This is a genomic window from Microscilla marina ATCC 23134 (genome assembly GCF_000169175.1).
GTDB classification, from domain to species: domain Bacteria; phylum Bacteroidota; class Bacteroidia; order Cytophagales; family Microscillaceae; genus Microscilla; species Microscilla marina.
Window position 1 is genome coordinate 1 of the sequence record NZ_AAWS01000010.1, and the last position, 57,671, is coordinate 57,671.

The 57,671-nt window shown below is 38.2% G+C and carries 35 protein-coding genes (1 of these 35 running past the window's edge); 10 read left to right on the forward strand and 25 right to left on the reverse strand.

Features of this window, described 5'->3' with window-relative positions:
- Nucleotides 1-795: 795 nt before the first annotated feature.
- The 7 genes from M23134_RS10650 to M23134_RS10680 all read right to left on the reverse strand — a co-directional run bounded on the left by M23134_RS10650 (nucleotide 796) and on the right by M23134_RS10680 (nucleotide 11,277).
- Complete coding sequence (locus M23134_RS10650; RefSeq protein WP_002695829.1) at nucleotides 796-1,356, reverse strand: TerD family protein; 561 nt, start codon at nucleotides 1,354-1,356, stop codon at nucleotides 796-798.
- A 219-nt stretch (nucleotides 1,357-1,575) separates the two neighbouring features.
- The gene (locus tag M23134_RS10655; protein ID WP_002695831.1) at nucleotides 1,576-2,211 is read right to left on the reverse strand and encodes a TerD family protein; all 636 of its coding nucleotides are present in this window, start codon (nucleotides 2,209-2,211) and stop codon (nucleotides 1,576-1,578) included.
- 97 nt (nucleotides 2,212-2,308) lie between these two features.
- Nucleotides 2,309-2,869 (reverse strand): TerD family protein, encoded by a 561-nt coding sequence (locus tag M23134_RS10660; RefSeq protein ID WP_002695834.1) that lies wholly within the window; start codon nucleotides 2,867-2,869, stop codon nucleotides 2,309-2,311.
- A gap of 126 nt (nucleotides 2,870-2,995) precedes the next feature.
- The gene (locus tag M23134_RS10665; protein ID WP_045113367.1) at nucleotides 2,996-4,087 is read right to left on the reverse strand and encodes a PspA/IM30 family protein; all 1,092 of its coding nucleotides are present in this window, start codon (nucleotides 4,085-4,087) and stop codon (nucleotides 2,996-2,998) included.
- Nucleotides 4,088-4,208: 121 nt separating this feature from the next.
- Nucleotides 4,209-6,842 carry a SpoIIE family protein phosphatase gene (locus M23134_RS10670; protein ID WP_002695837.1) on the reverse strand — a complete coding sequence of 878 codons (2,634 nt, stop codon included), beginning with the start codon at nucleotides 6,840-6,842 and terminating at the stop codon, nucleotides 4,209-4,211.
- Nucleotides 6,843-6,844: 2 nt separating this feature from the next.
- Nucleotides 6,845-8,758: a TonB-dependent receptor gene (locus M23134_RS10675; RefSeq protein WP_002695838.1), complete on the reverse strand. Its 1,914-nt coding sequence runs from the start codon at nucleotides 8,756-8,758 to the stop codon at nucleotides 6,845-6,847.
- 350 nt (nucleotides 8,759-9,108) lie between these two features.
- Nucleotides 9,109-11,277, reverse strand: a complete 2,169-nt coding sequence (locus tag M23134_RS10680) for a fibronectin type III domain-containing protein (RefSeq protein WP_082226551.1) — start codon at nucleotides 11,275-11,277, stop codon at nucleotides 9,109-9,111.
- 773 nt (nucleotides 11,278-12,050) lie between these two features.
- On the opposite strand from M23134_RS10680, the gene M23134_RS10685 reads away from it, so the two are divergent.
- Entirely contained in the window at nucleotides 12,051-12,656 is a 606-nt protein-coding gene (locus M23134_RS10685) for a hypothetical protein (protein ID WP_002695843.1), read from the forward strand.
- A gap of 61 nt (nucleotides 12,657-12,717) precedes the next feature.
- Entirely contained in the window at nucleotides 12,718-14,103 is a 1,386-nt protein-coding gene (locus tag M23134_RS10690; RefSeq protein WP_002695845.1) for a hypothetical protein, read from the forward strand.
- A 59-nt stretch (nucleotides 14,104-14,162) separates the two neighbouring features.
- On the opposite strand, the gene gap is transcribed toward M23134_RS10690, so the two are convergent.
- Together gap and M23134_RS10700 are read right to left on the reverse strand one after the other, a co-directional pair.
- Nucleotides 14,163-15,182, reverse strand: coding sequence for a type I glyceraldehyde-3-phosphate dehydrogenase (gene gap / locus M23134_RS10695; RefSeq protein ID WP_002695847.1), 1,020 nt, complete (start codon nucleotides 15,180-15,182; stop codon nucleotides 14,163-14,165).
- 358 nt (nucleotides 15,183-15,540) lie between these two features.
- The gene (locus M23134_RS10700; RefSeq protein WP_002695851.1) at nucleotides 15,541-16,362 is read right to left on the reverse strand and encodes an SDR family oxidoreductase; all 822 of its coding nucleotides are present in this window, start codon (nucleotides 16,360-16,362) and stop codon (nucleotides 15,541-15,543) included.
- A 121-nt stretch (nucleotides 16,363-16,483) separates the two neighbouring features.
- Between M23134_RS10700 and M23134_RS10705 the strand changes: the two genes are divergently transcribed.
- From M23134_RS10705 to smpB, 3 genes are all read left to right on the forward strand, one after another.
- Nucleotides 16,484-17,659: an aminotransferase class I/II-fold pyridoxal phosphate-dependent enzyme gene (locus M23134_RS10705; protein ID WP_002695855.1), complete on the forward strand. Its 1,176-nt coding sequence runs from the start codon at nucleotides 16,484-16,486 to the stop codon at nucleotides 17,657-17,659.
- Nucleotides 17,660-17,913: 254 nt separating this feature from the next.
- Nucleotides 17,914-21,015, forward strand: a complete 3,102-nt coding sequence (locus tag M23134_RS10710; RefSeq protein ID WP_045113369.1) for a T9SS type A sorting domain-containing protein — start codon at nucleotides 17,914-17,916, stop codon at nucleotides 21,013-21,015.
- Nucleotides 21,016-21,468: 453 nt separating this feature from the next.
- On the forward strand, nucleotides 21,469-21,936 hold the full coding sequence (gene smpB / locus M23134_RS10715) for an SsrA-binding protein SmpB (RefSeq protein WP_002695859.1): 468 nt from the start codon (nucleotides 21,469-21,471) through the stop codon (nucleotides 21,934-21,936).
- A 57-nt stretch (nucleotides 21,937-21,993) separates the two neighbouring features.
- On the opposite strand, the gene M23134_RS10720 is transcribed toward smpB, so the two are convergent.
- Entirely contained in the window at nucleotides 21,994-23,490 is a 1,497-nt protein-coding gene (locus M23134_RS10720) for an oligosaccharide flippase family protein (RefSeq protein ID WP_045113370.1), read from the reverse strand.
- Nucleotides 23,491-23,669: 179 nt separating this feature from the next.
- On the opposite strand from M23134_RS10720, the gene M23134_RS10725 reads away from it, so the two are divergent.
- A complete protein-coding gene (locus M23134_RS10725; RefSeq protein ID WP_002695861.1) occupies nucleotides 23,670-24,080 on the forward strand; it encodes a C40 family peptidase in 411 nt (136 codons plus the stop codon).
- Nucleotides 24,081-24,267: 187 nt separating this feature from the next.
- Here M23134_RS10725 and M23134_RS10730 read toward each other — a convergent pair whose 3' ends face one another.
- Nucleotides 24,268-25,305: a cytochrome-c peroxidase gene (locus M23134_RS10730; protein ID WP_053337285.1), complete on the reverse strand. Its 1,038-nt coding sequence runs from the start codon at nucleotides 25,303-25,305 to the stop codon at nucleotides 24,268-24,270.
- Between the two features lie 116 nt (nucleotides 25,306-25,421).
- Here M23134_RS10730 and feoB point away from each other — a divergent pair, with 116 nt between their 5' ends.
- Nucleotides 25,422-27,461, forward strand: a complete 2,040-nt coding sequence (gene feoB, locus M23134_RS10735; RefSeq protein ID WP_002695864.1) for a ferrous iron transport protein B — start codon at nucleotides 25,422-25,424, stop codon at nucleotides 27,459-27,461.
- Nucleotides 27,462-27,692: 231 nt separating this feature from the next.
- Here the strand turns inward: feoB and M23134_RS10740 are convergent, their stop codons facing one another.
- Nucleotides 27,693-28,262, reverse strand: coding sequence for a DUF1990 family protein (locus M23134_RS10740; protein ID WP_045113371.1), 570 nt, complete (start codon nucleotides 28,260-28,262; stop codon nucleotides 27,693-27,695).
- Nucleotides 28,263-29,522: 1,260 nt separating this feature from the next.
- Between M23134_RS10740 and M23134_RS37880 the strand changes: the two genes are divergently transcribed.
- Nucleotides 29,523-31,187: a leucine-rich repeat domain-containing protein gene (locus M23134_RS37880; RefSeq protein ID WP_002695868.1), complete on the forward strand. Its 1,665-nt coding sequence runs from the start codon at nucleotides 29,523-29,525 to the stop codon at nucleotides 31,185-31,187.
- A gap of 181 nt (nucleotides 31,188-31,368) precedes the next feature.
- Nucleotides 31,369-33,003 (forward strand): M1 family metallopeptidase, encoded by a 1,635-nt coding sequence (locus M23134_RS10750; protein WP_002695870.1) that lies wholly within the window; start codon nucleotides 31,369-31,371, stop codon nucleotides 33,001-33,003.
- Nucleotides 33,004-33,040: 37 nt separating this feature from the next.
- Here M23134_RS10750 and M23134_RS10755 read toward each other — a convergent pair whose 3' ends face one another.
- The 7 genes from M23134_RS10755 to M23134_RS10785 form a co-directional block, all read right to left on the reverse strand.
- Nucleotides 33,041-33,391 carry a slr1659 superfamily regulator gene (locus tag M23134_RS10755; protein ID WP_002695872.1) on the reverse strand — a complete coding sequence of 117 codons (351 nt, stop codon included), beginning with the start codon at nucleotides 33,389-33,391 and terminating at the stop codon, nucleotides 33,041-33,043.
- 171 nt (nucleotides 33,392-33,562) lie between these two features.
- The gene (locus M23134_RS10760; protein ID WP_002695874.1) at nucleotides 33,563-34,117 is read right to left on the reverse strand and encodes a DUF6272 family protein; all 555 of its coding nucleotides are present in this window, start codon (nucleotides 34,115-34,117) and stop codon (nucleotides 33,563-33,565) included.
- 24 nt (nucleotides 34,118-34,141) lie between these two features.
- Nucleotides 34,142-35,698 (reverse strand): PP2C family protein-serine/threonine phosphatase, encoded by a 1,557-nt coding sequence (locus M23134_RS37885; RefSeq protein WP_002695876.1) that lies wholly within the window; start codon nucleotides 35,696-35,698, stop codon nucleotides 34,142-34,144.
- A gap of 22 nt (nucleotides 35,699-35,720) precedes the next feature.
- Nucleotides 35,721-37,160: a class I SAM-dependent methyltransferase gene (locus M23134_RS10770; protein WP_002695878.1), complete on the reverse strand. Its 1,440-nt coding sequence runs from the start codon at nucleotides 37,158-37,160 to the stop codon at nucleotides 35,721-35,723.
- A gap of 314 nt (nucleotides 37,161-37,474) precedes the next feature.
- Nucleotides 37,475-39,148 (reverse strand): isocitrate dehydrogenase kinase/phosphatase AceK regulatory subunit, encoded by a 1,674-nt coding sequence (locus M23134_RS10775; protein WP_002695881.1) that lies wholly within the window; start codon nucleotides 39,146-39,148, stop codon nucleotides 37,475-37,477.
- A gap of 311 nt (nucleotides 39,149-39,459) precedes the next feature.
- On the reverse strand, nucleotides 39,460-40,239 hold the full coding sequence (locus tag M23134_RS10780; protein WP_045113372.1) for a helix-turn-helix domain-containing protein: 780 nt from the start codon (nucleotides 40,237-40,239) through the stop codon (nucleotides 39,460-39,462).
- A gap of 592 nt (nucleotides 40,240-40,831) precedes the next feature.
- Complete coding sequence (locus tag M23134_RS10785; protein WP_002695884.1) at nucleotides 40,832-42,676, reverse strand: tetratricopeptide repeat protein; 1,845 nt, start codon at nucleotides 42,674-42,676, stop codon at nucleotides 40,832-40,834.
- 705 nt (nucleotides 42,677-43,381) lie between these two features.
- On the opposite strand from M23134_RS10785, the gene M23134_RS10790 reads away from it, so the two are divergent.
- Entirely contained in the window at nucleotides 43,382-45,580 is a 2,199-nt protein-coding gene (locus M23134_RS10790) for a tetratricopeptide repeat protein (RefSeq protein WP_045113373.1), read from the forward strand.
- A 121-nt stretch (nucleotides 45,581-45,701) separates the two neighbouring features.
- On the opposite strand, the gene M23134_RS37890 is transcribed toward M23134_RS10790, so the two are convergent.
- From M23134_RS37890 to M23134_RS10820, 6 genes are all read right to left on the reverse strand, one after another.
- Nucleotides 45,702-46,979 (reverse strand): Kelch repeat-containing protein, encoded by a 1,278-nt coding sequence (locus M23134_RS37890; RefSeq protein WP_053337286.1) that lies wholly within the window; start codon nucleotides 46,977-46,979, stop codon nucleotides 45,702-45,704.
- 334 nt (nucleotides 46,980-47,313) lie between these two features.
- Entirely contained in the window at nucleotides 47,314-48,069 is a 756-nt protein-coding gene (locus tag M23134_RS10800) for a hypothetical protein (RefSeq protein ID WP_045113374.1), read from the reverse strand.
- A gap of 280 nt (nucleotides 48,070-48,349) precedes the next feature.
- On the reverse strand, nucleotides 48,350-48,871 hold the full coding sequence (locus M23134_RS10805) for a hypothetical protein (protein ID WP_002695889.1): 522 nt from the start codon (nucleotides 48,869-48,871) through the stop codon (nucleotides 48,350-48,352).
- A 17-nt stretch (nucleotides 48,872-48,888) separates the two neighbouring features.
- On the reverse strand, nucleotides 48,889-49,731 hold the full coding sequence (locus tag M23134_RS37895) for a hypothetical protein (RefSeq protein WP_002695890.1): 843 nt from the start codon (nucleotides 49,729-49,731) through the stop codon (nucleotides 48,889-48,891).
- A gap of 45 nt (nucleotides 49,732-49,776) precedes the next feature.
- Entirely contained in the window at nucleotides 49,777-50,676 is a 900-nt protein-coding gene (locus M23134_RS37900; protein WP_002695891.1) for a hypothetical protein, read from the reverse strand.
- 126 nt (nucleotides 50,677-50,802) lie between these two features.
- Nucleotides 50,803-57,671 carry the 3' portion of a LamG-like jellyroll fold domain-containing protein gene (locus M23134_RS10820; RefSeq protein WP_045113375.1) on the reverse strand. It continues 1,651 nt past the right edge of the window, so 6,869 of the gene's 8,520 nt are visible here — the last part of the coding sequence; its start codon lies off the right edge, out of view; it ends in the stop codon at nucleotides 50,803-50,805.

Sequence of the window (57,671 nt, forward strand, 5' to 3'; positions counted from 1 at the left end):
GCATACATACTTCATTTAGGTACTTTCCTTCTCTTTCAAGGAAGATACTACTTCCTTTTTTTAGCAGAATACCGTTGGCATTATCGGTGTTTTGTAAATTCATGACAGTTGTCAAAATTTGTAATATCTATAAAAACAAGTCAAAAAGGTTGAATTTGATTGTGTGGTTTTATCCTTCTGTCAAAGGATAATTAAAACGTTCGATCAAGCGGTAAAATGTCGTGATGTAATAAAAAAATACAAAAAATGTATGCCCAAACACATTTTTGGACATTGGGTAAGTAGTTTTCTTGTGGTAGGGAGTAATATTGAGTGTTTATAACTGCAACTAATAAAAAAGAAAAAACACAAGCAACAGATGGCGACTGTTTTTTGTAGTAATGTACCAAAAAAACTGTTTTCAAAGGTACAGAAGCTTTATTAGGGGTAAAGTATTGGTTACTTCTTAGATGTTGCCATTCAAATTTTGGGTTATTCAAGGGCAGGCCAATTTGCCCAGACCATCAATATATTGTGGATAAAATTAGCATCCACCAAAAAGTGAGGCGTAGTAAAGACATTGCTTATCTAGCATGTGTGGTCTTCAAAAATCTGGATTTTAGAATTATTTCCAGCATCGGGATAAAAAACGATTTAACTTTGTTTAGCTTGATGAATTACTTGGGCTATTTTTAGTAGCTTCTCAATATATTATAAATCACGAAATTACCATAAAGGTTTAATTAACAGTTAGTTACCCTATTGAGAAGTTGCCGGTTTTTGGTGAATATGTTTGTTTGCCAGCTTCTATAAGATTTATGCATATGCATCAACATATCCTTGCAGGCCGTGGTTGCTTCCTATGCCCGAAGCTACAAAGTTCCAGTCATTATCTGCTTTTGTCAATCGTCCAAACTCAATATCAGTATTGATCCTAAACTCTGCGTCCAGGTCATATCTTAGTATTTCTCGTTTGGTATTTACATCTAAAATTCGGATATAAGCTTCATCAAGCAAGCCAAAGTTATGATGTCGCACCTGTGCTTCGTGAATACTTACGGTGATCAATATATCAGTAATATTAGAGTTAATTAAAGGCAAATTGGCAAGAATCATTTCATCGTCATCATCGCCTACCCCAGTGCGATTGTCTCCAGTATGTTGCAATGAGTCATCTGGAGATTTTAAGTTGTTATAAAATACAAAATATTCGTCAGCAAGTAACTTACCATTACCAGTTAACATAAACGCAGAAGCGTCTAAATCCAGGGTGTTGCCCGCTTTTACCTCCCAACCCAACCCAATCATTATTTTATCAAGCCCAGGTTCTTTTTTTGATAAGTTAAACCTGTTTCCTTTTTGCAGTGATATAGCCATTTGTAAAGTCTTTTGATGTAAAAGTGTGAAGTTATTTTTAAAACTATAACAGCATGGTCTTGAATAAAAATGCTGCCTCTAAAGTAACAGGGAGAAAGGGGATGACAACACCCCTTGTGTCATCCCTGATTAATGTTGTTTTGACCACACCTGAAGTTTTAACTGTAAGCTTTTTATGTAAATGCAAAAGTAAAACATCAGTAAGTTGTGCTGAGGTGTTTAAAGGTAGTTTTCTTTAATATAAGGGATTGTATCTTGTATTTTTTTAGTAGGTATAGCATCACCAATGGCCTCAAACTTCCAGTTGTTTCGGGTGCGGATCAATTTGCCCAAAATCATAGACACATTGCCTGCAAAAGAAGCGTCAGCTGATAGGTTAAAAGTAGCAAAAACATCATCTACCTTGTGGCGGCTACCCTCAAAAATACGAATCTTAGAATAAGGTATATTTGCAAAGTCTTGCCCATTGTATGAGTTGAGGTAAAACACAATTTGCTCAACTTCGGGGGTTACCTTGCCAAGGTTAATTTCAATAATTTCATTGTCTATGCCATCGTCACCACCTGCATCCCCACGAACATCGTCACCGCTGTGGTTAATGGCTCCATCTTTAGATTGAAGCTTGCTATAGTATACTGTATCCAACTCATTTTTATCTTTGTCAAACATAGATACACTTCCGTCAAGGTCTACACTATGAGCAGTCTTTACCAAGCCAAACAAGGCTTTTTTTTGAATAGCCCCCCAGTTAAGCCCAATGCATACTTCTTCTAATAACTTTCCTTGCTTTTCCAGTGATATAGAAGAGCCTTTTTTTAGGTTAATACCCGTTTTTTTGTTGAGTGAGATTCCCATTGATCGTTTGTCTTAATTAAGTTAGAGTTATTGTCTGGTGTTTGAAAATCAAGTGTTTAGGCTGATACACCCAGACACTTGATCTTGATAGATTCACTTATGCATAAGCATCTACATACCCCTGCAGACCTTGGTTAGAGCCTATGCCTGAGGCTATAAAACTCCATTCACCGCTTGCGCGATGAAGTTTACCAAACTCTACATCAGTATTGTTTGTAAACTCAGCATCAAGGTCGTAACGCAAAATTTCCCTTTGAGTACTTACATCCACTATTCGAATGTATGCCTCATCTAACAGGCCAAAGTTATGACGGCGTGCATCGGCTTCGTGAATACTGACCGTAATTAATATCTCGGTTACATCAGCGTTAATGAGAGGCATATTGGCAAGAATCATCTCATCATCATCATCGCCTTTACCTGAACGGTTATCGCCAGTGTGTTGCAATGACCCATCTGGTGACTTGAGGTTATTGTAAAACACAAAATATTCTTCAGATATAAGCTTACCATTACTTCCCAGCATAAACACTGACGCATCAAGGTCTACCGAGTTGCCTGGTTTTACTTCCCAGCCCAAACCAATCATTATTTTTTCTAGTCCGGGTTCTTTTTTAGAGAGGTTAAATGTTCCTCCTTTTTTTAGCGATATAGCCATGTAGGTAAAAAACTTATTAGGTTAATTAGAAAAATAATATAAGTGCATACCCATGCGTCTACCAAATGAGCGTTTTTAGCGCCTTGGGGTAGAAGTATGAGTGCTTATACCAAAATAGGTAAAAGTTTAATCTTTGAAAAAGTCGTCTATTTTTTTTTGGTTGGCAGACTTTGAATCATCTTCTTTTGCTTGCTTCTTTTCTGTTGTCTGACCTGAGTCATCGTCTCCAAAAAAGTTGTCAAACAGCCCTTTTTTGTTGTCAGCCTTGTTCGAGTCTGTGGGTACAGTATGAGAATGTTGGGAAAAACCTTCGAGAATTTGTTGGCTTTTACTAGTATTATCTTGCCCCTTGGTAGGGGGAGTTTCTACATTAGTACCATCAAAAAATGAACTAATATCTACTGTTTTACTGTCTGATGGAGGTGTTTGCTGCATCAAAGCCTGTAGAAGCGCTTGTTTTTTTGCTTGATAGCTTTTTTGTTGGTTTTGTCCCAACTGTTGTTCTTTGCCAGAGTTTTGTTCAAAAATCTGATTAATTTTTTTGAAGCGATGAGCATCACGTTGCTCTTGTAGTTTTTGTTCTTCAGCAGCAACACTGTTTTTAAGGTTACTTAAACTGGTTTGATTGTCTAATTGCTCAAACGCTTCATCGTCTAAACTTTGCAAATCATTTACAAGTTTAGCTTCTAATTCTATTTCATTAATTTCGTCTTCAAAAGCTTCTAAGTCTGTATTTTGATTAAGCTCTGTCAAATAAACCCCCAACTCTTTTTGAGTTTGGGCATTTTCAAGTTTAGCTTTCAGTACTACTTCTTTAGAGCGGAGCTCTTCTATTTTCATACGCATCTTCGCTATCTGAGACTCAAACTGGTATACTGTATTAGACACATTGGTGTACAACACTTCATATTGACCAGCTTGTTTGTCAGCCAGGTTTTTTTTGCGAATCAGTTCTTGCGCAAGTGTTTCTTCTTGGTTTTTGGTAGCAGTGATTGCTTCCTTGTAAAGTTGAGATGATTTATTTTGGTATTCCTGGTATTTTTGTCTGATATTTTCTTGATTTTCAGACGTTTGATGAAGAGAAGTCTGGGTTTTTGTAATGGCATCCTCTAACTCTTGAATTGTAATTTCAATCAGTTGAGTAGGGGAGGTTGTCTGACTTGTATCGTCAGTATTTTTTATAAACTTAGAAAGGGTTTTGTTAAACTTAGACCACATATAGTTTTCAAAAAAAGTAAGTATACCTATCACTACGTAAAGAACTCGCGAAAAGGTTTGCCTAGATTTAGGTTTTTAATCCAACAACAATGCGGGTATAAGCATAAAAAAAAGGGGTAAACTAAAACTTTACCCCTATTAATAAAATATCATCTCGTTGTTCTGCGCTCCCCATGTGTTGGTCTAGAGCTTGCTCTATTATTTCCTGTTGTTTTTCCATAGGGTGCTGCTGACAGTCATGCAGTAGTGCTTCAAACCGTTTGTAACCAAACTTCTTTCGGGCTTCATTATTTTGGTCTACAAAACCATCACTACATAAATATATACTATCTCCTGGCTCTACTGTTATTACTTCTTGTTCAAAACCAGGGTTTTGATACCCAATAGAGTAACGGTTACCTTTGATACGTTGCATTTCATCGGTGGCTTTTTTATAGTGATAAAGTGGACGTTTGGCTCCACAAAACACTACTTCTAAAGGTGCCTTGCCTTGTTCCCAACTTGCCAGTATCATATCCATTCCGTTTCGATAACCCTTTTCTTTTTGACGTAAAACAGTTTCTACTTCCTTATTCAAGGCTGTGAGTATTTGATCTGGTTCATGAATTTTTTGTAACTGTAGTATTTGATTTAATAAGTTATTGCCTATCATAGACATAAAAGCTCCTGGTACACCGTGTCCAGTACAATCTACCGCAGCCACAAATGTTCGGTTTTCTACTTTTTCAAGCCAGTAAAAGTCACCAGATACAATGTCTTTTGGGCGGTAAATAATAAAATGAGTACCTAGCAGGTTCCCCGTTTTTTCGGGGTTAGGAGCTATAGCATCTTGAATGGTCAAAGCTGCTTGTATACTTTGTTGAATATGCAGGTTTTGATTACTAAGCAAAGTGTTTTTTTGTTCAATGGCATCTCGCTGCGCCATAATTTCTTCTTGCTGTTGGTATAACTCCTCATTTTGCGAGATAATTTCACCATTTTGGTCTTCTATTTTAGTTTTTTGTTTTTGTAGCTTCCGCTTGTTTTTTCTGGTTACTATTAAACCCCAGGATACCAAACCAAGTATGGCTGCAATGAGTATGATAATACCAATGGCATATTTTTGCCTTGCTTTTTGTAATTCAAGCTCCTTCTTTTGGCTTTGCTTTTGACGTTCCAACTCGGCTACCTGTCTTCGGTTTCTTTCTTCCCTGAGCTTTTTTGCCGCTTTTTCGCGTTCTAGTGCAAGCGCTGCGTTTGATTTCTCTGCTGCCAGCTTAGCTTCACGAAGCTTTCCTTCACTTATTTGTAAAGCTTGTTCTTGGCGTACTTTGTCTAGCTGAGCCCTTTGATAATTAGCTGCATCCAGTTCTCTTTCTTTTGTAATCAACGCGAGTTGATTTTGTTGTAATTGTACAAGGTTATCTTTTAGCGCCAAATCTCGTTTTTGTTGCTCTTGTTTGTCCTGAAGCTCTGCATATTGGCGTTCCTGCGCCAATACATTTTTTATTCGTTTTTCCTGCTGATCCATCAAAGCCAAGTTGTAAGAAGCATCTTTTTTTCTTTTGGCAGCATCATCTTTTAACTGTCGTTTAAGCGCCAAATAACGAATATTGAACTCCTGAGCTTTTTTGTTGTTTCTTTCTTCTTTGTGTATGAGCGACAATAATTTATAGCTTGTCAACAGTATATTCCAGGCTTTTTTGGGGCGCGCTATAGCAATGGCTTGCTCTACCTCATTTAATGCCTGAAAATTGTTACCACTGAGGTAATAGTTAGAGCCCGCATAATTGTGAATCTCTGCTTGCTTTAGCGGGTCATTTTGGGCTAATTGAGCGGCTTGCTGAAAATTCTTCTTTGCCCTGTTAAAAGACTCCAGGTTGGTATAGGCAACCCCGGTATTAATTAGGAGCGTAATTCGTTGGTCATCAGGGATTGGATTAGACTTTTGTCGGGTAATTTCTGATGATAAACCAAAGTAGTTAATGGCGGTTTGTGCATCATCTTTACGTTGATACAAAAAACCAAGGTCATTATATATATTAGATATTTTGCTTATATCTTTCTTTTTTTTGTAATAGTTAAGCAATGTTAAATAATGCTTGATGGCTTTATTATATTGCTTACTAACAGAGGTGATCAAGGCTAGTTTTTCTATGGTATTAATGACAGCCTCCTGCTTTTTTTGTTTGCGATATAAGCCTACCAGTTTTTCATAAAATACCTGAGTGCTGGTGTATTGCTCTAGTACTGAGTGGCAAAATGCTATATTTTCCAGGTTTTGATCTAACCCCGTCAGGTAATTGTTTTTTTTGCGTAAATCATACGCTTGAGTTAAATACTGTAGTGCTTTCTTAAAAAGGTTAAGCTTTTGATAAAACTGTCCTAAATTATCATATATATTGATGAGTTGTATTTCTGCATTAAAACTTTGGGCAAAGCTTTCTGCCCGCAAAAAATAAGTAAGCGCCTCCGAGGTTTTGTTGGTAGTAGTATACAGTTGTCCAAACAAGGTCAGACATTTGATCTTTCCTTTTACAAATAGCTGTTTTTCAGATATTTGTAAAGCCGTTTTGCCTAAGCTAATTGCTTGGGTATATTTTTTTTGTTTGATAGCAGTTTCAAACTCGGTATTAAGCTTTAATACCTTTAAAGAATCCTTTGTTTTATCTTGAGCATTCGTTTGACCTTGTACCTGGTGTATTGTAAGTAATAAAAAGCACCAAAGCCAAAGCGCTCGTATGATTACTTGTTGATGCTTGTTGTCATAATTCATAATTAGATACTGATTTTTAATCCTATCAAATACATTCCGGCAATACTATCAGCATAAGCGTGTTCTATGGTTGATGTATTCAGAACGTTTCTAGCATTAAAGAAAATACTATTTTCGTTCCAAACTTTGTAATCTACCTTAATATTTAAAAGTGTTTTGGCTGGTATAGTCAATGTTTGGTATTGAGTAGTAATATCATGCTTTCCATAAAAGTATACATTGGCATTGGCTGTCAATCGGTTAAGCAAGCCATTATAGTTTAACTGAAAACCACCAAATATCTGTGGTGCACCATTTATCTCATTGTTCATAAGTTGTTCCAGGTTTCTGCCTGAGCGTTGCATTGTAACAAAACCGCCTACTTGAAACTTGTTAAGCCAAACACTCACTTGGGCTGATGCTCCAGCCTGAGTGATAGAAAATATATTAGGTACAGGCTCTTCACTAGACACTGCTACAGTATCAAAAGTAGTATAGTTGTATTCACCTTGAGTATAAAATACCTCAGCAGACGCACGAATTTTTGATAATATTCGTGCGTTCCAACCAAACTCTGCTACTCTGTTTTTATTAGGGGTAGCCCCTGACAGTAACGAATGATGTGCATTTTGTCGTTCTTTACGTACCAGAGGGAGCCCTTCATTGTAGGTAAAGCTTCCACGTAAGAAGTGAGTACCTAACTTATAAGATGAACTGAGTTGATAAGATAAATAAGGTGTTTTTTGTTGTTCATATATATCCCCTCTTACCGATGCGACAATACGTAAGTTACGTACAGGATTTAAATCTGTCTTAAAAAATGCATAATAATTTGTCAATGTTCTTATGGAATCGGGGGTTTCTATCGAGGAGCTTTTACCTCGGAGAAGACCAGCTTCAGGTTGAATCAATACACCCTTGTACCTTAGACGATAGTTAAGCGATGCAAGAAATTGATTGATTTGATAGTGATTACCATCATAGCCTATAGCATAATCACGTTTTCCTTGTTGAAAAGAGCCATTGAAATGAAAATTATGTACGTAAGCATTGAGGTTTATGCCATACATATTTGATCTTCTCTGAGCAAGAGCCAATGTGTCATCAGAGTGAATTGTTTGTGCCTGAGAACTTTGGTAAGACAACTGAGTGGTTACAAAAACTTTTTCTGAGGGATTGTAAAATACATAAGCATTGGTTCCTATACGTTCTTGAGCAAGTTTGGTGTTTAGGTTTGTTTCTATTACATCATGTTTGTAAAACAATAGCGAGTCACTTTGTATATACCTATCTTCGTTGAGTAAATAATAAGAGTCTTGAGATCGCTTGACTGAGTGATAATTAGTTGATAAACGAAATCGAAGCTTATCTGATGCACCAAAGCTTAAAGATAGGTTATTAAATGAAGAAACATCTCTGTTGCCTTCTTGTATACTTTGGAGTGATACACCTGCTTGGGTATTTATATCAACTTTCAAGTCATTGTCTTGTACGGTTTGTGTGAAAATGTGTATGACTCCTGTAACCGCAGTAGTACCAAAAAATACAGTAGAAGGTGTACGTATTACTTCAATTCTATCTACTTCGTTCACACTTACAGGTAAAGCTTCCCATATCACTCCTCCAAACAAATAATCAAATTGAGGCACATGGTTAATCATTACCATCAATTGACCGTTTTTCATATCTTGTAATAATCCACCAGAAGGGGTTTGATTACCTCGCATGTATACTTCATAGTTGCCGTTGGTTTTTTGATTTACCCACAAGCCAGGGGCAAGTCTAAGTGCTTCAGCAATGTTTGTTGCACCTGTTTGTTGAATCATCTTACGGCTTATAACAGTAGCCGATACAGGTGAAGTCATAAATGCCTCCAGAGTTTTAGTAGCCGAATAAATCTGTTCCTTTTTTAAACCTTTTACTTTTAAGTTCAGCATGTCCTCAGCTACGGTTAATTGCAAGCCATTAGTGGAGTCAGGAGTTTGTGCGAATGCAATATTGCATGAACATAAGAAACATATATATATAATAAACCTTTTCATTCTCTTTTTTTTGTGAGCCAGATGTGCTTTGTATTGGTTCTATTGATGATTGATTAAAAACGGTGACCTTCTATAATACTTTTGATATACTTGTTTATTAGGTATCTTCGCCCTTATTTTATTGATAGATAACTGGCGTTGATATAAAACAACTGTAATCAACAAAGGTGGCGTCAGTAGCTTCTTTTGACTTGTTGTGTTATTTTTTATGTACTTCATCATTGTTCGTTTTTCGATTGAGTTTTTTAAAAACTACAGCCTGTCATAGTGTATATAGCCGAATAAAATGCCTCTTTTGAAGTAGCTAAGCCTTTACTGTTATAGTTGAATATAAACACTTCAGTAGTTGTGCCACTTATTACTTCCTTTTTTATATTATTTATTGGTAAGAAGCCTCTGTACTCGTTTTCATCACGATGAACACTACCTGTTGTCCAGTTATCGCGGTTGGTTGATACAAAAAAACAAAGGTCAGGGTGAATAGTAGCATAAGGACTAAGCTTATCATCGTACTGGTATTGTCTGATAGAAGTGCCATTTTGGTCTTTTACCTCTACTACATTTCCTTTAGCATCATAAGTATAGTCAAACCTTGATGTTAAGTTCACTTGAGTCTCATCAGAGTATATGCTCCAAGATGTACGTTGGTTTTGAGCATTATAAGAGAATGTCCACATTTCCTTAAACGTACTTGCACCATCATATTGTTTTATTGAAATCAAACTTCCACCACTATATGTATAGATATGTGTGTGAATGACCGAACTATTATATGTATACACCACCTTTTGAATACTGCCATCACCATTATAAGTAACGGTGTTTTTTGCATTTGGTAGCTTAGGGTAGTTAATGCTGATTAGTTGACTTTGAGCATTATAAGTAAATGTTTGTTCTTCTGTAATAGGAGTACCATTTGAAAAAAACTGAATCCTTGAAACTTTACAAGTGTTACTGATACAAGCGTCTACCTGAATAGTATTAGAGTAATCTGATACTTTTGTAAGGCGTTTAGACCTCAAGCGATAAAAATAAGTTGCTTTAAAGTCCAGTCCTTGAACCTTATACGATGTCCCTGCTACTTCCTTGCCATTATATCCGGTTACTATATTTACAAAGCCAGCATCGGTTGCTATATCCAATAAATACAAGTTAATTCCATCTTGAGATTGCCAGTTGGCGGTAAACTCAAATATTTTTTGACCAGAAGCAGCAGTAGCTACAGGTGCTGGCAACAAATCAGTAGTAACCTTTATGGCATTAGAGTTCTCTGAAGTGGCATTTAGGCCTTGAGCCCTTACCCGGTAGTAATAACTGGTGCTGGCATCTACAGATTGTACTACTAATTCGGTACCAATGATGGCTACACTGTTGTATGCAGGTAATATTTGCGAAAAAGCAGGGTCAAGTGCCACGTCTAACAAGTAAGAGGCGGCGTTATTTACAGGGTTCCAGTGTGCTTTAAAGCTGCCACTTTCTATCAAGGTAGCTTCAGTAGCTAGAGGAGCGTCTAAGTTGAGCGTGTTAGCTATTGTGATATTTGAGTGATTAGAGGTTGACTCTTCATTTACTGCCCTTACTCTGTAGTAATAAGCGGTATTGGCGTCTAAGTTGGCAACAACCAAACTATTGGTTGTAACCTCGGTATTATTATATCCACTGAGTATTTGTTGAAACAATGCATCTTTTGCTATATCTATTCTATAAGAAACAGCTTCAGGCATTGCTTTCCAGTGAGCTATAAAGCTTGTTAATTGTATGTTGGTCGCTGCCACTGTCACAGGTTGGGGCAAAGTACTCGTAAGTACTGATTGCACATTAGAATAAGCAGAGTAAGATTCAGATTGTTTTATTCTGATACGATAAAAATAAGTGGTGTTTACAGTTATATTACTTACCAGAAATGTAGTATCATTGCTTACTTCTCTGTCTTTGAAACCTGGCAAAAAGTTGGCAAATTGACTGTTAGTAGAAATATCAAGTAAGTAGGTGCCAACAACAGGCATTTTTTTCCAGTGAACCCTAAATCCAGTAGCAGTCACTTCACTAGCTTCATATACAATGGGAGTATTAAGCTCAGCAGTGGTAACTTTGATAATATTGGAGCTTTGGGAGGTTTGGTTAGAGATCTGAGCTCTCACCCTATAATAGTAAGTAGTATTGGCTTCCAGGTTAGTTATAATTAAAGCGTTAGACTCTACTTTTTTACCTTTATAATCACTAAGTATTTCGCCAAAGTTTTCATCAAGAGCTATATCTATTTCATACCCAGTGGCTCCTGTTACACTTTTCCAGCGGGCAGTGAACCCTACTGCGTTAACTTGATCGGCTTCTTCTGCTACTGGAAGGGGCAGAATGAATTCTTTTTCAAACAACGCACAACTACATAATATATAAGTGAGACAAAAGGTCATAGTTAACCCTTTGATGTTGAATAGCATCATGTTCCTAATTTTAAGCTTTGTTGGTTAATATTTATGAAATCTAAAACTGAGTAGGGTTAGTTAGTCTAGCTGCTGGTATGAGAAATTACCTAACCTGATGTGTGCCATTTTTTCAGTAACAAAGGTATAAACACTTCAAAATGACTCCTAATCAAAGAGGGGTGATTTGTGTTTTGTGTAAGTTTCCATTAAAAAAAATAACTTGAAAATTTATATACTTGACTTTGTATAATACAACAAAGCCTTTTGATGCCAATGAAGGAAGGTGTTGTATAATCTTAGCGGATACTTAGCTTGTTTGCCATAAACAAAAAGGTAATATTTTAAGCATTAATCGTAAAATAAGGATATTTTTTGATAATGCTTTTAGAGGTGGAAATGTGTTTGTTTGTTTCGGTTTTCAGGTATTTTTAGAGCTTAAAGTTTGCATGTTATTGTTTTAATTATTTAATATTTTGATTTATATAATTATGCGTATGTTAAATTTTTTTTATGCTAAGATTATTATTTGACTTTTTTTAGCAATTTGATTGCCTATGGGTTATTATAAAATATAAGTGGTGACTCTTTTAATTTCATTAGATATTCAAGTATAATAATTGATTTTAGTGGATACTTTCTTTTAATTTGCTAATTTTACATAAGCAAATGCTAATATTGTAAGCTGAAAGTTGGTTGATTTAAAAAGCTACTTTTCCTTAATATTATTTTAACATACTACATTAATAATAGCTGAAATATAAATGACTACAGAAACCATTGAAGCCCTGATAAAAGAAATAAGTAAAAGAAGGCTGGATAAAATTTATACTTTGAGGTTAACTCGATACCTTCAGCTGGTATCGGAGAGCAATCATGTGGCAATAGGTGAGAAACTATTTCAGCTTATTAGGTTTATTACCCATATACATCCAGTGTTTGAGCTTGATTTAAAGGAAGAAGACTATGAACAACTTCAGCTATATGAACTACTAAAGTATTTGCCTGAATTGAGCCAATGGTCAAGGTACGACAAACGGTTATTTGAAGTGCTTAGCCAACCAGCTATCATTGAGTGTACCCTGCAGGCGTATGGTGAGGTACTGGCAAAAGAAATACGATATAACCCTTCTGATAATGTATTCCGGAGGTTGAATAAAGCCTTGGATAAACATCACGCAGCTTACGAAATATTGCAGATAACTGTCAGACATTTGGCAAGAGCAATGCAAACCAAAAAAGGGCATTTAACCTCGGTAGGAAAGTATATACTTAAGCAAGATTTTACAAATACTTATCAGGTATTTAAACAATACAAAAAAAGTGACCTTTATATCAAGCTATTAGTCACAAATAGAGTCAAACTTTGACCAAAACCTGAGTGTACTCATTGGTGATGCTTGTAAACAAGGCAATGCTGCCATCGTGTCAATGGCAGAGTTGTTATTGAGCATAGATGTTCAAAAGTATGACCACCTTGTGCAAGCCTTAGTTGTCCAAATAGATGCTTTACCTGAGCTTTGCCAATTGGTGTTTCAAATGTGTAGCATGGCTCCTAATGATTATAAAGAACTAGGTTTTACAATTATTACAGAGGTGTATGACTTGTTGAATGATGAGCCTTGTGCAGAAGCAGGAGAATCATCTCTACAATTGATGATGACTGAGTGGTTATTAGAGGGGTATGGCAGAAGGGCATTCCCTGTAGTTGTTAAGTACAAAACCAGTGATTTGGTCAAACGTTTTCGGTATATGGAGTTAGTTGCCAAATACCTTAAGCAAACTGGGCTGGAGTTACTCATGAAGGGACTATTGATCAATCCAAAGTCGAATCAACTTGCTGAACATCAGACTTATACTAAGCAAATGCTTACTTTGTTGCAGGGGCTTTATTTGGCAAAATATCAGCATAAATTATGGAGTTTTTTCGAGACTGAAGATGACCCTGAGACTATATCGTTGGTGGCAGGAATATTAGCAAAAGCTGAAAATAATTCGCTTGAATATGTGCGCCAAAAACTAAAAGCGTCTAAGGTAAATACCAGGTTTTTGGCCATTCAAACTTTGGCGTACATTAACAATCTTGAGGCGATTCAATTACTGAAGTGTCACTTAAAAAAAGAACGTAGTAAACGTTTGAAAGAATGGGGCAATCATTTTCTAAAAAGTAATGAAGACGAGGGGCTTAATGCTACTCAAGGTGTAGAAAACCTGCCTTGTTATTGGTTTGATACCTTTGCTCAAAAAACAATGAACCTATGTATTAAAACAGCAGTGGCAAATCAGGAAAATATTACGGATATAATTACCAGAATTAACCTGTGTTATGATGAAAAAGAGTACAGAATTACTGGAATAGAACTGTTTTTTTGGCAAGAAAAAAGCCTGTATTTAAAATTGCCAAAAGTAAAATCCAACATTCCACTCAATATTGATTTTGTAGATGTACAGGATGCTACATTGCCTTTGTTTTGCGAAAAGCATAGATTGGGAGTACCCAAAGAGTTCCAGTGGGGAGACAGTAATTATCTAATAGAGCAGTTGTATTATTTGAGTTTGATTGATATTGCATTGTTACTGCCCAAAAAACTACATTTAAAAGGGCTTAAATGTAGTAAAGATACAGCAGTGTATCTGGTAACACAAGAGGTAGAAGACTTGGTGGAACAATCATGGGCAACCCGTTATGAGAGATCAATAGCCAAACAATTGGCAAGAGTTATTGAAAACGAACAAGTGCTGGCTGCTTTTACCAAAATTTGTTATAAATCGGTGTCCAAACAGCAGTGGATGCAGGGCTTACTAAGTTTTGACTAGAGTGAAAAAAGCTCCAAAACCAATTGGTTTTGGAGCTTTTTTCAATTGGGTTTTATAAGTTAAGCATTTACAGCAGTTTCTGCCATTTTGCCTAAACGTTCGATCAAGTCAGCTACACGGTTAGAATAACCAGCCTCGTTGTCATACCAACCTACTACTTTCACTAGGTTGTCGCTTACAGAAGTAAGTTGAGCATCAAAAATACAAGAGTGAGGGTTACCTACAATATCAATAGAAACGATAGGATCTTCAGTGTACTCTAAAATGCCTTTCATTGGACCTTCAGCAGCAGCTTTCAACGCAGCATTTACTTCTTCTTTAGTCACTGATTTTTTTGCCTTAAACGTAAAGTCAGTCAAAGAACCATCATTCAATGGAACACGCATGGCAATACCATCTAGTTTGCCAGCAAGGTGGGGCAATACCAACCCCACAGCTTTGGCAGCGCCAGTAGTGGTAGGAATGATAGAGGTAGCAGCAGCACGAGCACGGCGTAAATCTTTGTGAGGTGCATCCTGAATACGTTGGTCGGCAGTATAAGCGTGAACTGTAGTAATAAAACCTGTTTCAATACCAAAAGCATCATCCAACGCTTTTGCCATAGGAGCAAGGCAGTTGGTGGTACAAGAAGCATTAGAAACAATAGGCTCTTCATTCGACAAAGTTTCGTCGTTTACCCCTAACACTACGGTAGGTACACCACCTTTGGCAGGTGCAGAGATCACTACTTTTTTGGCACCAGCCGTGATGTGTCCTTGAGCAGCAGTTTTCTCAACAAAACGACCTGTAGATTCAAGCACTACATCAACTTTGTGTTTTCCCCAAGGCAATTTTGCTGGCTCCTTCTCTGCAAAAACCAACAATTTTTGACCATTTACAGTCAGGCTGTTGTCATCGGCAGAAACTTCCCCAGGAAATCTTCCGTGGATAGAATCATATTTTAGTAGGTGAGCAAGAGTTTTTGTGTCTGTTAAGTCGTTGATAGCAACTACTTCTACGTTGTCTTTTTGCAATAATGCACGAAAAGCAATTCGTCCGATTCGACCAAAACCATTGATCGCAACTTTGATTTTTGCCATGGGCTATATTATTTTAAAGATAAATCAAATGTCTAATGTGAATGCAATATTAGCGATTAACTAAGAAATTGACAAAAAAGCAGGTAAAACCTGTGTGGTTTATCACTGGTTTGAGCAACTTAGTTAAATCCATATAAGTTCCTCAATATTTGAATTAATCTGAGATAGGATTATTTTTATATAAAAATAAGCTAAATGTATTTATGGTATTTGCCAAAGTTTTTTGATATATTTTGTGTGTTTAGTGGAGTGTTATTAGGCTTTTCAAGAAAAATGGTGCTTTTTAAAAAGATGGAAAAAGATTTAGTATGGTTTTTATAAGTTTGTACTGCTGTTGTGATCGCCAAAAAACCTGATACTACTTAAGTGGAGAGTCTTTTTCCTTGGCCATTGTATTGTATACCATCTGATCCATCCACCCAGGGAATAGTTTGTTGAGCAGCACTGTAAGTTTACCTTGACGGGTAAGTACCAAGCTTCTTTTACGCTTTACCACCGCGTTAAGTATACGCTTGGATACTTCTTCGGAGCTCATCATTTTTCCTTCATCACGGGGAGTTTCACCTTGTGAACTACCATCTTTTACCAAGGCAGCATTACGAATATTAGAAGATGTAAAACCAGGGGCAGCTACCAATACATTGACATTCTTTTTGAGCAATTCAGTGCGTAAAGACTCAAGAAAACCCTGCATAGCAAACTTAGAGGCAGAATAACCTGTACGTCCTGGCAAGCCTCGGAAGCCAGCTATAGAAGATACTCCCACTATAGAACCTTGGGTTTGGGTGAGGTACGGAAGGGCGAATTTGGTGATGTATACTGTACCAAAAAAATTGATTTGCATAACTCTCTCTATGACTGATAAGTCCAATTCAGCAAACATTGCCCGCATAGATATTCCGGCATTATTGATCAGCACATCTATTTTACCATATTTATCGATGGTTTCTTTCACCACCATTTTGCAGTCGCTTTCAACGCTGGAGTCTGCCACAATTGGTAAATTGTCTATTTGCTCTATATTGAGCATATCTGATACTTTCACTAACTTTTCATTATTTCGCCCCGTGATCACCACTTTTGCTCCTGCTTTGCCAAATGTTTCGGCGCAAGCCTTGCCAATACCCGAAGACCCTCCTGTGATAATTACTACTTTATCTTGCAATGTTTTTTGATTCATATTTGATAATTACTAAATGCTTTGGAGTGAAAGTCGTAAACTTTATAGTCAAAACCTACAGGTGCCATCCACTGATTTTTTATAACTTGGGCAAAAATAAAATAACTACTTAGAACAACCAATGGATATTTCTTATATAATTAACGAATTAGGTGAAGACCGATCGCAGTATGCAGGGGCAGTTGCTCCGCCCATTATGCAAACAGCAATGTTTTCGTTTGATACAGTAGAAAAAATGCGTGAAACATTGCAGCAAGAGTCTGAAATGCCTTTTTATACCCGTGGGCACAACCCTACCACCCACATACTTGAGCAAAAAATGGCGGCTTTAGAAAACGCTGAGGATGCATTGGTGTTTGCCAGTGGTAGTGCTGCGGTTGCTGCGGCGGTGATAGCCAATGTAAACCAAGGTGACCATGTGGTATGCGTACAAAAACCTTATAGCTGGACTAATAAATTGTTGAATAGCTTCCTTAACCGGTTTGGAGTTACCAACACCATGGTAGACGGAACAGATCCACAAAACTTTGAAAGTGCTATCCAGCCCAATACGCGTGTGTTGTTTTTGGAAAGCCCCAATTCGTGGACATTTGAGCAACAAGACTTGGCGGCAGTGGCACAAATTGCCAAAAAACATGACATTGTTACCATTATCGATAATAGTTATGCTACCCCCTTGTTTCAAAAGCCTATAGATTATGGAATTGACATAGTGGTACATTCAGCTACCAAATACATCAGTGGGCATAGCGATACTGTGGCGGGAGTCTTGTGTGCCAGTAAAGCAATGACCAATAAAATTTTTGCCTCCGAGTATATGACGTTAGGGGGAGTTGTTGCTCCGTTTAATGCCTGGCTTTTGCTCAGAGGGTTACGTACCTTACCCACGCGAATGGACAGAGTAAGTGCTACCACTGCCATAGTAGTAAACTACCTGCAGGAGCATTCAATGGTAAGCAAAATATACTACCCCTATCTGGAGAGTGACCCTCAGTATACACTTGCCAAAAAGCAAATGACTAAAGGGGCAGGGCAATTTACTATAGAGCTTGCCATTGATGACATAGCTTTAATAGAAAAGTTTTGCAATCATTTACAACGTTTTTTGATGGCGTGTTCTTGGGGAGGACATGAATCTTTGATATTTCCGGCTTGTGTACTACATACTTCTGCCAATTATAACAGGGCTGTTCCACCAGTAAATATGATTCGTTTTTGTATAGGGTTAGAAACACCCGAAGCATTGATTGCCGATATTGAGCAGGCTTTTGGGGCAATTATTCCCGAAATACGTTAATTCTGAAATTAATGTTTTTGCCGTACAACTACCCAGCTGTTATGACGTTAGAATTTTAGGTTTTACTCAAAACATATTGATTTAACCAGACTTGTGATCAAATAGTGAAAAATTACAGCAAAAAATACCAAAATTAATCCGCAGGTTACATCAGGTATATTACTTCTGATTGAGTACAAATATTTTTTTGTTTACCTTTAGGTAAGAAAAGGTATTATGACTAATAACCCTGCGCTTAAATTTCAAAATTTATAATGACAGTATATCGAATAAAACTCCTTACCACATTTAGTTTAATAATAGGGTTGTGGGTGTTGACCACAGCAAAAACTGCGTACTCAAAAAGTGACACTACAGCTGTTAAATCTGTAAAACATAAACCCTTCACTATTCCTGATTTACAGGTAGAAATTAGCCCTGGTGTGTGGCGAACTCTTCCTAATGGAACCACCACCATCGTTACTTTATGTAGTTCTGGCGGTTCAGGAGGGCGTAAATTACGTACCACTACCACAGGTACCACCTATGAGTGGAAAGGACTCAGTGGTACTACCTTGGGTACTAACACTGAGTTTACTGCGGTAAATGGTTTTCAGATACATACGATCACAGTAGATGGTGTAGAGTCAACAGCTAAAGCACAAATAAAAACAGTCAGTAGTAGTCCTTCATCTGTAAGTATTATTGCTTCTTCTACTTCTATATGTAGTGGAGGTAATACTACACTTACTGCTACAGCCACGGGTGAAGTAGATGCTTATCGGTGGTATAAGGATGGAGCACTTGTTGAAACTAATTTTAATAATAGCTACAATGTGTCGACAGCAGGTGTGTATACCGTAGAGGCAGTCAATGATTGTAATGCGACACTCTCCACCAATTCAGTCACTATTACTATAGTAGGAACACCACCATCCAATGCAAGTGTGGTGCCAGCCAATACCGACAGTCTTGTGTGTAATGGTTCAGGTACATTGTTGACAGCAACTGCTTCTGGAGATAATTTAAACTATGCCTGGTCACGCAATGGTGTTCCTGAAGGAACAAACAGCGCCACCCACCTGGCTACAGGAGCTGGTGCTTATAAAGTGGTAGTGAGCAATGGCTGTGGAAATGATGACGCAACTATTGAGATGAAAGATGCAGACAAACCTGGGGGTATCTTTATAGATCAAACCAGTGCAAGTACATTTTGTGGGGCTCTATTTCCCCGACTCTCGGCTGGTGCCAACTTGTCGCCCGGTAGTACAGTTTCAAAATATGAATGGTACAGAGAGGGAATATTGGTAAAAACTTCTGCCAATTCCTCAGACAATGCGTATACCCCATCGCTTAGCGGAAATTATACAGTGAAGGTGTACAACTTTTGTGGTGGAACCACTTCTTCTGTTGTAACCATTACCTCGATTAACCCACCTACTTATGCCAATATCAAATCCTCAAGTCCACCCTCCTTAGGTTGTGGGGTTACTTCGTTGGTGCTGAGTGTAGATACTGACGGAGACAACCTTAAGTATGTATGGAAAAAAGACAATGTTGTAGCGGGTACTAATGCCACGCTTAATGTGACTGCTACCGGAGATTATCAGGTAGAAATTACAAGTATCAACCCATTGGATAACTCTGTATGTGGCACCCAAACCTCTGCTGTGGTCAATATACCATTTGTAGCTACTCCTCCTACTACCATTGCTATGACAAGTACTCAAACCATTACTTGTGATGGCAAGATTGAACTAACTGCTACCTCTGACGGAGATGGTTTGTCATACAATTGGTTTAAAGATGGGGTAGCAGTAGCTACCACCCTTATTAACACCTACAACGCTACTTTGAGCGGAGTGTATACCGTACAAGCCCAAAATGCTTGTGGCGCAGGTCCCTTATCCAATGCTATATCTTTAGATATTAAATCAGTACCCAATACCATTAGCATTAATGCCTCCAATACCTTAGTCTGTGGCACTGGTACAGTTACCCTTACTGGCAATGTATCGGGCAGTGGTTTAACGTTGGAATGGTTTTTAAATAACCAGAAAAAGGGAGAGGGCGCTTCGCTGGATGTAACCGAAACAGGTGAATACTTATTACGGGTAACCAGCGCCGAATGTGGAGTGAAAGAAGCCAAAAAACTGATTAGGTTTGTGACTGTACCTTCCAATGTAAGCATTATTCCGGGGAGTGCTACAAATGTGTGTGATACCACCAAACCAGTGACTTTGTTTGCTCAATTTGACGGCACAGAAGGTACCTATGAATGGTTTAAAGATGGGATTTTGGTGGGTAATACTGCTACATACAATGCTAAAGAGGCCGGAAGTTATGCGCTGCGAATAAATAATGAGTGTGGCAATGCCATTTCAACAAATGACATTAAGATAACATTTGGTGGGGCGCTCAAAACTCCAGGATTGCTAATTCAAAACAATGGAGGGTCTAATATTCTTTGCAATGCGGTTAGCATTCAACTGAAGGCAACTCAAAGCGAAGGTACAGTACAATATCGTTGGTTTAAAGATAATAAATTGGTAAATAACGCCAATGGTGAGGTCTTAGAGGTAAGCGATCCTGGGGAATATAGGGTAGAAATATCTAAACAGGGCTGTTCGGCGTTGTCTTTGTCGCAGGTAATCCAATCTAATGAACAAGCCCCTCCCATTCTTGGGTACCTTACTCCCCTTGAATTTTGTCAGGGTGATAGTGTAGTTTTATCAACCGAGATTTTAGATGCTAACGCTAAATACGAATGGCTATACAATGGAAATGTAGTTTCTTCAGGCAGTTCTTACACCGCCAAAGAAGCAGGCATTTATACCATTAGAGTAACTAATTCGTGTGGGTTTAGCAATACCCGACAAGCAGAGATAGAAGTAAAATTACCCCCTGAACCCCAGTTAATACTTGCTAATAACAGGTTGTCGGTGCTCACCGCCGATATTAGAAAATACCAGTGGTACTTCAATGATACACCTATTATTGGAGCCAATGATGAAACTTTTATACCCATTGATTCAGGGAGTTATTTTGTAAATGTGACTACCAGTATAGGTTGCGAAGGAACATCTAATGTAATTAACTTTCAGGGATTGGACATAAACGCCAACCCTTTGATAAATATTGCCCCCAACCCTACGAATACTGGAAGGGTAACCGTGACTATATTGAGTGGGTTAGATGCTCATCTCAAGTTGTATAATAACAGAGGTAAAGTAGTATACAGCAATAGTTTTCCTAAAAATACTACCTTTGTAAATCAAAAGCTTGTAGAAATTGGAGAATTGCCAAGGGGCATATATTTGCTCAAAGCTAGTTTTGGCAATGGACAAAGTGTCTCTACCAAAATATTGGTATACTAAGGATAACCGTCCCATAAACGGGATTTAGCTATGCAGAGCTCCCTATGGTCGGTTCGGGCATAACCCTCAGTAATAACTGTTTGCTTTGGCTACGACGGCAAAAGCCGATAGCTACAGTCAAAGGTGAGTGGTCTATAGGGTGTACCTAGAACCTTGTCGGGACTTCTAGCTAAAAAAATCATAACCTGCTGAAAATAAGTATACTATGAATTTGTTAGCTACCTATGAACCGAATCTACAGTAGCTTGCTGTGATGAGCTCAACGCAGTTAAATAGGGAGTAGCACCGATATGCATCGGTATCTAAGGACTTGCGACTTGTCGCTTAAAGCTTGCTCCCTGTCGGGGCTTCTAACTTTGAGTATCTTTGCCAAAAAACGGTACAAGTTTCTAAGGAATGGCGAAAAGTTACTTTTTGTTCATTCCTAAGTAATAATCAAAAAGACAAACAACTATGGGAAAAGATAAAAAGAAAAAAGAAATCTCTAAAAATGTACATATCAAGAATCGAAAAGCATCGTTTGACTATCAGTTTTTAGATAAGTATATTGCGGGTGTTGTACTCACGGGTACTGAGATAAAATCTATCAGACAAAGTCAGGTAGTGTTGGGTGATGCTTTCTGTTTTTTTAAAGATGAAGAGTTATGGTTAAAGCAAATGCACATAGCACCTTATGAAAACGGTACCCATTATAACCACGAACCTACCCGTGAGCGTAAGCTATTGTTGAATAAAAAGGAACTAAAAAAAATATCGAAAAAGCTTGCTGAAAAAGGCCTTTCAGTAGTTCCTACACGCTTGTTTATCAATGACCGAGGACTGGCAAAAATAGAAGTGGCAGTAGCAAGAGGTAAAAAATTGTATGATAAGCGAGAAAGTATGAAAGAACGTGATTCAAAACGTGAATTAAAGGACTATTAGCAACAAGCAAGGTTTTAGTCAAAATAAAAAAGGATGTGTAAACCTACGCATCCTTTTTTATTTTGATACTTTTCCTTTCACCAAACTTATGATATTGTTGGCAATGATATTCATATCTTCAGATAGTTTGAGTTTCCAGACGCCTACAACAAAAAAGAGGGAAACAATTGCAGACTTAACAATGATGTTGAGTAGGGGAGGTAGTTGTAGTGATAGTGTCAAATAGCCCAACCCTGTGGCAATGCTGATCCATAACAAGGTAAGTATTGTTTGGAAGGTAAAAGGTTGTATGCCATACTTTACCAATAAAAAGGTGAAACGAATGAGGTTAAAAATAATGATAGACAGCAAAGTAGCAAAAGCAGCTCCATCGAGTTGATACAAAGGGATGAGTACCAAGTTGATACCAATCATTATAACAGCCAAAATAACATTAGTCATCAGGTTAAACCTGTAATACTTTGAGTAAAGTAGAATTTCATTATTGGCTCCCATGAGCATATCTACAAAGCGAGTAAGGCCAATAAACAGAACTACATATATCCCTTGGCTATATATTTTGCCCTTAGGCATAAGCAAAAAAATGTCTTGAATGTTTAATAAGATCAGACCAAGTACCAGCGCGCCTACAATCAGTTGGTTAATAGCCGTTTTTTGGTAAATTTCTTTGATCGTGACCAAGTCATTGTTTTGCCAGGCAGAAGCAATGACAGGTACCGAAATTTGAGCCAAAGCTCGCCGAGGAATTTCCACAACGGTGCCTATAAAAAATACAATACTATAAACTCCGGTAGCCTCTTCTCCTACAAGGCTTGCCAGCATAATAATGTCAATCTGAGAAATAATAACACTGCTGGCACCACCCAACACCATATACAACCCGTATTGGATAATACTTTTCATGTCTGCTTTAGACAGTCGTTGCCCCCATACAATCGGTTTTTGCAAAAGCCTTTTCAGGTAAAACACCAAGATGCTTACATTGGTAAACCTGATAGCTACCAACCCCCATATAAACTGAGTAAAAGTGAGTATCTGTAGGCTAAATAGTATAATCAAGAGAGTAATGCCACCCTTTAGTAGTAAATTGTCTAGCATACTGGGTACAACAACCCGGAAATGAGCCCTTGAAAATGCCCCTAAAATAAACTGATAAGAAGTGAGAAACACCAAAATAGCAAGTACTTCATAATATTGAATAATACCAGGAGATTTTTTGGCATAAATAGATCCCCAAAAGTCGGGGAAAAGGAAATGCATACACAAGAAGGCAGTAATACCCAGCAAGGGATAAAGCAGGCTAAATTGGATAAATGCGCCACGTTTTTGGTCGGACTCTTTGAACGCAGGGAAGAACCGGTCTATAATGCCATAAGTACCTAACTGAACAAAGGTGACCATGACTAGCTCATTGGCAAGTAATAACCTTAGAAGACCAATTTCTTTTGGAGTTAAGAACTTTGGATATATCCAAACGTTATTGAGCGCCCCTATCAGCACTCCTATATATAAGATTATTCCCGACTTGATCCCCTGACGCGCTACAATACCCATAATTATGTTTGATGAACAGATGAAAATACGCTAATGTCTGATATAATAAAGGTCAAAAACACAGGTAATCAGAAATAGCGGTGCAAAATTAAAACTCTTTCTGTCTTTTCTATGTATTTATTGCTATGTTTAAAATACCCGTAATATTCACAAATACTTTAAAAATATAACTGAATAATATGCAAGCAGAAAAAGTTCAACAAGTCATAGGCAAAGCCCGCGAATTTTTAGGAAGCCCTTACCTTTGGGGAGGCAATAGCAAAGAGGGAATCGATTGCTCTGGATTGATGCTACAGGCTTTTCAGGCAATAGGTCATGATGTTCCAAGGGTAGCAGGAGATCAGCAAAAGATAGGTAAATATGTAGAAATTGATGAGTTGGTAGCAGGCGATTTAATCTTTTTTACCAACCAGCCGGGCAACACTCAAATTACCCATGTGGGTATGGTCACCAGTACCGATTACGACAATGATATTGTAAACTTTATTCACGCAAGTAGTTCACCCAAAGGGGTGATGGAAGCCAATGCATTGGCCGACTGGTGGCAAGAGTTGTATGTAGGAGCTACCCGTCCTGAGGTATTTGTTTAGGAACCTGGTCGCCCCTTAAACGGGATTTTTGGGCATAGCCCTCAACAATCACTGTCTGGTTTAGAACAAATCCTTTTAACTGAGAACCGTTTATTTCCTTAAGAAATTAGTATTGGCTATAACACTGTTTCTCAGCAGTACCAACCCCAACAGTCAAACACCACAAGTAATCAATAAAATAGTCCCGTTACTTGTGGTGTTTCCTAATAAAAGCTGTGTCAGTAAGTGTGTGCAAAAAAGCCTTAATTGCTCGGCGCTCGTCAAGCGATAATGCGATGCCTGGACTGCCTGTATTATTACGCAGACCTTTATCCAGTGTAGGGGTGTGCTTTACTCCTTTGGTATAATGTGTCAATACCTCGTCTATGGTACTAAACCTGCCATCGTGCATATAAGGGGGGGTAAGTAAGACATTCCGAAGGCTTGGCACTTTAAACTTTCCTTTATCTTCTTTCCTTTCGGTAATGTTGTACCTGCCTACATCTAGCAAAACGCTGTCTAAACCTATGTTACGATAAGACAAGTCTGTGAAGAGCTGATTGCTTATCTGGTGACAAGTACTACATTTTTGTTTAAAAACCGTCAATCCCTGTTGCTCAATATCAGACAGTGGTAGTTTTTTTTGTACGTACTGGTCATAGCGAGAGGTAGCCGAAATAAGGCTGCCCATAAACTGGGCAAGGGCATACAACAAATGTTTACTTTGCAATGAATCGGTGTCAAAAACCTGGGAAAATTGCTGCTTGTAAGAGGTGTTTTTGTTCAACCTGCCTAATAATTCCTGCAAGTCACCTTGCATCTCTTGTCGGTTGACCAAAGGTGCCAAAGGAATAAGCTCGAAGTGCCTGACACCCCCATCAGCAAAAAACTCACGTTGCCATAGCAAGTTAAACAACCCTGGGGCGTTTCTTTTGGTAAATTGTCCAGCGATTCCTCTACTAAACCTTTTGCCTGTGTCGGCAAAGGCTTGTGAAGGGTGATGGCAGCTACCGCAAGCAATGCTGCTATCTTTTGACAATATTGGATCAAAAAATAAGCGACGCCCCAAACTTATTCCTTGGTTACTTAATGGATTTTTGTCAAAACTATATAAAGGAGAAGGAAAGTGGGAGGGAAGCTTGAATGGAGGCAAGTTAGTTTGGTTTTGGCACCCATTGATTGCTATGAATAAGAAAGAGGCAATGCTAAAAGAAAGAGGCAATGCCAAACATTTTTTGTAGCTCATTAGTTGATCAATTTTATATATTTAAATTAATTATTTAGAATTTTTATAAATAATAAACAAGCTATTTTATAATTTTGCTCTTCAAAATAAGAAAGAGAAAGATTTAAAGGGATGTGATGGCGATAAAAATTGACAACATAGCATTAGTAGGTAACCCCAACTCAGGGAAAAGTACTGTATTTAATCAACTTACTGGGCTCAACCAACACGTAGGCAACTATCCAGGGGTAACGGTAGACAAAAAAGAAGGTGTTTGTAAGCTTACTAATCATACAAAAATTAAAGTAACCGATTTGCCGGGCACTTATAGCTTGTATCCTCGCTCAAAGGATGAAGCAGTAGTCAAGGACTTGCTTCAAAACCCTCAGCATCCAGATTACCCCGATTTGATTGTTGTGGTAGCAGACTCTTCAAACCTTGAACGCAACCTATTACTTTTTACTCAAATCTACGATTTGAAAATTCCTACCATACTTGCATTAAATATGACCGACCTGTCGGAAAAAAAAGGAATTCAAATCAATTATGAGAAACTCAGCGAAATGTTTGGTAACCTACCTGTGTTACCCATGAATGGGCGCAAAGGTGAAGGCATACAAGCATTGAAGGACGCAATAGTGGGTTACCAAACGCCAGAAAAGCATTTCCCATTTGTAGAAACCCAAGCGTTGGCAACTGCTAATGATACAACCCCAGAAGCGCCCCCCACCATGTTTACAAGTGCTGCTGAGAGTGGTTTCTCTACTACCACACAAGGTCAAACCGAAGAAACCCGGCAGAGGTTTGAAAAAATTCGCCAAATGCTACGCTTTGTTATAGACAAGAAAACTACAACAAAAACAGAAGCAAAATTTACCCAAAAAATAGACCAGGTAGTTACCCACCCTATCGCGGGTTATTTGTTGTTTTTAGGAATATTACTGGTTATTTTTCAGGCAATATATGCCTTTGCCGAAATACCAATGAATTTGATCGATCAGGTATTTTTGAGTTTAAGTCAATGGACAAAAAGTGTTTTACCTTCGGGTAGTTTTACCAACTTAATTGCCGAAGGAGTAATACCAGGCATAGGAGGAGTGGTTATTTTTGTGCCACAGATAGTGCTTTTATTTTCCTTCATTGTAATCCTGGAGGAAACAGGTTATATGGCGCGTATTGTGTTTATTATGGACAGACTTATGCGTCCTTTTGGGCTCAGTGGAAAAAGCGTAGTGCCTATGATTTCCAGCGTAGCTTGTGCTATTCCGGCGGTAATGGCCACCCGTACGATTGATAACTGGAAAGATCGAATAATTACAATCTTAGTAACCCCTCTGATGAGTTGTTCTGCCCGTTTACCTGTTTACACTTTGTTGATTGCTCTGGTAGTGCCCGATAAAGTATTATGGGGGGTATTTAATCTCAAAGGCTTGGTGTTGCTGGGGTTATATGTACTGGGGCTGGTAATGGCATTGGCAGTGGCATTTATTATGCGTATCATTATCAAAACCAATAGTCGTAGTTTTTTGGTACTTGAGCTACCATCTTATAAACTTCCTCGTTGGCGCAATATCATAATTACTCTGTGGGAGAAAACCCGTTTATTTGTGTGGGAAGCGGGTAAGATTATTCTGGCCATTTCTATTATTTTGTGGGTGCTTGCTTCTTATGGACCAGGTAATAGAATGGCATCAGCAGTAAAAGCCATTGATAAACCTACCACTACAGATAAAAAAATACTGGATAGCTACGAAAAAAAGGTAAGTGCCGCCAAACTCGAAAACTCTTACATTGGTATTATGGGTAAAATCATAGAACCTGTGATTAGCCCATTGGGGTATGATTGGAAAATAGGCATAGCCTTGATTACTTCTTTTGCTGCCCGTGAAGTGTTTGTTGGCTCTATGGCTACTATTTATAGTGTAGGGGCAGATTTTGAAAGTGATCAATCATTAATTGAGCGTCTACGTGCTGAAAAACATGCCAATGGTAAGCCTGTATATAGCCTTGCCACTGGTCTTTCTTTAATGGTGTTTTATGCTTTTGCTATGCAATGCCTGAGTACGCTGGCAATTGTACGTCGGGAGACCAAAAGCTGGAAATGGCCTTTGATTCAGTTGGTGTATATGACAGGGTTGGCGTATATTTCGGCATTATTGGTATATCAATTGTTTTAAAAGAGGCATTGAGTAAGCGTTTGTTAAGCATACGCTCTAAACCTCATACGTTGAAGTAAAGTTACTCTAAGAACCAAAACTTATGCAAACTCTATTTGTTACCCTTACATTTTTAGTAGCCTGTATCTACCTTGGCAAGCAGCTTTACCAAACTTTTTGGGGTAAAGATGAGCACTGTGAAAGCTGTTCAATGTCGCATTTGCACCACCCAATCAATACAAAAAACAAGCGTTAAACCCCTTGACAATAGGCTTGCATAGCTGCTTTCGATTCCCTGGCAAATTTGCGTTGATATGCCCTTGCCAGTGGTTTGGCGAGGTGGACATACCATTTATTGGGCTGGCTAAAAGCCTCTACTCTATACCATACATTGCCCTCCTCATCTTGTTCTACTAAGAACACTTCTTCACCTTTTTCTACGTGTTGGGTAAGCGTGCCATAGGCAAAACCATAGCAGTTGGGTTGATGAATGGTGTACACTACTCTACTGCTGTTGAACCACCAAACACCAAATAAGTTGAACAACACTACCACCTCGTGGTGTAATTGGGCAGGTGTTGCTGGGTAAATTTTTGTCCAAGAACCAGGAAACATAATCCATTCATCAATGGCTTGTTTCGCTTTTTCGAATACCGTCTGCCCTTTTCCCAACAGGCACTTGTTACGGTCGTGGTCATAGCCCTTAGGGAACCTCTCTTGCTGAGTAGCTTTTTGCTCTGGGTATGAAAATTTATCTGTTTTTCTACCTGTCAGCCATTGTTTCAATAGGCCTTCATTCGGGAATTTAAAACTCACTTTCATTGTAGTAGATAGTTTGTTATATTTTTGTGTAACGTATTGAACTTTCAATAAGTTTTGAAAATAGAAACGCTTGAAACAAAAATAAAGGGAGTATAGGAAATATTACTATTCACTGAGAAATATTACTATGCGTATACTTTTTATGCGCCATAAATAAAGCTTACAACCGCGTACTTTAAGTAAGCAAAGGTTTTATAAGATACTTATAATCAGCATGCTTAAAAGTAAACATGGGTGTTTTTGAATGAAAAAAGAACCCCTTATCAGTGATTACTAATTTGGTTACTTGATTTTGTCTCTTAAAAAAAGCTGATTTTGTGAATTTACAGACTAAAAAAAACTTTTTTTTGGTTAATTTTTGTAGAGTTAATTACCGAAAAAAAAGATTTTCAAAATGCTAAATTTTATAAAAGTGTAACTATTTAAGCTTTTTCTATGAAGAAACAATTATTCCTTCTTTTCTTGAATTAGCCCGATTATTGAATATTAGGAACCTAAAGTGTGTAAAAAAGTTAAAAAAACATAAGACTTTACATACACTAAATAGCAGGTAATACGTGACGGCTCACTTTAATATATTTGAGTTTTTATGTATGTAATATAAAAAACTATAAATCTCTTGAATAAGATATAAGTGTTTGTTATGCAATAGATTAGCTCGATTTTTGCTGTATATATAATGCCTTTCAATAAACCACTCACAAAACATGTTTTTTATTCTTTGTGTGTATTTAAGTTGCTTGTAAACAGATAGTTATATGCTATATGTGCTTAGTTTAACTCAAATTTACAGTGACTAAGGGTCACTTTAAGAATAATTTTTATTTGGAGAATTTTATGTTTTATTATAGTATAAAAATAACAATGTAAGTTATTGTTTTTTTTGTGCTGTTTATTGCTTTTTTTACTTATTACCCCTGTCGTAATTGCCAGTACAATTGTAGGTTATGTGATCTCAGGATAATCATTTAACTTTGTAGTACTAACACACAAGAAACATAAGCGAATAAATTAAATACGAGACGTTGATGTAGGTTCTTTATCCATAATTACAATTTTGTAAATAAAATAACTAAAGCGCAAAGAACTAAATTAACCCTTTTACCTACCAGCTAAGCCAATTGTATTAAAATACTTCAACCCCAGTTTAAATGGTATCAATCAGGCAGATTGTTTACGATAAAACCATAAAAAATGGTTGTGGCTCATACTTTAGCCCTACCACATAAAGCAAATATCTTTTAAAAAAACAGAGTACCAATGAAGCTACAAGAAATTAAAGAAGATTTGTATAAGTATTATACAAAGCATGAAATAAACCATGCACTCAAAAATTATGTCCCAACACATTGCCAAAACGTGGCTCCTGAAACAGCCAATGACCCATTGAACCAATGTGCATTTGTGACTCGTCAATTACTCATCCCATTTTTTACTCAAAGAAACCTTAAAGACTCTATGTATAGAGACAAGTTTTATATCATATTGGCAGAGGCTGGTATGGGAAAAACTACCTTTATGCTGAATCTTTATGTAAAATATGCGGAGTTGTTGGCAGAGACTGATTATAAAATCAAGATTTTTCCGTTGAGTTTTCCTAACGCTATGGAGGAGGTAGAAGCAATGCCTGCCGAAGAGCGTGCCAATACTATATTATTACTTGATGCATTTGATGAAGACAATGAAGCCATCAAAGCTCATCAAAAAAGACTACATTACATACTTCAGAAAGTAGGCGATTTTAAGGAAGTTATATTTACTTGCCGTACCCAGTTTTTTCCACAAGAAGAAGAAGATTCAGGCGAAATAGGTGTTTTGAAGTTTAAATACCAAGACAACACGTATCAATTCCGTAAAATCTATTTGTCTCCTTTCAGCAATGAAGACATTAAGGCATACCTCAAAAAAACCTACAATTTATTGAACATCAACAAGCGTAAAAAGGCAGAAAAGATTGTTTTGCATTCACCTAACCTAATGGTGCGCCCTATGTTGTTGAGGTATATAGACGATTTGATCAAAAGTCGTGACCACTACAGTTCTACTTATCAGATTTACACTGAGTTGATTGCCAAGTGGATTGAAAGGGAAGTACAACGTCGTCCTGATAATAAAGAGAAGTACCGTAAAGACTTGTATAAGTTTTCGCGAGAAGTGGCAATTGATATGTATATGAACCGTAAACGTAGAGGTGGTTTTATTATCAGCGATGATGAGCTAAAAGTACTTGCCGAAAATAACAATGTAGACTTGGGTACTTTAGAGCTTAAAACCAGGGCTTTGTTGCATATGAATACATTACACCAATGTACCTTTGCTCATAAGTCAATTCTTGAATACTTTTTGGTAACAGAGGCTTTTTATAACTTACAGTTTGCCAAGCACCTAGACCTGTCTGACCTTGAGCAAGGAGAGCAATTGCGTGGTGAAATGTTGTATGAGAAAGCAAAATCATTGTTTGGTCGTTATAAGACTTATACTTCAGGTAAGAGTAAGGATTTTGTGAATATTAGCGTGGCTGACCTTGAAAAAGTAAAACATGCTGCCCTGATCAAGATAGACTCACATGACATACAAGTACTTCGTATATTTAAAAGTCTTGGCTTGTTGCAAATCAATGACATACAGATAGGAGTAGATCAACTAGATAACTTCTTGTATAAAAACACTTTAGAGTTGAGTTCAAAAAATATTACGCAAATTAATGATTTGCAGTTTTTGACCAACTTGGAAAGTTTGGATTTGAGCAATAACCAAATCACTGATTTGACTCCGCTTAGGAACCTTAAGAAACTAAAACGCTTAAATTTGAGCAATAACCAAATCGAAGATTTGAGTATATTAGATGAGTTACCTAACCTAGTAGAGGTAGATGTGCAGGGAAACGACCAGGCACGACCAACCGCACGAGTTTTGGCTTCTTAAACTAGTATTACAATGATTATATACACGAAAAGCACCAGTCCTCCGAACTGTCCACCAGACATAGTAAGAGGTTGGTGTATTTTCTGTTTGTGATGGTTGATTAATTGCTCTCTTGCGTTATTCTCAGATGCTTTGATTAAATTGCTAGCTGATTTTTTGTTTTACAAAGCAATTGATTTCCATGAAAACCCTCATCTCATCTACTTTCCAAAGTATCACCCTCTTTTTGTTGTGTATATGCCAGCAAGCAGGTGCCCAGCATGCTACAGTAGCCTCCCCCATTGATGTTCAACATTACAAATTTACCCTTACCCTAAGCGATGCTACCAACGCTATTAAAGGCAAAACTACCATCCGGTTTAAATTTACCAGGCCTGCTACCTCCTTTATGCTTGATTTGACCAGTTCAAAAGGCACAAGAGGAATGTTGGTAAGTGCAGTAACATACCAAAAAAACGCCTTAAAGTTTGAACATCACAATAATCAGCTGAAGGTGCTTTTGCCAAAACAGGCAGCAAAAGGGAGTACTTATGAGGTGGACATAAGCTATGAAGGAGTACCTATGGATGGTTTGATTATCTCGAAAAACAGTTATGGTGACCGCACATTTTTTGGTGATAACTGGCCTAACCGAGCGCACCATTGGTTGCCAGTAGTCGATCATCCTTCTGATAAGGCTACTTGTGAGTTTATCGTAATTGCACCAGCACATTACAAAGTAGTAGCCAATGGTTTATTAAAAAAGGTACAAAAACTTGCCACAGGGCAATTGCTCACCCATTGGTATCAGTCAATATTGATCCCAACCAAAGTAATGGTCATAGGAGCTGCCAAGTTTGCCGTACAAAAGGTAGGAAAGTACAAGGGGGTAGAGGTGTCATCATGGGTGTTTGAGCAAGATAAACAAAAGGGTTTTAAAAAGTATGCCCCCGCTTTAGACATACTTAAACTGTTTTCACAAAAGATAGGTGCATTTCCTTATGAAAAACTGGCGAGTGTTCAATCTAAAACCAGGTACGGAGGAATGGAGAACGCCAGTTGTATTTTTTATTATGAAGCTTCTGCTCGCAACAACAGTTCTATACAATCTTTGATTGCCCACGAAATAGCCCACCAATGGTTTGGCAATTCTGCTACTGAGAAAGAATGGACACATATATGGCTAAGTGAGGGTTTTGCTACCTATATGGCACATGTATACAATGAGCAAAAGTATGGGAGGCATAAACTAGTTGAACGTATGAAAAGTGACCGAGCAAAAGTGATGAATTATGCCCGTCAAACTAAAAAGCCCATCATGAATAGTTTACCTGCCAACCTTAACTCATTGTTAGATGCCAATGCCTACCAAAAAGGCAGCTGGGTTTTGCATATGTTGCGCTATGTCACTGGAGACAAAGCCTTTTGGCAGGGAATACGCACATATTATAAAACCTATCGGGGTAAGAATGCTGAAACTGCAGGTTTACAGCAAATAATGGAACAAGCCTCAGGTAAAAAACTAGATTGGTTTTTTAAGCAATGGTTATATCAACCAGGGCAACCCACATTAAGGGCAAACTGGAGCTATGATGCTTCTAATCAACAACTTAGGCTAACGATACAACAAACCCAAAATATAGCGTATGGTTTGTTTGAAATGCCCTTGGATATAAGCATTCAGTCAAAACAAGGGAGCAAACCTGTGGTAAAACGAATGTATTTGAAAAAGCAAAAAGAGCAAGTAATTACATTCCCTCTGCAACAAGCCCCTTCTGCGGTAACACTTGACCCAAACACCTGGGTTTTGATGAAGTCAATCGTCACAAGCAAATAGTTTGATTTAATATGACCTTAGAGAAATGTAAAGCAGTTTACTGGAAGTCAAGTATGATTTGATTCCACAGTTTAGGAAAATTAGGCAATGTTTTTTTTTGCCACGAAATCTCTGAACTACCCGTGACTTTGATAGGATTCATCGCTTCTTTTTTTATTTCCAGAATAAAACGGCTAAATGCTGTTACTCCAGAGCTATTAAGGTATTGTAATTTGGTAAGGTCTAAATTAAGCGTTGTTTCACAGTTTTTTACGGCATCTTTCAGAAAATCAAAAAAACCTTCTTCTTTGTATTTTTGCATTCCTGATAAACGCAAAGCTCCTTCTATACTGAGTGTGGCTTTGTCTTTGTCAAATATAAATGAGGCATTCTCGATAGCTAATTCCATTTTTGTGATTTTTTGTTCCTGCTTAGGCAGGGTGTGAAAAATTATTAGGTAAAAACCAAGGACACATTTCCATACACTGGTATGGAGTACAAAACTAAGTACTGATCAATTAGTTTTATAATAGTGTAAACAATCTTTTACAAATTTTGCTACCTAACCGATTAGTTTACATTAACTAGGTTCTATAAAGTGATATACCTGAACCGTTATTTTGTACATATTCTCATCTATTTCTTCAAACCGTATCCCAAGCTTCACCGGATAATCTTTGAGCAATAGTAATAGCCCAATGCCTGACTCTTGTTCTTTTTCTATATTTTGCTGCATTTGTTGGACATATAAATCATCCAAGTTCTTAGCGTTAACCAACTTCTCAAAATGGTTCTTCAGAGAGTCGAAATGCCGTTGACGGGCATAATTTTCTACCTCCATCTTCAGTATATTATTATACAGCTTTGTATTTACAGTAATAAGTGCATCCCTTTTATCTGAGTATTTGGCAGCGTTTTCCATTAATTCATTAAAAATAGTAGAAATAAGGTTGGCATCTAGCTTTTTACCAAAATCTCTTTCGTCAGAGTAAAAAGACGCTACGAAATTTGCCAGTGCACCACACCGCTTCCAACTAGTCATTAGATCAATGGGGTTGATCATAATGTTAAGCCCTCCTTCTGCTGGTAGGTGGCTTGGAATAAAGTCAAAATCGCCTAAAATAAGATTGTTCATATTCTATTGATCAGTTTATGGAGTTTAGGCAGTGCGTCTTACTACCACAATAGTAATGTCATCTTCTGGGTCAGTCTTACCCGTATATTCATATATTTCATCTATGATGTTATTAACAATTTGCTGCGAAGGGTGATGCCTATGCCTTTCCAGTGCTTGCATAAGTCCCTGTATTCCAAATTCACGGTCAGCGCTGTTCAAAGCTTCGGTAGCTCCATCAGTATACAGTAGCATAATATCTCCTGTCTCCAGGTCAAAGCTTGATTCTTGTACATGGTCAGAAAAATCATCAATTAACCCCACGTACAAGCCAAGATCCATCGTGTCTATTTGCTCAGCAAAATCCTCTTTGCTTCTTAACAAGATGACTGTTTCGTGTTGGCCAGTCATGCTTACTGTACCATTGTGGTAGTGCAATAATGAAAGCGTCAGGTTGCGCTGATCTTTCATTCGGCTAATATTTTGGTGTAAAATAGAGTTAATCTGATTCAAAGCAGAAGTAATGTCTATGTCACTGTTGTCAAGCGTGGCTCTAAAGGCTGCTTGTGTCATCAGCATGACAACCCCCGACTGTAGCCCATGATCTGTTACATCACCTATACCAAAATATATACTGCCATCTTTTTGTGGCAGTACTTCATAAAAGTCCCCGCCTACTTCGGTAGCTGTGTCCATTCTGGCACCTATTTCTAACCCCTTAAAAGCCATGAATTCTTCTTCACGAGGGAGTACCATCTTTTGAATGTGCTTAGCTATGTCCAGCTCCATAGACATTCGGACGTTCTCCTTCTTCAAAAGGTTTTTCTCGTCAGCAGCCAATTCTATTTTTTCTATTGCCCTGGGAATAGTTTTGAGTACTTGCCCGATCATGCTTGCCTGAAAAAAAGTAGGTAAAAAGGCTAAAAGTAAAAATATGAGGCATACGCTGAGGTAAAGCTTAATGCTGAGTGGTTCTATTTTTTCTTTTTTCACTATCTCTTGCCGTTTTCGGGCAGCTTGGCGAACCTTTCTATTTGGTGACTTCAAGTGTTGTTTATATTCTTTCACCTCTTGCTGGGTCATGAGGTGGTACTCAAATGAGCTTCCCCGGTTTCCGTAAGCGATAAAAAAACTAATCAGTGAAATGACTAGCCACACAGTAGCGGCGTTTCGGTTGATAACTGTACCAGTGATAAACACCAAAATGATAGAAAAAGCAGAGTCTACAATAAGACTGGTAGCAGTATTAATGTTTACATGTACGGTGGCAAGCGCAAAAAGCTGAAGTGTAATCAGTGAAGCCCAAGTGCTTACCTGAGATACCCAGCGAGGCTGGTTGGTTTTGCCTGCGAGTAAACGACTATGGTGGTATGCCGAAAAAGCATGGATGCCAATCGTAAGCGGTATCATAATCATATCGCGGGCAGGTTCAGGTAAATGCCCAAACGAAATGAGTTGAATAGCCAGGTGAAGCGACGTAATGATTACCAAAGACAGGTTTACAGCCACCAGAATTTTCTTTTTGGTGTTTTTGTAAGGTGCCTGAAGTATCAGACTTGCTTCATGAAGAGCGTCTTTATTTTTTTGAGATTCCTTCACCATATTGTATCAAACTTACTTTTGGCTATTCTTCCTTTTTATAAATTTGGGTTTGTACTTGTACGCTTATTTGACAAGGGTTTTTAAAATAATGTTCTTCAGCTTTTTGGTAATACTCCACTACTTCTTCGCGTTGAGCAATGAACACATACATAGCCCACATATACATGCGTCCCAATTCTGTGACATTTTCTTGTACCTTTACCTCGTTTTCTTGTCCTGTATTTTTAGCAGTAATAGAATGCTCTTGCACAAGCTTAAGGTGTTGGTTTTGAGCCAACGTAGGTAAATCATTCAAAATATCCCGGTTACCTTCATAAATATCCTTGTGTTTTTGAACCATTCGCTTGATCAGTTTGGGTCCTGCAAAAGTAGAGTCGTTTACATCCATCACATACAAAGCACCCCCAGGTTTCAATATCCGATATATTTCCATTAATGCCAACTCTGGATTACTTAAATGAATAAATAAAAAACCAGCATGTACTACACTTACACTATTGTCTGCAAACCCTGTGTCATAAGCGTTGCCTTGTATCCAGCGAATATTAGGGTATGATAACGATGAGTAAGTAATCATATCTTTTGATATATCCATCCCTACAAAGTCATATCCTTTGAAATGCTCGTTTTGGGCAATGGCAGACAAGTAAACCCCTGGACCACACCCTATGTCCAGAAATGTTCCAGGTGGCGATGGTAAATGTTTTATTTTGCTAAACACAGGCTCTTGAATGAGGTAAAGCAAACGAGCTTGTGCTATAAGCCTCGGTAGCTCATCTTTAAATAATAAAGAATCGATATAAAGGTTTTCTTTTTTTAACTCCCCCAAAATCAAGTAATCCATGTGATTGATTTCTTCAAGAAAACGCAACAAAGAAGGAGGAGGTATCTCGTACCTTAGTGTCAATGATTGTACATACTTCTTTACCCTTATATAAGCTGATTTCAACACATCTTCTCCCTTGGCCAGCAATACATGACGCTGACCATGTGTAGTTTCTACAGTTTTGTAAGAACTAAAGCCAAATGTTTTATAATAGAGACGAAGCCTGCTATGTGTATCGCTTAAGCCTACGACAAAATATTCGGGGTGAATGGTTTCAAAAATTTTTTTCCAGGCAATAGATGCCAGAAATTCGGCCAAACGAGAACCTCGGTATTCTGGGAGTTCAACCCGGCGCGAAAACTGAACAATGCGTCTTTTGGCAGCAGGCAATTCAAATTCTTCGAAAATTTTACCCTGTGGGGGAAAAATATATGCCGAGAGCGAAGAAACCAGCTTATTATTATGAAAAGCGCCAAGGTGGAGCCCTTGAGTGTCATAGGGCGACTGCATAAGGTAATCTTCTAATCCTTGACCATCGACAAATACTGCTTTTCTTAAAGCATAAATTTGATCTTTGTACTGGTCAAAGTTCATCCAAATAATTTCAAGGTTTGATTTTATCTCAGCTACTTTCATCAGAGTTTTATACCATTTTTAAAATACAGAATTTATGTATTTGAAGGCATCGATTATAAGTTTTGTTTAGACTAACAAAACATCCATAACAAGCATTACAGGTGTTTGTGCTGCTGATATACTACGGAAATACATACGATTGACAAAACTTTATCAATCAGTTCATCATTATTGGAAATGTCTTAATTACTGCGTACAATAACTTTGTAGACAAGCATATTTTTTGTGACAAGTATTCAAATATAGAGCAACAAAAATCAAAATCAAAGCAGGTTTTTACTTAACAAAATAATAGTTTTTGTTATTTTTTACTACTAAAAACTATACATATCTGTTTTATTATCAATTGGTAACCCTTTTTCATAAGGAGGCACATCTGCTATTTCTCCTGACTTTACTCTACTTTGTAATTGCTTCCAATATTCTTTGTCTAATAAACCAGGGTGTTTCTCTGTCAATACTTCCTTAAGTTCTGGATCATTCTTCAATATTGCTTGTATTTGTTGGGTAAGGCGGTGTATACCTTCAGGTTGGACATCGCTCAACCACCCCAATTGCTCATAGTTATAGCATATTACCCGGCTATGTTGCGATACTCCAAAACAGTTGAGCGATAAATTGGCAGGTAAGATATTTGCCAAGGCGAGTTGTTTAATTGCCAAACCGTAGTCTTGCATCACTAGTTTGCGCGCCATTACATTGGCTTTTTTCAAGAAAAGATCCAGTGACACCATTCGTCTTTCGACCAATAGGTAGGCAATTGATATTTGGTTGTTTCCGGTTATTTTTACCTGAGAAGGAGCCTGTGTGCAAAGGTGCTCTAAAACCTGAGTGGACATAATTTCTTTAGGAAATATAAAATTGTAAAACTCCAGTGCCTGAGTCATTCGCCCTACCCGATTTTTTTGAGAAAGTGTCCGGTATTTATCTTTTATAGCTGCTTCTTTGTCAGAAGTGCTTGTTTGATCGTGTAACACCCTGAATACCATATTAAAAGAGGGCAAGGTAAAAGTAGTCATAGAGGTACTCGTTTGGTTTTGCCAAAGCACCATTTCATCGGGTGCTTTTTTGATATGTGCATTTAACTGACGGATTAAAACTGTCTTACAATGGTTGTCAAAACCTATGGAACTATACAGTTCAGCGGTGAGCTTAGAGGGCAGTAGCACTTGCAAAAACTCAATCAATAAAGAAGGGGCAGGAGTGTCAGCCAAAAAGCAAGAGTGTGCAAAACTAAACACAATACTTAAGCTATTGGGGTTGGTGATCAAAGTTTCGATAATTACTTTTCTCTCTACACTCAGTATGGGCAATACAAAAGGCATTAAAATACCTTGTACCTGAAGTTTGCCTATAATATACCCCCTTTTATTACGGTAAAATACCGACTTAAGAACTTCTATAGTAATGGTATGAGACTTTAAAAAACGAGGCGAAACCCTTTGTTGCAATGTGGCTGTAATCAAACCTACATCCCGGTCAAGGTTTTCATAGTCAAAGTTAAAATCCAGTAGAAGTTGATGAATAGTTTCAAACAGGTGGTTATCATTTATTTGATAGGTATGATAAATAGCAGATACTCCACCTTTAGTCACGCGGTGCTTGTAATAACTTTTGCTAACAAATAAGTATTCATTGTTCAAGTGACGATAATTGTACAAACGGCCGTATATAGAGTTAAAAAAAGTTTCGGCTATGTCGCCTGCCGAGTGGTTCTGAACTGTGACTGAGTACTCTTGCTTAAGATAAGCCCAGTCACTTTGGTTATTTTCTAACGTTGGACGGATGTTTAATATCTGGTCTAACACAGATTGTAAGGTTTGGTTGTACAAACCTTGTCTTTGAGAAGCAACACCTTGAATTTTTTGATAGTTTTCTTGCTTAAAATCACCTTCTACAGATCGTGTGATTTGTCTAAAGCCTTCAAAATACTTTTCAAATCCCTCAAATATGATGTTAACTATTTGTTGTGTGGTTGTATATTTCATTGTCAAGCGCTAACTAAGCCAATATTTAGTGTTTGATGATACTAAATATTTACTGGTTTTTCAATGAACTTGTCCCGACTTTTTGAATGTTTGCAAAAATTATTGCTTTTGTTGAGTGACAAGAAGATTTTCCCTGATAAACCAACCAGAGTTTAGTAAAAGAAGCATAGCAGCACTATGGTGATAGTGGCAGCTCCTTGCAAAATAAGCTTTTGAAGAAGTGCCCCAATCAGAGATAATATTTGGTAAATAAAGTAATTTTTTTAGTAAGAGTAGAGAGGTAGTGCAAATACCTCTCTATCTAAAGCAGCTTAGGCCGCTCTTCTTTGCAAGAGCATTTGGCGTTGGTATTTTTTAGGTGTGGTACCTTCTTCTTGCTTAAAAAAAGCATAAAAAGTTGTTTTGGAACCAAACCCTGCCTGTTTTGCCAAACCTTCCAGACTTAGCTTTTTGCTTTCTTCCAAAGTCAGTAACCGCTTAAACTCCTGTAGTCTTAAATGATTGATATAAGTATAAAAGTTTTTGTATTCTTGTTCTCTGATAGCTTGAGTCAAAGTTTTGTACCTGATTCCTAATTCTTGAGAAAGCCACTTTAGCGTAAGATCGTTTTTTTTATAAGCTTTGTGCTTTTCCATAAACGTTTCTAACGCTTTGTATGCCTCCGTAGTTTTTGGGTGAATAACTTCAGCTTTTCTTTCAATTACAAACGTGTTTTTTAGAGTACTAAGACCTATCCAGCACAAGGTAATAAGTATATAGGTGGCAGAAATAATAGACATGTTAACCGATAAGACATTTGGTGGATATACTGCTTTTAATATATCATTCATGATCCAAATGATATGTAAGCATAGTAAAATTTTCACAAGTTGCTTAACCCATACAGGGTAGCGCATGTTCTGTTGGGTGTAGCTGTTGAGTTGTTGCCAGGAAATAAGGCAAATAGTAATAGCCATTGCGTAGCCTGTTATTTTAAATATTTGAGTGTACAAGCTAAAGGCAGGTGAACTGAGGTAAAGTTGTTGTTCTTGAAAAGGCTGCAGCAACCAGTATATTTTATAAATAACATCAACTCCCCAAATGCTAAGCATAAAATAATGGAGGGTTGGTATTTTCCTGTATAGTGAAGTGATAAAGAACAGGAAAAAAGGACCATGTAAAAAAATATTGCCGAAAGACAAAAAATAGGCGGTAGGAGATGATTGCTTGAATAACCATATAATAAGCTCAAACGAAACCCCCAGAATAGCTACCCCAAGGAATGATGCACGAGGGTATTTTTTGCATCTAAAAAAATGAATACTTAAGAATAGCCCCATGAACGCGGCTAGGAACGAGATATAATTTGCAATAGGATACATAATATAATCAGATGGTTGTAGTGAGTAAGTGTTATGATGTACTGTTGAAGGAGGAAAATATTTGGTATAGATTTTCCTGTGAATTAATTAGTACAAAAGTAAGACTTGTTAGCGGCTGGGGCAAATTTTTGTACTTAACAAGGGCTTAACAAGTAAATATACTAATACTCGTTTTTTTGATTTTAAGTTATTGATATTGAGTATCTTATATTTTTTGTATATCTAAAGTAGAGTTGGGTTTTTGTGAGATCAGGAATGTTTTGTTAACAAAATAAACTGTAGGCCGATGTTGTAAAATCAATATTTACTTGTTTGATAAGTGTTACAAGTCATCAATAAATTTGGCAAGTTTTTCATCTGATGGTATAGAAAGTTTCTTACGGATTCGATGGCGGGCAACTGAAGTACTGCCATGCGTGATTCCTAAAATAGACGCAATTTCTTTAGAGGTAAACTTTAGCTTAACCAAAGCACATAAACGCAATTCTGTATCACTTAATTCGTCCGAAATGCCTTTTAGCTTATCAAAGAAACCTTGATGTACTTCCAGAAATAGCGCAAAAAAGTTATTCCAATCTTTATCTATTTGAATACCAGAGTCAACCAAGCGGGCAAGCTGGGTAACATTTACCTTATTATCTTTTTTTAGGGATTGTATGCTTTCTTTTACTTTTTCAAGAATTTCGTTTTTCTGAATAATATGTAATGCCTTTGAGGCAAGCTGTTGTTGTTTTATTTCCAGTTCTTTTTTAAGTGTTTCAGCAAGCAATTTTTTTTCGTTTAACTGAGCCTTGGTCAGTTTTGTTTCTGCGTCGTGTAATTGTTGATTTTGTATAATCAACTGTTTGTTTTTGCTTACCCTTAATCGTAAAAACATAACCAACAAACTACCTAAGAAGAACAGGCTTATAAAAGCACCTACAAAAGTATATTTGAGGAGTGTTTCATGTTGTTTTTCTTTTTTTAACAGTGTTATCTGATTATTCTTCAATATGATTTGCTGCTCTTTCTTTTGGGTTTCATAGCGGGTTTCTATCTCTACTAGTTGTTTGTTTTTTTCCAGATTAAACAAAGAGTCTTTTGCTTGAATTAATAGAGTTCGTGATTCGATGGCTTTTTTGTAGCTACCCAGTTTCATATAACATTTAAACAATACCTCGCTGATATTCTTTATCGAAATCAACCGCTTGTTTTGTTGTGCAAGTGTAAGCGCCTCTTCGCCATTTTTGATTGCATAAGTATACTTTTGTCGAGCAAAATAAATATGAGCCAAATTGATTTTTGAAATTGTTTTCCCTTTAATGTCATCAATGTCTATGGACATCCTTAGCCCTTTTTGAGCATAGAAAAAAGCGGAGTCTAATTGATTTAGTTTTGAGTAGATATAACTTAAATTATTAAAAACCAGCGGGTTTTTAAGTTTGAGTTGCTGAGAGATTGTCAATGCTTTTTGTAAATACTCTAAAGCTAAAGAGTATTGTTTCATTTCACCGTGTACCATGCCAATGTTAGTATACACAATGGCTACCCCTCGTTGGCTGTTGATTGCTTTTTTTAAATCAACTGCTTTCTTGTTATACTCCAATGCTTTTTGGTAATTTTTCTGAAACCTGTATATGGTAGCTATATTGGTATAAGAAACACTCATTAAACGTAAGTTGTTGGCTTTTTCCTGAATACTCAATCCTCGTTGATAGTAAAAAATAGCCTTGGTATAGGCACCTTGCTGTTTATAAATGTTTGCCAGGTTATTGTAGGCTACTGAAGTACCCAGTTTGTGAGATATTTCCTTGAATAGATTTAAAGATTCTTGATAATACTTTTCAGCCTCTTTGTATTTTGCTTGAAAAAAATACGATGCCCCAAAATGGTTTTTGATTTTGGCAATAGCCAACTTGGATTGTAGCTTTTGAGCAATTGATAAAGCTTTTTGAGAAAAAAAACGAATAGAATCGGGCGACCTTTTGTGATAGGCATAACAAATCTTATCTAATAGATGCAAACGCATGCTATCAGTTGTTTTGGTGTTTAAAGCAGCCTTCCATTGATCAATTTGTGGTGTTTGTGCGCTGGAAGAAGTAACCAGTAAGGGAAAACAAATCCAACAAAAAAAGGCAATGAATAAACATTGCTTTTTCTGAGGGCGAGTATCTTCATGAATTTTCATTAAAATTTTCAGGTAATATTCATAACTACTTTGTTTGGGTAAGCAATCTGTAAAAAATAAAGTGATTCAGTCAAATAAAATACCTTGTGAACAAACAAGCAAAAAACTTTACATGGTGATAAGTTTCTCCATTGTATTACTCCCCAAGTCAAGTTCAGAACCGTGAGAACCTAAATCAAAGGATTTAAAAATGTACCACAGTAAATTGTCGGTGCAGTTTTTTTTAGAAACACGGCAACCAAAGATATCGTTTGACGAAATTGGTTATTTTTGTAGAATTACTAAGCCAAAGAAAGCTTAATATAACACCTTAGGAATAGTACCAAAATAAATTTACATTTTTAACGTCATCTTTCGCTGACAGAATTCGTTAAAAAAACTTGCCGTAGCGCTGCTATGCCGCCGTCCCGCAGGGCTGGCTCAACATCCACTGGATATTGCCCTACCTCTCCTGCCAACAAAATATTTTGGCGTTACTATAGAACTTTATTTTTACACCATTCCTTATAGCAAAATGTCGCTGAATTTTAGGGTTAAATTTGGGAGTGTAAGCATGACAGTGCCTTTGCCTGATTAAGATGTTACACTGAAGGTGGATTTTATAAAAAAGAGTATAATTTATAGCGTTAATTTGTCTGTTTTTATAACAAAATGCTATATTTAGAATAAACCTTTTCAATAAATCCTACACCAACTTCTAAGATAATGTGTACAAATTCTGGCTACGTATGGACGGTTTTTTATATTTGTTTATTTCTACCTTTGTATAAGTTAAAAGCGCAAAATTCTCAGATAGACAGCCTGAAAACGCTTCTTCTAGCAAGCAAACCTGATACCCATCGACTACACTTATTGAATGAACTTTCTAAAGCCTATTTTAAAATTTCGTCAGACACCATCAGGTTTTTTGCCTTAAGGGAAAAACAACTTGCTCAAAATTTAAAGCAAATATATTGGCAAGCGAGTGCCGAAAATAATTTGGGGATTTCCTGTTTTTTTGAGGCAAGTTATACAAGAGCATTGCAGCATTATCGCCGAGCGTTGCAGCTATACCAAAGCATCAGAAGTGAGCGGGGAATATCTAGTGTTTATAATAATCTAGGGAACATCGAGAGAGCGCTGGGCAATTACCCAAAGGCGCTCGACTACTACCAACGAGGTCTGGCTATTCAAGAGAAAATCCAGGACTTGGGTTTATTGGGGGTTTCTTATAACAACATTGGTATTATCTTTAAAAGGCAGGGAGAATACAACAAAGCAATCACGTACTATCTAAAATCTTTGCAAATAAGGAAAAAACTTCAGGATTATAAAGGGGTCGTTTCGTGTTATACCAACTTGGGAGTTGTTTATAATAAACTGAAGCAGTATACCAAAGGGCTTTTTTACTGCAAAAAATCATTACACCTTGCACAACGACTGAAACTTAACAGAGCACTTTATTATAACAATGTTGGTTATGCTTTTTTCAAACTTAACCAATCAGACTCAGCATTGATGTATATTCAACAAGGGTATGCTATTGCAGAAAAAAATCAAGATAAGCTTGGTAAAATACGCGCTTACTTACATTTGGCTTGGGTCTATTATGCCCAAAAAGCATACGAAAAAACCATTTTTGTGGCAAAACAGGCTTTAACCATTGCCCAACAACTCAACAGAAGGGATGAAATAAGCCAGTTAAGCCATGTTTTGTTTCAAAGTCACCAGCAATTGGCTCATTATCAGTTAGCATTAAAATACCACTTGTTGCATACTCAAAGTAAAGATTCCTTGATTAATGACTCGAAAACTAAAGAAATTACCCGCCTAGAGCTGAGTTATGTTTTTGATAAAAAACAAGCATTTCTTAAAATGCAACAGCAAGTCAAAGAACAAAAAATCAGGATGGATAGCGAAAAAAAACTCGTGCAAGAGCGTTGGTACTTATTCAGCGCATTGGCAGGGTTGTTTGTGCTGGCAATCATTAGCACATTCGTTTTTAGAAGCCGTCAGATACAAAAACACCTAAATAGCCAACTGGTGAAACAAAAAGATAAACTGGTTATGCTCAATGAAGAACTCCTCCAAACCCAAGACGAAATTACTGCTCAACATAATCATATAGAACAACAACACAAGGCACTGGTGGAATATAAATATAATACAGAGGGGAGTGTAAGGGCTGCACGAAATATTCAACTTGCTTTATTACCGTTTGAAAAAGATTTGACAAAGGTGTTTAAAAAGCATTTTGTAGTGTATCGTCCTAAAAATATTGTATCAGGAGATTTTTATTGGATAAAAACAATAAATGAGCAAAGGTTGATTGTAGTGGCAGACTGTGTAGGACATGGGATACCCGGTGCATTTATGAGTTTGATTGGGATTAATTTGTTAGATAAAATTATTTTTCAGGAGGGGCTCACCGATCCGGCAGGTGTATTTGAGCGATTGCACCAAGAGATTAACCAAGTACTTCAGCAATACATAGATGCTAAGTGGAGTATGGGAATGGACGCTGTTTTGTGTAGCTTAGTTGAGCAAAACGACGGGAATACTAGACTGGTATTTTCAGGAGCCAAAAACCCTTTGTATTATGTGTTGCCTGGCACTACAGCATTAGAAGTGATTCAAGGAGATCGTAAGTCGATAGGTGGTACGAGAGGAGCAAATAAATCGTTTATCAATAAAGAAATGGTGTTTCCTCCAGGTACATTGCTTTATGCGGGCTCTGATGGTTTACAGGATCAAAACAATATTGCCCGCCAAACCTTTGGAACTCGTCGCCTACAGGCAGTTTTAAAATCTTGCGCCTCTTTGCCTTTTGCTCAACAAAAACAACGAATTGAGCATTGCATCGATGAATATATGCAAGGTACCACCCAACGTGATGATATTTTGTGGGTAGGCATTGAACTTTAACCGTAGCATACACCCACCAGCTTGTTTTTAGAACAACCTAAAAAAGGACTCCCTTTATACAAAGAGAGCCCTGACTTGTATTTCCTGCAAGTGTACTTAGCAGTCTTAAGTATTTAGACAATTAAGGTGTATACTTCCATAATTCAAGGCTACTTCCTTTGCCTAACTTGTCACCCAACCCGATATAACCGATGCTATTAATGCCAAATGCAGTAGCATAAGCTCTGGCACCGCTTTTGGGTTTGTTTGTACTTACCCACTGTTTGGTAGCAGGAGCATACGCCCACATGTCATCTGCATACGTGGTTCCGGCAGCACTCAAATCATCAATGCCTAACCCCACATATCCTTTGCTGTTGAATGAAAACCCCACGGCTCCTATACGTGTTTTACCTGGTAAATCAGCAATTTGTGTCCATTGGTCTAAAATAGGGTCATATTCCCAAAAATCTTTGTAAAAGTCATGGCTACGTCCAGTACCTACATAAGCTTTATTGTCAATAGTAAAGCTAGTGGCTGAATACCGTTCAGTACCTTTAAAATCAGCGACTTGTATCCACTTATCTGAGGTTGGGTCGTATTTCCAGAAATCTTTGGTAGCTGGACCATTAACTTCTCCGTTTACGAGAGTTGCTGCATCTATACGACCTGTACCTACATAACCTTGACCGTTTAGCACAAAGCTTACAGCTTGATTTCTTGCTTTACCAGGAAAACCAGCTACTTGATTCCATTGGTCGTTGCTTGCATCATATTCCCAAAAATCTGTGTAGCTTTTTCCTTTTGATCCCTTACCAGTACCTACATAAGCTTTGGTGCCTATTACAAAACTTACAGCAGAGGTGCGCGATTCGCCTGGAAAATTAGCCACTTGTGCCCAAGTATCGTTGCCAGTGTCATATACCCAAAAATCCTTAAGATAATTTCCTGAAACTTTGCCCATACCTGCATATATTTTATCATCTATAGCAAAAGTAGTAACATTGGATCGAGCCTCGCCAGGCAAAGAGGCCAATTGATTGGCAGGACGAGTTATCTCAAAATCAGTAGTGCTGGTAGCAGTTTCTGTTTCCTGTTTTACTACCACCTTGCCAGTAGTGGCATTATCAGGAATAGTTACTGTTACCAATTTGTCACCATTAGTAGTCATATCTTTGACGAGGGTATTATTAAAGAAAACCTTGGCACCATTCACTTTTTTATTAATGGTAATTTTTATTTGTTCCCCAACCTTGCCCTTCATTGGTTCTATAGATATAATAGACAAGGCTACACTATTATTATCAGTAGTAGGGTTAGCAGTAACAGGTTGTGGGTCTTCATTCTTTTTTGAGCAAGCAGTTAATAATACGCTTGCAAACATGCTGATGTAGAAAAAACTTAAAATGATTCTTTTCATTCTGATTTTTTATTTAAAAATTTACTTTGATAAGGATAGCTTGGTAAAGGATAAAATACTTCATTCGCCTAATGATAGAATGAAGGCGAATAGTGAATATTTTGACAACTAGAAGTTGAAAAAATATAACTTGATTTCGTGAGTGCAAAGTTAGATATTGACCTTACTCACAACAAATTTTGCCACTTAACAACGACTTAACAAAAGCCCGTTGTAAATAAGGTTTTGTGATGATTTAAGTTTTTGATAGTCAGTTATTTGTGTGTTGTTGTATATATAAAATAAAGTATTTTTGCATTAGCCAAATGCTGTACTGCCAAAGTTAGCAAGCCTTTTATTTGGTCAAATTATACTCACCGTCAAATTTACAGTTTTTGGTTTGTGGGGTGCGACAGTTGGTCGTCTCACTTACTTTTACTTGGCCAGCTGTGCTAAAATCAAAGGCAATTTTACAGTTTCCTCCTTGGTTGCTTATTGCTGTATATTGATCTGTAAAAAACGCTTTGCCATTAAACTTACCTACACAATCAGGCACCGCAAGTGTTACATCATAGGTGAGCTCACTACCTTGAGTCCATTGTATTTTTAATGACTTGTACTTATTGAAGGTGTACTCCCCATTGTATTTCTGGTAGTTAGTTGTAGTCACCTTTGCCTGAGGGCTTGTTTTGGGTAGTGGCTTTTCTTTGTAAGACACTATTTTGTTTTGTTCATCAAATTGAATATTAGCCAATATCAATTCTTTTTGTTGTTTTCGGTGTTTTACTACCTTGATACTAGCAAGGCGACCTTCTATTTTCAAAGAAGGCAAATCAGGCATATAAACAATCCCGTTATTTTCGGCTTTCATTTTTTGTACAGCTGTTGGGGCGCTTATATAAGTAGCTGCCTTGAAAAGTTTTATGGTATCAGCAAAGTTATTTTGCATAGCGTCATAATAACCTTTGGAGTACTTATGATAAAAATCAAGAATTTGTTGTCCTGTCTGAGTTTCCTCCAAGATTGTTTCAGTCGCTTCTTTTTTGTTGTTAGAACAGGCGGCAAACGTAAAAAATAATGCAGCCCATAAAAGATAAACTCGTAAATTCATAAGGGTTAAAATATTATTAGTGATCTGGAAAAAATAAGATGTGCCAATTTAAGAAAATATATTGTTCTCAGACGATTCAAAAAAAACGGTGCATAGCCAAAGCTATGAGGCTTTTTTTTTGAGAAGAATGAGGGCAATAGATACACTTTAATGGCTCAAATTATTTATGAAAGATCACTTAGATGGTAATTCGATATTTTTATTAACATAATGAAGTTTATATAAAATACCCCCAACCTTGAGTTGGGGGTATTGCATAGCCGAAAAGGGTTACACTGTTTTAAAATGTATCGGCTTTTGTCTCTAGCAAAAACCTAAAGTTAGGTTCTTGCCCAGCGGGCAAGCCATTTTCTACATTTACCATTTTAAATTGCCCGTTGGGCTCTATCATCATTACCTTAGTATGATCTGTAGGGTCAGACAATACACAATAACCTATAGCACCGTTTTTGGTACCAATACCAGCAAAATCTATAGACCAAGAATAACTCTGTAGGTTGTCCTCTGAATCAATCACAATATCCCCGTTAGCATTGAGCCCCAAGTACAAAAGAGGGTTTGATGCAGAATTAATACGTACTCTACCATCAACCCTAGGCAAAACAATAAAAAACTGCGACAGGCTATTTTCCTTGCTCCGAGGCGAACCTACTAAGTGAGTTGGGTTTGCTGCATTGAGTTTGGTGGTAATAGCCAGGTTGCTACGATCATTTACAAACCTAAACAGTTTGGTTTGTGCCTGAGAGCTATAAGCTCCCAGACAAAATAGTGTAACCAATAAAATTTTATGATAATTTTTCATAACTAATCTCGCTTCAATTATTTTTTAGAATTTACCAGAGTTTTCAAGGCTTTTACTTCTTGCATCAATTGTTTGATTTGTTTGTGCTGCTCAATAGTATGCAAAGTCAACTCCTCCACTTTTTCCATGAGCAATATGTTGATTTGCCCCACGTCCATGCCTTCTTTGATCACCTTGGCTGCAGCAGGCACCTTGGGCAAGTGTTGGTTGGCTTTGATATAGGCCTCTACTTGCTCTAGTGGCATCAAATCATAGTCTTTGGCAAACACATAATCAGGAAAAGTACCTACATTGAGACGTACTCGATTGGCGGTTAAGTCACCGTTAAAATAACCATTGGTTGCTTTTACGCTTCCAGCAACATGTAGTTTTTCTTTAGGTTCTTGAGTACCAATTCCTAAACGACCTGCCTCGTTAAAAACCATGTGACGTGTTTGTCTAAGACCAGGGGTAGTTGATGATACACTGAATGTAATTGGTTTAGATCGTGACGTTATGCTTCCATTGAGGCGTATTTGTTCTGTCAAAACTGTTTGTCCATTGATGACATCAGCTTTTGCAGTTCCATTAACATCCAGCTTTGTTGTAGGATTTTTTACCCCAATGCCTACATTACCACTATGCCCTATTCTCAGGGCTAATTTCTCAGAAGCCCCACTTCCTAAATAAAAGCCGTATCCTTCGTTGTGGTTAGATGCGTCACTATTTGCTACCCAGCGTATTTCCTGGTTAGAATTGTGCACAATTTCTTTACCTCCTTGAGGAGGGACAGATTGCCCAAAAACCTGGGCACTACTGGTCAATGCTAAAGCTAAAGCCCCTGCTTTGAAAGTATTTTTTATGATTTTTTGAATGTTCATGATTTTTAAAATTTATTGCCACAAGGGACAAATGGTTAGAAATAATTATTTTTTGTGAGTTGTCTTGCTTTCAAGCTTTTGTAGCCTTTGCTGCATTGCCTTCATTTGCTTGTTTTGTTCAATCAAGTGCAAAGTCAATTCCTCCACTTTTTCCATCAACAATATGTTGATCTGCCCCACATTCATGCCTTCTTTGATTACCTTGGCGGCAGTGGGCACCTTGGGCAAGTGTTGGTTGGCTTTAATATAAGCCTCTACTTGCTCAAGCGGCATCAAGTCATAGTCTTTGGCAAACACATAATCAGGAAAAGTACCTACATTGAGACGTATTCGGTTGGCAATGACATTACTGGCACTTAGGTCACCACTAAAGGTGCCCTTGATAGCTTTCATATCGCCTGCTATATGAAGTTTTGCTTCAGGGTTTGTTGTACCTACTCCAACTTTGCCATTACCTAAAAGATACATTCCAGCAGACGAGGGAGCACCAGGATACCCACCTAAAGTAAGGTGACCTTCACGCACATTTTTTGTCACCCAATTGGTAATAAATGTATTAGTTTTGGCAGTTCCATTTACTACCAATGGAAATTCAGGGTTAGTAGTACCAATGCCGATTTTATTTGCGGTTAATAAAGTAGCTTTGGCTGTACCATTCACATGTAGTTTGTATGCAGGATTGTAAACTCCTATGCCTACATTACCGCTGTGCCCTATACGAAAGGCTAAGGAGCCAGGGTATTTCCCTACATAAAAGCCAAAACCCTCATTATGATTTGAACCATTGTTATTGGCTAACCAGCGTATTTCATGGTCAGAATTTTGAACTAATGTATTTGTTCCTACAGGAGGAACTGTTTGCCCAAAAACCTGGGCGCTACTAGTCAATGCTAAAGCCAAAGCGCCTGCTTTGAAAGTGTTTTTGATGATCTTTTGAATGTTCATAATTTTATGATGTTTTAAATGTTGTCTGTTTAAAAAAGGGCAAAGCCTGCCCGTTTTGCGGCTTTATGTAGCCGCATTTTGATTAAAAAGAGGAGCATTTTTCAGCCCCTCTTTGTTTCATAAGATTTAGTGAATTACCAATCGTTTGGTCATGGGTTTGCCTGCTTTGGTAGTCAGGGCATAGAAATACACCCCACTAGGCAAACCATTGCGTTGCCATTGTACGGTATGTTTACCCACAGCCTTGAGGCCTTTTGCCAGCACTGCCACCACTTGTCCTTGAGCATTGTACACGGTCAAGTGCACCTCATCTGCCTGAGGCAATTCGTAGCTAATACTGGTAACATCGTGAAATGGGTTAGGCTGGTTTTGGTATAGCTTATAACCGCTAAACAATGCTGCCTTGGCTTCTTTTACTTGTGTATCAACACGTTTCATGCGAAACTCGTAAGGAGCTTGCAAGCTGCCTTGTACCTGATCTACATAGCTTATTGGAGTTTCCAGTTTTTGTACTGTTTTGGTTTCCCTATGTGTCAAACGTACTTCATAAGCTGCCTGCTTATCGTTAGTGTGTACCGTTAAGAAGTACATCAACTTACCATTCACCATCTGAGGTACTGCTACCCCACGTACTTCGCCTGTGTTGGTATGCGCGGTTACTATATAGTCAGCCGCATCTAGGTGTTGCCCATCCTGAGTTACTACACCCATTACGTGCGCAGCATAGCGGTATTTGAGTGCATTAACCTGCATGCCCATGGCTCTTGCCTCGGTGCGAACTTCGTACATGGGTTTGTTTTTGCGGTTTTGCGACGCTCGGTTACTTAACTGATGGGCACTGGCATTTGCCCCCAAACTAGTAGCATAATTGAGTGTACCGTTGCCCAAAGCAATTAGCTGATAACCCATATTGGGTGCCAGATATTCCAATGTACCCGACCATTGGTTTGTTTGAGAGTCATAAATGCTAAAGCCCCCTTGCCCAACCAAGCGTAATTCGGTATTATCAGAAATATTCAACCCTGACAAAGCTTGACCTATTGGGAAGGTCTGGTCTGACAAATAGCCAATCCAGTTGATCCCAGGGTTTATTTGAATAACCGTGCTCAATGCCACTACGTGTCCTTGTAGTTCTACCTGAGCCGCCACAGGCGATTCTACCTGATACGCCTGTGTAGGCAATAATTGAGTTAGATTACCCGACCAGCTTTGCCCATCATAAGTGGCTTCTTGACCGTTCTGAGTATATACTTTGGCTCCAGTAGGCAAACCTTTTACCTGATCAATGCTGAGGTAATTGCGTCCTTGGTTGGTAGCATTAAAAGTAACATACTGAAAACCTGCTACCACATTAAACTTACGCACCAATGTATTGCCTACAGTCAGCGTTTGATTGTTGAGCGAAGTGCTTTTAGCAAAGGTGTATTGTTCAATTATACTACCATATTCACGGCATTCCGAGGCATCCCATACTCTAAACTGCAGTGCTTCCCCTGTTTCCTGGTTGCTATGAATAAGCATTGACACCTTATATCGGTCACCCGACCTGCGTACTTGTCCAGTACCACGCACTTCAGCTTGTCCGTTGCTTCCCATTACAAAGGCTGTCACCTTATCACGTTCATCGATAGAGCGTTGCCCGTTGATATGTAAACTGGCGTTTAAGAACATTGCATATTGGTATTGAGCCGCATTCAATGTATACAATGGAGCAGCACAGCTCACGTTTACATTGACTATTACTAGCTCGGTGCCCAACAAGCGTCCGCTGCGATCAAACACTTTAGCCTTGATTGTACCAGTATGCTCTCCTGCATTTAACCAGGGCTGCAGCACAAAGTCAATGCTTTCGTTTTGTCCGCTATTCAAGGTGTACGTTTGATTGGTGGTTTTGTCCGATGGCTTGATCCATTTGGGCAAATCAGTCAATTCATAAGTTACCTCAGTTGCCCCACTGTTCATCAACGTAAGCGCAAAGTTTTTCTCTTGCTGCCAAACCTGTTGCAAATCAATGCTACGTTGGTTCCACGCAATGTGGTTTTTCTCATATCTGAAACTCCACTTTTCGCCCTTAATCTCATTACCTAGTAAATCCTTGATTTTGTTGTTGGCAATATTTACCGTCAGGTAAGCCCCTTCCAGGTCACTATCAGCCAAATCAGGTGTAATCAAAATCTGATTTTCATTGCTTCGGTGAATCGTTACCGGGATGCTTTGAGGCACCGCTTCTACTTGCAGAGGAGCCGCCTCTTGTTTGGTTACCCAAGTCACCCCTTGAACAGTAGTGCCCGATGCGTTTCCGGTAAAGTCGCGAATGCCCTCTTGAGTACCATTTACAGTCAAAGCATTGTTGTCTAAGCGATAGTACCCTACCAATTTATCTTCATTACCCAACAACATTTTGCGGTAATTATTGATTATTTGATTTGAAGTACGCGCCTTGCTCCAAATGCGGATCTCGTCTAGGCTACCTTTAAAACCTTGCCCGTTCACAGCCTTGGCTATAGTAACAGGCTGGTCATTGGTGCCAAATGGCTCTGAAACCAACTTCAGGTCTCGTTCACCCGCCAAGCGTCCATTTATATAAATCCGAATTGCTTTATTTGACTTACTATAGGTTACAGCCACATGACTCCACTGATTTGGAGCAAGCGGTTGGTCTGACCTTACCCTTTGGGCATTGACAGTTCCATCAGGCATCAACGAAATTTGGAAATTGTTACCCTTCTCTATGATGGGCACAGTAGTGCTAGGTAATAAAGGTTTCACCCAAAACTCTACTGTACAACTGTCCATATCTAGCACATCATTGTCAGGTATTTGAATTTGGTCAGTAGCCTCTGTAAAACGTGCTGCGGTAGCCTCATAATTGCTGTTTGCCAATACCCCCATTACATTAATGTTCAGGCTGTTTACTCCATCATTGCTGATTTTGTCGGTATAAGTAGCTGAGATTACTCCATCGCTGCCTATAATGCCATTGTCTGCAGGCGTTACCGAAGCAATGACAGGTGCATTGCGCTGAATCGTACCTTCTATCCACTCGCTTACATTGTTGCGGTTGGTACCCGCTTCGCCACATACAGGCACCAGGCGTAGGCTGTATTTACCATCCACCAAACTGCTTACATCCAACGAAACAGTATAATATTCCTCGCTATCTTTGGTAAGTTCATCTACATCCAAAGTGGTCAGCAGTTGTGCTTTGTTATTACCTTCAGTAGCATATTCTACTTCTACCTTTTTGAAATCATCTTTGGCTGTTTCTGGCTTAAATCGTAGCCTTAAACGATTGTTTGAGGTATTGTTCACCACCCAGTTTGTGGTAGGTTGATTAATCTCAAACTTACTTACACAAGGTTCGCGGAAGTATGTGTTTAATAATACCTGATCAAAGACTTTTACTACTGAAACAGGGTTGCCATTGGCATCTTTTTTCACGGTACCATCTTTGTTGCGTTCGTACAACTCATTGGCAGTGTACTTGGTTGTACCTGCTGTAAACTCACAACTGGAATAAAAACGGAGTGCGATATTTTCATACGAAGTATCTCCACTATCGTTTTGTTGTATGCTAACCGTGGTAGTGTCACTGGCTCCTGGCATAAGGAAAAAAGATGCAGGTATTCCAGAGGCGTTTCCATTGATAGAAATTTTGGCGGCATTGGTAGTGTTGGCACTCACATCCAAAACATATGACTTACCCCTATTGTCATCAGCAATTTGGGTATTGGTCAAGCGTACTTTATAAACTGCTTTTGTTCCAGCAGGCGTTACCTTAGTAGCTCCATCCAGCACCTCTACTCTTACACCTTCACGAGGTTGAGTACCCCTTTCGTAAGGGCAGCTGCTACGTCCAGCACTGGTTTTAAATATGGGCGTGTCATAATCAGGGTCACGACGCATAAATACGTGAAACTGATCTCCCTGATCGTCATCAGTCAAGGTAAAACTAATCCCTGTCTTTTTATTTTCAGTATTTTTGAAACTAAACTTATTGTTCCAAACTGCACTTACCTGAGTTTTCACATCTAGTTTTATGCCTACAATAGAGGTAGAGTTGGTAAAAGGCGTACCTATCTTGCCATTGAAAGCGTGTGAGTTAGTGGTGCTATATTCCTTGCTCCAGTCAAGCGTAACTGTATAGCTACTACCCCCTCCTGAAAACACAAAATCACCTTTTTCATAATCCAAGCGATTGGCTCCAGCATTATACCCATGTCTTAGTTTCTCATAAGTATCTGCTTTGGCAATTTTCTCTTCATTCTTCTTAAGAATGTTCTTCCAGGCAACCTTACTAGAACGGGCACTGTCAAGCAGAGCACTTTCCTTAGTAGTTAGATTGCTTTTGGCAGACAGTTCTTCAATAAGTGACTCGAGCCCTGGGATAGTTGTTTCTTTGACATCTTCTACTTTGGTGGCAAAAGAACTTTTATAGCTCAGAGCAGTAGCGTTAGGGTTTTCTCTTATTTCAGCTGAACATCCACCGACTATCAATTCTCTGGATTTGCCACGAGTTATTACGCGGGTTACACCAATCAATAAGTCAGCATCTGGACCTACTACTTTACCTCCGGCAGCAGTCGAGTAGCTTTCGTTCAAAGTCAAAGTCCATAAGGTAGAGTTGTCAATTGTATTTAAGTTAGAGGCGTCAATACTGATTCCGGTACCTCCTTTGGCAGCAAAGAAACGATTGAGTATAAACACTCCAAAACCACCCCCAGTAGTTGTTACTACATCGCTACCCGCAGTAAATGCAGTAGAAGTCTCTACTCCTATATCGGTAGTATATTGAGAGGTGAAAGAAATGGTGGTTCCTTCTTCTATTTTGGCAAAACTACCATCACCTGGAGGGTCATGTAATACATACATTACCTGTGGTTCAGTCAAGGTGAAATCATTGCTCAACATTTGAGAACCAGTGATGAATGATTTTAGAAAATCTTCGGTATCACGGTTTTTAGTACGTGCACTTATTTGAAATTGCTCCAGGTAATTTGCTGCATCAAAACTAGGACCTGCCGACATAAACCGTATGCTGGCTTTACCGTTTTCATTGGTTTTACCGTTTTCATGCCCTGTGGCAGGTGTTCCCAAACTACCACTTACGGTATAGTCTACTCCTGCAACATTACATTTTCCATTTTGAAATTCTTCTGATACGGTAAGCTCCAGCTCATAGTTAGTGTAAGCTTTGAGCGAGTATTTGCCTGTACAAAGCGGTTGTATCTCTTGACCTCGAACACCTCCTACTTCTGGCTTTCCTTCGTCAACATTGGCTTTAACTTCCACAGCATAAATCTTATAACTTACCATCAAAGGATTATGATACTCAAAGTCGTAAGAAGCCCAACCTTGGGTAATGTCTACCACAGGCGAGCGTAGTAAAGGCTCTGCATCAGCACCGGCATTTTCTCTGAATATTTCTACCCGATACTTTCCTGGAAGCAAATTTTCTATGGCAAACACATTTCCATTAAAATGGCTGGCATCAAAGCTTTTTTCATACCCTTGAATGTCGGTTCTGAAAATACGCCCTTTCAAATCACCAATGTGGTTGTCGCAAGGAACAATCAAGTTGCCTACAAACCCATATCGAGTAGTGTTTTCAAAATCTAAACCTGTAGTCACCCCCGTCAGGTTCAACTCATAAGCCGCTTTTCCTCTGGGGTTGTAGCGTGGGTTACTCGCCAAGTAGCTATATTTATAGGTCCCTTGGTTGATTGCTACAATTTTATTGTCGCGTAACGCCTCAACTAGCTTCAACCCTTGGTGTTTTGCCTGAGCAGTAAGGCTAAGTTCTCTGTTTCCACCAGAAGTCACTATTGGGTAGCTCAATCGTAAGTGTTGGGCATCATTGGCTATAAAATTCCCCTCTTTTATTTGCTTAAACTCGTTGTGAGCAAACGTGCGGGTACGAAACTCTATATGATCTACATGCCCGCGAAACGGCGTAGCCATGTCATTGTTTACCCAAGCGGCTCCCAACGTAAAATGCCCAGTCATGTCTACACCTGATACTGCGTTAGATACATCAGGGGTTTCGCCTACATAAATTGTAAACTTTTGTGTAGCCGCTTCATAAGAGATGGCACAAAATGTCATGGCTTGATTACCAATGGTTTGAGTAGAACGTACCAGATCAGTACCCTCTTTTTTCAATACCAGCGTCTCGCTGTTTTCCAGGTCAAGTTGAATATTACCCAACTGAAACACCGTTTGCACTATGGGTAAACTTGGGGTTTCTTGAGTTGCATCATCAGCTTTTATGTCTCCCTCAAACGTTTCGGTAGCACTGGCTGGTTTTACCCAAAACGACCAGGTAGCATTACCTTGGTGGCTAATTGTTCCTTCAGATTGAGCGTAAGCAGTTTTCCCGTCAAAACGCAGTGATTGATTAACCAAGTTGCTACGTTTGGTTGCCACTGAATTTACTGCTATAGTCAACAGCTCAGGCGATGCACTCGTAGTAAAAAGCCCAGCAGCGTCAGATTTTGCCTTATCACCAGGAGCCAGTATTGTTGTAGTACCATTATTTAAGGTAATTTGTTGTCCTTGAGGCACTGGGTATACCTCTTCTCCTTCTTTGTACACAACTCTGCCCGAAATAGTAAATTGAGAAATATCAGTAAAATCAATCTCACTTTTGTTGGTGTGTTGTCCTCTTTGCAACAACACCTCTATAACAGGCGCTCTGAACTCATGGTTAGGCTTTTGGGGCACTACATTAAAGGTCTTGCCTGTACTGCTGGTACCATAATTGAGCCCTCTAAGCACATAAGCCCCCGACGTAGAAGTCAAAATACCATAATACAAACCTGCGTATTGACTAGCGCTCCAGTGCAAATCCTGACCCTTGGATTGACTTTTACCAATGTACTCATTGCGGTTTGTTAAAGCATAGTTATATACTTCTTTGCCATCCCCTTCATCAAAACGGTAGTATAGCAAAAGGTTGTCCTCTTCGCCTGATAGTACATGGCGGTAAGTTTGTT

Excerpts from the sequence above, each read along its gene's own strand:
- M23134_RS10655 (WP_002695831.1), bottom strand. The coding sequence starts at position 2,211 with ATGGGAATCTCACTCAACAAAAAAACGGGTATTAACCTAAAAAAAGGC.
- M23134_RS10750 (WP_002695870.1), top strand. The coding sequence starts at position 31,369 with ATGAAAACCCTCATCTCATCTACTTTCCAAAGTATCACCCTCTTTTTG.
- feoB (WP_002695864.1), top strand. The coding sequence starts at position 25,422 with ATGGCGATAAAAATTGACAACATAGCATTAGTAGGTAACCCCAACTCA.
- smpB (WP_002695859.1), top strand. The coding sequence starts at position 21,469 with ATGGGAAAAGATAAAAAGAAAAAAGAAATCTCTAAAAATGTACATATC.
- M23134_RS10710 (WP_045113369.1), top strand. The coding sequence starts at position 17,914 with ATGACAGTATATCGAATAAAACTCCTTACCACATTTAGTTTAATAATA.
- M23134_RS10770 (WP_002695878.1), bottom strand. The coding sequence starts at position 37,160 with ATGAAAGTAGCTGAGATAAAATCAAACCTTGAAATTATTTGGATGAAC.
- M23134_RS10690 (WP_002695845.1), top strand. The coding sequence starts at position 12,718 with ATGGCAGAGTTGTTATTGAGCATAGATGTTCAAAAGTATGACCACCTT.
- M23134_RS10780 (WP_045113372.1), bottom strand. The coding sequence starts at position 40,239 with ATGCTTAGCATTTGGGGAGTTGATGTTATTTATAAAATATACTGGTTG.
- M23134_RS10740 (WP_045113371.1), bottom strand. The coding sequence starts at position 28,262 with ATGAAAGTGAGTTTTAAATTCCCGAATGAAGGCCTATTGAAACAATGG.
- M23134_RS10760 (WP_002695874.1), bottom strand. The coding sequence starts at position 34,117 with ATGAACAATCTTATTTTAGGCGATTTTGACTTTATTCCAAGCCACCTA.
- M23134_RS10680 (WP_082226551.1), bottom strand. The coding sequence starts at position 11,277 with ATGACCTTTTGTCTCACTTATATATTATGTAGTTGTGCGTTGTTTGAA.
- M23134_RS37885 (WP_002695876.1), bottom strand. The coding sequence starts at position 35,698 with ATGGTGAAGGAATCTCAAAAAAATAAAGACGCTCTTCATGAAGCAAGT.
- M23134_RS10775 (WP_002695881.1), bottom strand. The coding sequence starts at position 39,148 with ATGAAATATACAACCACACAACAAATAGTTAACATCATATTTGAGGGA.
- M23134_RS10725 (WP_002695861.1), top strand. The coding sequence starts at position 23,670 with ATGCAAGCAGAAAAAGTTCAACAAGTCATAGGCAAAGCCCGCGAATTT.
- M23134_RS10720 (WP_045113370.1), bottom strand. The coding sequence starts at position 23,490 with ATGGGTATTGTAGCGCGTCAGGGGATCAAGTCGGGAATAATCTTATAT.
- M23134_RS10675 (WP_002695838.1), bottom strand. The coding sequence starts at position 8,758 with ATGCTGAACTTAAAAGTAAAAGGTTTAAAAAAGGAACAGATTTATTCG.
- M23134_RS10660 (WP_002695834.1), bottom strand. The coding sequence starts at position 2,869 with ATGGCTATATCGCTAAAAAAAGGAGGAACATTTAACCTCTCTAAAAAA.
- M23134_RS10755 (WP_002695872.1), bottom strand. The coding sequence starts at position 33,391 with ATGGAATTAGCTATCGAGAATGCCTCATTTATATTTGACAAAGACAAA.
- M23134_RS10730 (WP_053337285.1), bottom strand. The coding sequence starts at position 25,305 with ATGAGCTACAAAAAATGTTTGGCATTGCCTCTTTCTTTTAGCATTGCC.
- M23134_RS10700 (WP_002695851.1), bottom strand. The coding sequence starts at position 16,362 with ATGAATCAAAAAACATTGCAAGATAAAGTAGTAATTATCACAGGAGGG.
- M23134_RS10665 (WP_045113367.1), bottom strand. The coding sequence starts at position 4,087 with ATGTGGTCTAAGTTTAACAAAACCCTTTCTAAGTTTATAAAAAATACT.
- M23134_RS10785 (WP_002695884.1), bottom strand. The coding sequence starts at position 42,676 with ATGAAAATTCATGAAGATACTCGCCCTCAGAAAAAGCAATGTTTATTC.
- M23134_RS10705 (WP_002695855.1), top strand. The coding sequence starts at position 16,484 with ATGGATATTTCTTATATAATTAACGAATTAGGTGAAGACCGATCGCAG.
- M23134_RS10805 (WP_002695889.1), bottom strand. The coding sequence starts at position 48,871 with ATGAAAAATTATCATAAAATTTTATTGGTTACACTATTTTGTCTGGGA.
- M23134_RS10670 (WP_002695837.1), bottom strand. The coding sequence starts at position 6,842 with ATGAATTATGACAACAAGCATCAACAAGTAATCATACGAGCGCTTTGG.
- M23134_RS37900 (WP_002695891.1), bottom strand. The coding sequence starts at position 50,676 with ATGAACATTCAAAAGATCATCAAAAACACTTTCAAAGCAGGCGCTTTG.
- gap (WP_002695847.1), bottom strand. The coding sequence starts at position 15,182 with ATGGCAAAAATCAAAGTTGCGATCAATGGTTTTGGTCGAATCGGACGA.
- M23134_RS10790 (WP_045113373.1), top strand. The coding sequence starts at position 43,382 with ATGTGTACAAATTCTGGCTACGTATGGACGGTTTTTTATATTTGTTTA.
- M23134_RS37890 (WP_053337286.1), bottom strand. The coding sequence starts at position 46,979 with ATGAAAAGAATCATTTTAAGTTTTTTCTACATCAGCATGTTTGCAAGC.
- M23134_RS10800 (WP_045113374.1), bottom strand. The coding sequence starts at position 48,069 with ATGAATTTACGAGTTTATCTTTTATGGGCTGCATTATTTTTTACGTTT.
- M23134_RS37880 (WP_002695868.1), top strand. The coding sequence starts at position 29,523 with ATGAAGCTACAAGAAATTAAAGAAGATTTGTATAAGTATTATACAAAG.
- M23134_RS10685 (WP_002695843.1), top strand. The coding sequence starts at position 12,051 with ATGACTACAGAAACCATTGAAGCCCTGATAAAAGAAATAAGTAAAAGA.
- M23134_RS37895 (WP_002695890.1), bottom strand. The coding sequence starts at position 49,731 with ATGAACATTCAAAAAATCATAAAAAATACTTTCAAAGCAGGGGCTTTA.
- M23134_RS10650 (WP_002695829.1), bottom strand. The coding sequence starts at position 1,356 with ATGGCTATATCACTGCAAAAAGGAAACAGGTTTAACTTATCAAAAAAA.